The sequence below is a fragment of the Paenibacillus sp. JJ1683 genome (assembly GCF_053006485.1).
In genome coordinates, this window is record NZ_CM129820.1 from 3,575,070 (window position 1) to 3,632,740 (window position 57,671).

Annotated in this window: 50 protein-coding genes and 2 tRNA genes (2 of these 52 cut by a window edge); 16 read left to right on the forward strand and 36 right to left on the reverse strand. The window is 45.0% G+C overall.

Going from position 1 to position 57,671, the window contains the following annotated elements; all coding sequences use genetic code 11:
• Window positions 1–155 carry the beginning of a hypothetical protein gene (locus ACUC6J_RS15385; RefSeq protein ID WP_016822381.1) on the reverse strand. 292 nt of this gene lie to the left of the window's left edge, so 155 of the gene's 447 nt are visible here — the first part of the coding sequence; it begins with the start codon at window positions 153–155; its stop codon lies beyond the left edge, outside the window.
• 337 nt (window positions 156–492) lie between these two features.
• Here ACUC6J_RS15385 and ACUC6J_RS15390 point away from each other — a divergent pair, with 337 nt between their 5' ends.
• Window positions 493–1,029: a type 1 glutamine amidotransferase domain-containing protein gene (locus tag ACUC6J_RS15390; RefSeq protein ID WP_017427809.1), complete on the forward strand. Its 537-nt coding sequence runs from the start codon at window positions 493–495 to the stop codon at window positions 1,027–1,029.
• A 139-nt stretch (window positions 1,030–1,168) separates the two neighbouring features.
• Here the strand turns inward: ACUC6J_RS15390 and ptsP are convergent, their stop codons facing one another.
• The 4 genes from ptsP to aroA all read right to left on the reverse strand — a co-directional run bounded on the left by ptsP (window position 1,169) and on the right by aroA (window position 6,854).
• Window positions 1,169–2,914: a phosphoenolpyruvate--protein phosphotransferase gene (ptsP, locus tag ACUC6J_RS15395; protein WP_019687966.1), complete on the reverse strand. Its 1,746-nt coding sequence runs from the start codon at window positions 2,912–2,914 to the stop codon at window positions 1,169–1,171.
• Window positions 2,911–4,794, reverse strand: a complete 1,884-nt coding sequence (locus ACUC6J_RS15400; protein WP_013371886.1) for a glucose PTS transporter subunit IIA — start codon at window positions 4,792–4,794, stop codon at window positions 2,911–2,913. The genes ptsP and ACUC6J_RS15400 overlap by 4 nt, the downstream gene beginning before the upstream one ends.
• 299 nt (window positions 4,795–5,093) lie before the next feature.
• Window positions 5,094–5,528: a CoA-binding protein gene (locus tag ACUC6J_RS15405; RefSeq protein ID WP_019687968.1), complete on the reverse strand. Its 435-nt coding sequence runs from the start codon at window positions 5,526–5,528 to the stop codon at window positions 5,094–5,096.
• A gap of 33 nt (window positions 5,529–5,561) precedes the next feature.
• Window positions 5,562–6,854: a 3-phosphoshikimate 1-carboxyvinyltransferase gene (aroA, locus tag ACUC6J_RS15410; protein ID WP_447249068.1), complete on the reverse strand. Its 1,293-nt coding sequence runs from the start codon at window positions 6,852–6,854 to the stop codon at window positions 5,562–5,564.
• A gap of 268 nt (window positions 6,855–7,122) precedes the next feature.
• On the opposite strand from aroA, the gene ACUC6J_RS15415 reads away from it, so the two are divergent.
• Window positions 7,123–7,428 (forward strand): rhodanese-like domain-containing protein, encoded by a 306-nt coding sequence (locus ACUC6J_RS15415; RefSeq protein WP_013371889.1) that lies wholly within the window; start codon window positions 7,123–7,125, stop codon window positions 7,426–7,428.
• A 245-nt stretch (window positions 7,429–7,673) separates the two neighbouring features.
• Here the strand turns inward: ACUC6J_RS15415 and gndA are convergent, their stop codons facing one another.
• Window positions 7,674–9,080 (reverse strand): NADP-dependent phosphogluconate dehydrogenase, encoded by a 1,407-nt coding sequence (gndA, locus tag ACUC6J_RS15420; protein WP_013371891.1) that lies wholly within the window; start codon window positions 9,078–9,080, stop codon window positions 7,674–7,676.
• Window positions 9,081–9,253: 173 nt separating this feature from the next.
• Entirely contained in the window at window positions 9,254–9,853 is a 600-nt protein-coding gene (locus ACUC6J_RS15425; protein ID WP_016822387.1) for a hypothetical protein, read from the reverse strand.
• 279 nt (window positions 9,854–10,132) lie between these two features.
• Between ACUC6J_RS15425 and ACUC6J_RS15430 the strand changes: the two genes are divergently transcribed.
• A complete protein-coding gene (locus ACUC6J_RS15430) occupies window positions 10,133–10,765 on the forward strand; it encodes a YktB family protein (protein WP_016822389.1) in 633 nt (210 codons plus the stop codon).
• A gap of 43 nt (window positions 10,766–10,808) precedes the next feature.
• Here the strand turns inward: ACUC6J_RS15430 and ACUC6J_RS15435 are convergent, their stop codons facing one another.
• Window positions 10,809–12,095 (reverse strand): MFS transporter, encoded by a 1,287-nt coding sequence (locus tag ACUC6J_RS15435; RefSeq protein WP_340864986.1) that lies wholly within the window; start codon window positions 12,093–12,095, stop codon window positions 10,809–10,811.
• Between the two features lie 187 nt (window positions 12,096–12,282).
• Here ACUC6J_RS15435 and ACUC6J_RS15440 point away from each other — a divergent pair, with 187 nt between their 5' ends.
• Entirely contained in the window at window positions 12,283–13,758 is a 1,476-nt protein-coding gene (locus ACUC6J_RS15440) for an aminotransferase class I/II-fold pyridoxal phosphate-dependent enzyme (RefSeq protein ID WP_016822391.1), read from the forward strand.
• A 114-nt stretch (window positions 13,759–13,872) separates the two neighbouring features.
• On the opposite strand, the gene ACUC6J_RS15445 is transcribed toward ACUC6J_RS15440, so the two are convergent.
• Together ACUC6J_RS15445 and ACUC6J_RS15450 are read right to left on the reverse strand one after the other, a co-directional pair.
• Window positions 13,873–14,178, reverse strand: coding sequence for a DUF1292 domain-containing protein (locus ACUC6J_RS15445; RefSeq protein WP_007431055.1), 306 nt, complete (start codon window positions 14,176–14,178; stop codon window positions 13,873–13,875).
• Window positions 14,179–14,257: 79 nt separating this feature from the next.
• On the reverse strand, window positions 14,258–14,815 hold the full coding sequence (locus tag ACUC6J_RS15450; RefSeq protein ID WP_013371897.1) for a hypothetical protein: 558 nt from the start codon (window positions 14,813–14,815) through the stop codon (window positions 14,258–14,260).
• Window positions 14,816–15,015: 200 nt separating this feature from the next.
• Between ACUC6J_RS15450 and ACUC6J_RS15455 the strand changes: the two genes are divergently transcribed.
• A complete protein-coding gene (locus ACUC6J_RS15455) occupies window positions 15,016–15,774 on the forward strand; it encodes an MBL fold metallo-hydrolase (RefSeq protein WP_017427816.1) in 759 nt (252 codons plus the stop codon).
• Between the two features lie 128 nt (window positions 15,775–15,902).
• Here the strand turns inward: ACUC6J_RS15455 and ACUC6J_RS15460 are convergent, their stop codons facing one another.
• Both ACUC6J_RS15460 and ACUC6J_RS15465 read right to left on the reverse strand, forming a co-directional pair.
• The gene (locus tag ACUC6J_RS15460) at window positions 15,903–16,139 is read right to left on the reverse strand and encodes a DUF3892 domain-containing protein (protein WP_016822393.1); all 237 of its coding nucleotides are present in this window, start codon (window positions 16,137–16,139) and stop codon (window positions 15,903–15,905) included.
• 86 nt (window positions 16,140–16,225) lie between these two features.
• The gene (locus ACUC6J_RS15465; RefSeq protein ID WP_123797379.1) at window positions 16,226–16,669 is read right to left on the reverse strand and encodes a GNAT family N-acetyltransferase; all 444 of its coding nucleotides are present in this window, start codon (window positions 16,667–16,669) and stop codon (window positions 16,226–16,228) included.
• Between the two features lie 140 nt (window positions 16,670–16,809).
• On the opposite strand from ACUC6J_RS15465, the gene ACUC6J_RS15470 reads away from it, so the two are divergent.
• A tRNA-Val gene (locus tag ACUC6J_RS15470) sits at window positions 16,810–16,881 on the forward strand.
• 83 nt (window positions 16,882–16,964) lie between these two features.
• Here ACUC6J_RS15470 and ACUC6J_RS15475 read toward each other — a convergent pair.
• The 6 genes from ACUC6J_RS15475 to ACUC6J_RS15500 form a co-directional block, all read right to left on the reverse strand.
• Window positions 16,965–17,207: a hypothetical protein gene (locus ACUC6J_RS15475; RefSeq protein ID WP_016822395.1), complete on the reverse strand. Its 243-nt coding sequence runs from the start codon at window positions 17,205–17,207 to the stop codon at window positions 16,965–16,967.
• A gap of 551 nt (window positions 17,208–17,758) precedes the next feature.
• Complete coding sequence (locus ACUC6J_RS15480; RefSeq protein WP_447249069.1) at window positions 17,759–18,211, reverse strand: hypothetical protein; 453 nt, start codon at window positions 18,209–18,211, stop codon at window positions 17,759–17,761.
• Window positions 18,212–18,321: 110 nt separating this feature from the next.
• The gene (locus tag ACUC6J_RS15485) at window positions 18,322–18,510 is read right to left on the reverse strand and encodes a hypothetical protein (protein WP_016822397.1); all 189 of its coding nucleotides are present in this window, start codon (window positions 18,508–18,510) and stop codon (window positions 18,322–18,324) included.
• A gap of 640 nt (window positions 18,511–19,150) precedes the next feature.
• Window positions 19,151–19,435 carry a hypothetical protein gene (locus ACUC6J_RS15490; protein ID WP_016822400.1) on the reverse strand — a complete coding sequence of 95 codons (285 nt, stop codon included), beginning with the start codon at window positions 19,433–19,435 and terminating at the stop codon, window positions 19,151–19,153.
• Between the two features lie 82 nt (window positions 19,436–19,517).
• Window positions 19,518–19,599, reverse strand: a tRNA-OTHER gene (locus tag ACUC6J_RS15495).
• A gap of 68 nt (window positions 19,600–19,667) precedes the next feature.
• Entirely contained in the window at window positions 19,668–20,180 is a 513-nt protein-coding gene (locus ACUC6J_RS15500) for a hypothetical protein (RefSeq protein WP_016822401.1), read from the reverse strand.
• A gap of 780 nt (window positions 20,181–20,960) precedes the next feature.
• On the opposite strand from ACUC6J_RS15500, the gene ACUC6J_RS15505 reads away from it, so the two are divergent.
• Window positions 20,961–21,254: a tyrosine-type recombinase/integrase gene (locus ACUC6J_RS15505; protein WP_016822402.1), complete on the forward strand. Its 294-nt coding sequence runs from the start codon at window positions 20,961–20,963 to the stop codon at window positions 21,252–21,254.
• Between the two features lie 301 nt (window positions 21,255–21,555).
• On the opposite strand, the gene nirD is transcribed toward ACUC6J_RS15505, so the two are convergent.
• Together nirD and nirB (ACUC6J_RS15515) are read right to left on the reverse strand one after the other, a co-directional pair.
• The gene (gene nirD / locus ACUC6J_RS15510) at window positions 21,556–21,885 is read right to left on the reverse strand and encodes a nitrite reductase small subunit NirD (protein WP_019687974.1); all 330 of its coding nucleotides are present in this window, start codon (window positions 21,883–21,885) and stop codon (window positions 21,556–21,558) included.
• A gap of 12 nt (window positions 21,886–21,897) precedes the next feature.
• Entirely contained in the window at window positions 21,898–24,330 is a 2,433-nt protein-coding gene (nirB, locus tag ACUC6J_RS15515) for a nitrite reductase large subunit NirB (protein WP_044785285.1), read from the reverse strand.
• A 443-nt stretch (window positions 24,331–24,773) separates the two neighbouring features.
• Between nirB (ACUC6J_RS15515) and ACUC6J_RS15520 the strand changes: the two genes are divergently transcribed.
• Together ACUC6J_RS15520 and ACUC6J_RS15525 are read left to right on the forward strand one after the other, a co-directional pair.
• Window positions 24,774–25,376: an ANTAR domain-containing response regulator gene (locus ACUC6J_RS15520; protein WP_016822405.1), complete on the forward strand. Its 603-nt coding sequence runs from the start codon at window positions 24,774–24,776 to the stop codon at window positions 25,374–25,376.
• A gap of 20 nt (window positions 25,377–25,396) precedes the next feature.
• Window positions 25,397–26,470 (forward strand): anthranilate phosphoribosyltransferase, encoded by a 1,074-nt coding sequence (locus ACUC6J_RS15525; protein WP_044785287.1) that lies wholly within the window; start codon window positions 25,397–25,399, stop codon window positions 26,468–26,470.
• Window positions 26,471–26,602: 132 nt separating this feature from the next.
• On the opposite strand, the gene nasC is transcribed toward ACUC6J_RS15525, so the two are convergent.
• Together nasC and nirB (ACUC6J_RS15535) are read right to left on the reverse strand one after the other, a co-directional pair.
• The gene (gene nasC / locus ACUC6J_RS15530) at window positions 26,603–28,783 is read right to left on the reverse strand and encodes an assimilatory nitrate reductase catalytic subunit NasC (protein WP_123797371.1); all 2,181 of its coding nucleotides are present in this window, start codon (window positions 28,781–28,783) and stop codon (window positions 26,603–26,605) included.
• A 44-nt stretch (window positions 28,784–28,827) separates the two neighbouring features.
• A complete protein-coding gene (gene nirB / locus ACUC6J_RS15535) occupies window positions 28,828–31,002 on the reverse strand; it encodes a nitrite reductase large subunit NirB (RefSeq protein ID WP_447249070.1) in 2,175 nt (724 codons plus the stop codon).
• Between the two features lie 433 nt (window positions 31,003–31,435).
• On the opposite strand from nirB (ACUC6J_RS15535), the gene ACUC6J_RS15540 reads away from it, so the two are divergent.
• The 4 genes from ACUC6J_RS15540 to ACUC6J_RS15555 all read left to right on the forward strand — a co-directional run bounded on the left by ACUC6J_RS15540 (window position 31,436) and on the right by ACUC6J_RS15555 (window position 37,922).
• Entirely contained in the window at window positions 31,436–32,677 is a 1,242-nt protein-coding gene (locus tag ACUC6J_RS15540; protein WP_044785291.1) for a nitrate/nitrite transporter, read from the forward strand.
• 378 nt (window positions 32,678–33,055) lie between these two features.
• Window positions 33,056–34,774 (forward strand): NAD-dependent malic enzyme, encoded by a 1,719-nt coding sequence (locus tag ACUC6J_RS15545; RefSeq protein ID WP_031461739.1) that lies wholly within the window; start codon window positions 33,056–33,058, stop codon window positions 34,772–34,774.
• A gap of 100 nt (window positions 34,775–34,874) precedes the next feature.
• Window positions 34,875–35,834, forward strand: coding sequence for an AEC family transporter (locus tag ACUC6J_RS15550; protein WP_016822411.1), 960 nt, complete (start codon window positions 34,875–34,877; stop codon window positions 35,832–35,834).
• A 324-nt stretch (window positions 35,835–36,158) separates the two neighbouring features.
• Entirely contained in the window at window positions 36,159–37,922 is a 1,764-nt protein-coding gene (locus tag ACUC6J_RS15555; RefSeq protein WP_019687983.1) for a methyl-accepting chemotaxis protein, read from the forward strand.
• Between the two features lie 93 nt (window positions 37,923–38,015).
• Here the strand turns inward: ACUC6J_RS15555 and ACUC6J_RS15560 are convergent, their stop codons facing one another.
• The 7 genes from ACUC6J_RS15560 to ACUC6J_RS15590 all read right to left on the reverse strand — a co-directional run bounded on the left by ACUC6J_RS15560 (window position 38,016) and on the right by ACUC6J_RS15590 (window position 48,493).
• Window positions 38,016–39,068 carry a glycoside hydrolase family 53 protein gene (locus ACUC6J_RS15560; RefSeq protein ID WP_016822413.1) on the reverse strand — a complete coding sequence of 351 codons (1,053 nt, stop codon included), beginning with the start codon at window positions 39,066–39,068 and terminating at the stop codon, window positions 38,016–38,018.
• Between the two features lie 98 nt (window positions 39,069–39,166).
• Window positions 39,167–41,254 carry a beta-galactosidase gene (locus ACUC6J_RS15565; RefSeq protein ID WP_447249071.1) on the reverse strand — a complete coding sequence of 696 codons (2,088 nt, stop codon included), beginning with the start codon at window positions 41,252–41,254 and terminating at the stop codon, window positions 39,167–39,169.
• 28 nt (window positions 41,255–41,282) lie between these two features.
• Entirely contained in the window at window positions 41,283–42,161 is an 879-nt protein-coding gene (locus ACUC6J_RS15570; RefSeq protein ID WP_016822415.1) for a carbohydrate ABC transporter permease, read from the reverse strand.
• Window positions 42,162–42,188: 27 nt separating this feature from the next.
• Window positions 42,189–43,079 carry an ABC transporter permease gene (locus ACUC6J_RS15575; RefSeq protein WP_016822416.1) on the reverse strand — a complete coding sequence of 297 codons (891 nt, stop codon included), beginning with the start codon at window positions 43,077–43,079 and terminating at the stop codon, window positions 42,189–42,191.
• A 189-nt stretch (window positions 43,080–43,268) separates the two neighbouring features.
• The gene (locus tag ACUC6J_RS15580; RefSeq protein ID WP_031461745.1) at window positions 43,269–44,951 is read right to left on the reverse strand and encodes an extracellular solute-binding protein; all 1,683 of its coding nucleotides are present in this window, start codon (window positions 44,949–44,951) and stop codon (window positions 43,269–43,271) included.
• Window positions 44,952–45,071: 120 nt separating this feature from the next.
• Complete coding sequence (locus tag ACUC6J_RS15585; protein ID WP_039276118.1) at window positions 45,072–46,697, reverse strand: response regulator transcription factor; 1,626 nt, start codon at window positions 46,695–46,697, stop codon at window positions 45,072–45,074.
• Window positions 46,698–46,729: 32 nt separating this feature from the next.
• Window positions 46,730–48,493, reverse strand: a complete 1,764-nt coding sequence (locus ACUC6J_RS15590) for a sensor histidine kinase (RefSeq protein ID WP_447249072.1) — start codon at window positions 48,491–48,493, stop codon at window positions 46,730–46,732.
• A 114-nt stretch (window positions 48,494–48,607) separates the two neighbouring features.
• On the opposite strand from ACUC6J_RS15590, the gene ACUC6J_RS15595 reads away from it, so the two are divergent.
• Window positions 48,608–48,784 carry a hypothetical protein gene (locus ACUC6J_RS15595; RefSeq protein ID WP_016822419.1) on the forward strand — a complete coding sequence of 59 codons (177 nt, stop codon included), beginning with the start codon at window positions 48,608–48,610 and terminating at the stop codon, window positions 48,782–48,784.
• Here the strand turns inward: ACUC6J_RS15595 and ACUC6J_RS15600 are convergent.
• Window positions 48,777–49,214, reverse strand: coding sequence for a NucA/NucB deoxyribonuclease domain-containing protein (locus ACUC6J_RS15600; protein WP_102999176.1), 438 nt, complete (start codon window positions 49,212–49,214; stop codon window positions 48,777–48,779). The genes ACUC6J_RS15595 and ACUC6J_RS15600 overlap by 8 nt on opposite strands.
• 141 nt (window positions 49,215–49,355) lie before the next feature.
• On the opposite strand from ACUC6J_RS15600, the gene ACUC6J_RS15605 reads away from it, so the two are divergent.
• Together ACUC6J_RS15605 and ACUC6J_RS15610 are read left to right on the forward strand one after the other, a co-directional pair.
• The gene (locus ACUC6J_RS15605) at window positions 49,356–49,550 is read left to right on the forward strand and encodes a hypothetical protein (protein ID WP_016822421.1); all 195 of its coding nucleotides are present in this window, start codon (window positions 49,356–49,358) and stop codon (window positions 49,548–49,550) included.
• A gap of 385 nt (window positions 49,551–49,935) precedes the next feature.
• A complete protein-coding gene (locus ACUC6J_RS15610) occupies window positions 49,936–50,238 on the forward strand; it encodes a hypothetical protein (RefSeq protein ID WP_013371923.1) in 303 nt (100 codons plus the stop codon).
• Window positions 50,239–50,315: 77 nt separating this feature from the next.
• Here the strand turns inward: ACUC6J_RS15610 and ACUC6J_RS15615 are convergent, their stop codons facing one another.
• The 6 genes from ACUC6J_RS15615 to fabD all read right to left on the reverse strand — a co-directional run.
• Window positions 50,316–52,202 (reverse strand): Ig-like domain-containing protein, encoded by a 1,887-nt coding sequence (locus ACUC6J_RS15615; protein ID WP_447249073.1) that lies wholly within the window; start codon window positions 52,200–52,202, stop codon window positions 50,316–50,318.
• Between the two features lie 120 nt (window positions 52,203–52,322).
• The gene (locus tag ACUC6J_RS15620; protein WP_016822423.1) at window positions 52,323–52,745 is read right to left on the reverse strand and encodes a hypothetical protein; all 423 of its coding nucleotides are present in this window, start codon (window positions 52,743–52,745) and stop codon (window positions 52,323–52,325) included.
• Between the two features lie 16 nt (window positions 52,746–52,761).
• A complete protein-coding gene (locus ACUC6J_RS15625; protein ID WP_016822424.1) occupies window positions 52,762–53,430 on the reverse strand; it encodes a uracil-DNA glycosylase in 669 nt (222 codons plus the stop codon).
• A 259-nt stretch (window positions 53,431–53,689) separates the two neighbouring features.
• Window positions 53,690–54,352, reverse strand: a complete 663-nt coding sequence (locus ACUC6J_RS15630) for an S-layer homology domain-containing protein (RefSeq protein ID WP_447249074.1) — start codon at window positions 54,350–54,352, stop codon at window positions 53,690–53,692.
• Window positions 54,353–54,577: 225 nt separating this feature from the next.
• Complete coding sequence (gene aspS / locus ACUC6J_RS15635; RefSeq protein ID WP_447249075.1) at window positions 54,578–56,347, reverse strand: aspartate--tRNA ligase; 1,770 nt, start codon at window positions 56,345–56,347, stop codon at window positions 54,578–54,580.
• Between the two features lie 167 nt (window positions 56,348–56,514).
• Window positions 56,515–57,671, reverse strand: the end of a protein-coding gene (gene fabD, locus ACUC6J_RS15640; protein WP_447250300.1) for an ACP S-malonyltransferase. The gene runs 1,195 nt beyond the window's last position; the window shows 1,157 of its 2,352 coding nt (coding positions 1,196–2,352); the start codon falls outside the window, past its right edge; its stop codon occupies window positions 56,515–56,517.

Consider the following 57,671-nt stretch of genomic DNA (forward strand, 5'->3'; position numbering starts at 1 on the left):
TCCTTAATGTCCTTCGTCACATGCTGCAAAACCTCACTGGAAAAGCATGACGGACATGAGAATACAGGGACATGCAAAATTTCAACCTTACTCGCATATATTACCTTTCGCAATTCCAGCCCCATCGGTTCACCACATTGGCATTGCTTATGCATTTTACCACCTCATTACGTAGGATCAAACTTATATGAGGATCTCATCAGAATCCAGATATATCTATCTACTAGTCTATAAAATATTTGTTAACTCAATAAAATCTATCATACCTTTTTTTATTTCGACTTTGGGGCCTCAAATCCTTCCACAGATTGCAGCAATGAACAAATTACCAAAGCTTTGGGGGTCAAAAAATGACGACGATTGTTGTTAAAGAGCGACTCCTAACCCGAGAATCTGCGGAGGAATGGACTTCGGGCGTACTTTTTCTTAAGATGTAAAAGTACAGATTACAAAACAAAGGTGTCATCATGTGACGCACGAAAGGATGGTTGGATGTCAAGACTTACCGGAAAAAAGGTAATTGCCCTGGTAGATGAGGAATTCGAGGATCTGGAATTATGGTACCCGGTGTATCGTGTTCGTGAAGAAGGCGCGGAAGTACATTTAGCCGGTGCTGAAAAGGGTAAAAAGTATATTGGAAAATACGGCGTACCTGCTGAAGCAGAATATGCCTTTGAAGAACTGAATAGCAGCGATTATGACGGAATTCTCGTTCCTGGCGGATGGGCGCCCGATAAACTGCGCCGTTATCCCAAGGTCATTCAACTCGTACAGGAATTTCATGCCGCACATAAACCCATCGGACAAATCTGCCATGCAGGCTGGGTACTGATTTCTGCAAAAATATTGGATGGTGTTACGGTCACCTCCACACCAGGTATTCGTGATGATATGGAAAATGCAGGAGCCATCTGGAAGGATGAAGCTGTGGTGACAGACGGACATATTGTATCCGCTCGTCGACCGCCTGATCTTCCCCCTTACGGAAAAGCGTTCTGCGATGTATTAGCTAATAGCGCTCAGAAATAAGATATCCAGTCCGCACATTCAGGACTTGAGTAACCCTTATCTATAGCTATATCGAAAAAGCACCTTCAAAACCACTTTATTCATGGTTTTGAAGGTGCTTTTTTGTACGAGCCAAGCTAAGCTTTCAGATTTTAAAGCATTACTGCCGCCCAGGTCCGGCCGGGGTGCAGCTGATATTAGCTGCAGTCAGCTTGTCTTCGATCGCTGCACCAGTAGACATGCCAAAGCAAGCACGAGCAACTGTCATCGCCTCAGATGCGGTCGTATTCAGCACACGATGCTTGACCCGCAATAAAGATTGGGGGGACATACTGAGCTGATGTATTCCTAGTTCCAGCCAAAGTGGAACGGATCGTTCATCTCCAGCCATCTCACCGCAGACACTCACATCAATTCCGGCTTGATGTGCCGCCTGTGCAGTCATGCGCAGCATTCGAAGTACAGCCGGGTGGTATGGATGGTACATATGCGCAATCTGCTCATTCATACGGTCCACAGCCAGCACATACTGAACTAGATCATTTGTTCCGATACTAAAAAAATCGGTTTCAGCTGCTAATAGATCCGCGATCATCGCCGCAGCCGGAACCTCAATCATAATTCCTCGCTGTATTTTGGGATTATAGGCAAGCCCTCTTGCATCCAGATCCGCCATAGCCTCCTTTAAAAGAACATCTGCCTGACGGACTTCCTCCACAGATGAGATCATCGGGTACATGACCTTGATATTCCCCGTTGCACTGGCTCGCAAAATTGCAGTCAATTGAGTTTTAAACATTTCCTTCCAATCCAAACTAATCCGTATAGCACGATAACCTAGAAAAGGATTTTCTTCCTCTGGGAGTTCAAGATAATCCAACGGCTTGTCGCCGCCGATATCCAATGTACGGATGACTACGGAGTGATTGCCTGCCTTTTCCGCTATTAGCCGATATACTTCATACTGTTCCTCTTCATCAGGAGCAGATTTGCGATCCATATATAAAAATTCCGTGCGGAACAGCCCCACACCCTGAGCTCCATGCTTCAAAGCGGCCTCCAGCTCTTTAACGGAGCTAATATTGGCCGCCAGCCTCAGCGTGGTTCCATCCTTGGTCACAGCTTCTACCGAAGCGAGTACCTGAAGCTGCTCTTTTCTGCGTCGCTGCTCGTCACGCAAAACGATATAGTGGTCTGTTACTGATTTTTCCGGATTTACATACACCCTGCCCAGGTCTCCGTCCACAACCATCATATCTCCGGTTTGAACGGGCAAATTCAAATTGCTCTCCAATCCTGAAACGAGTGGGATACCAAGCGCACGGGCCATAATCGCGGAATGCGATGTTTTACCACCATTCATAGTCACAATCCCCAACACGTAGCTGGGATTCAGGTGTGCCGATTGGGATGGCGAAAGCTCCTTGGCTACCAGAATATAGGGCTGTGTGTCGTTAGGAAGAGTCACTTCCGGTGCGCCCAGCAAATGCTTGAGCAGTCGGTTCCCCACATCCTTAATGTCGATTGCCCGCTCCTTCATATATTCATCATCCAGCAAATCAAACATGGTCACAAAATGATCAATAGCTTCCTTCACAGCCACCTCGGCCGCCTTATACTGACGCTGAATAATTCCGCTAATTTCATTCATGAATTCCGGATCTTCCAATATCGCAAGATGAGCATCAAAAATGCTGGATTCCTCCGGTCCCACCATCTCTCGAAACTCATCCTTAATAAACTGGATTTCACTTTTGGATGTACGTATCCCTTCATACAATCGTTCAAATTCCTTCGCTAGATCTACCGTATCCATTTTTTGATCTGGTAAATCCCATTCCCAGCTCGGCAGGACAAATGCCTTCCCGATGGCCACACCTGCTGCGGCGCCGATGCCTTCTATCATGTTTCTACCCCTCCAACATTCCTGTCATGCAGCACAACGGACATTACCGAGGCCTGACCTTTTTTCACTGTTTTAAACGGAGCAAAGCTCCACGACTTGACGCGATCCGGATTCGTGATGACCATAGGAGTCACCAGCGATGGAGCTTGCTCTCGTAGCGCCTGCAAATCAAATTTGATCAGCAATTGCCCCGGTTCCACCGTATCGCCTGCTTCTACCATAGCAGTAAAATTCCCTTTTAGCTGTGAAGTATCAATCCCGATGTGAAGCAGAACCTCAAGTCCTTCTCGTGTGGAGATGCCTAAAGCGTGCATGGTCGGATACAAATGCATCACAGTACCATACACCGGAGACACAAGTTCACCGCGTTCAGGAACAAAAGCAACACCGTCCCCAACCAGCTTCGTTGCAAAAATTTTGTCAGGCACTTCATGAATCGGTAGCATTTTTCCATGTACAGGAGCATTGAACAAAATTTGAGGAAGATCACGTTCCATCAACTTCGCAATTTCCTCACGGATCAGTTCTGAATATGTTCCAAATACGACTTGTAAATTACCCCCGCCCAGATTAATAAGCCCGGCCGATCCCAAAGCCTTCATTGCTCCGGTATCAATCAGCCTGTCATTGTGAACGGTCAGCCGTAAACGGGTAATGCAGGCCTCTACCTGCACAATATTCTCCTTCCCACCGAGTGCTTCCAAAATAAGTGGAGCACTGTAAGGAATATTACCGGCCCAATCCTCCAGAACCGAGCCTTCCTCACGGCCAGGAGTTGGAATCCGGAACCGACGGATCGCCCATCGAAACAGTACATAATACACAAGCCCATATGCCACTCCAACTGGAATTAGTAACCAGGCGTTATGTGACAGGTGGAAATTAAGGACATAATCTATAAAACCCGCCGAATATGAAAAGCCATGATGAATGTCCAACTCAAAGGTAAGCCACATGGCCAGACCGGACATAACCGCATGAACGAGGAACAAATAAGGAGCAGCAAACAAAAAGGCAAACTCAATCTGTTCCGACACTCCGGTAAAAAAGCAGACCAATGCGGCCGTCAGAAACGTTTTCTGCACCTTTGGTTTCAAATCTTCACGAGCTTCCTGAATGATCGCTAACGCAATCGCAGGGATCGCAAACATCATAATGGGAAACAACCCGGACATGAAATAGCCCGCTGTCGGATCGCCAGCAAAAAAACGGGGCAAATCCCCCTGCACAACGTTGCCAGACGGCGTTTTATATGTACCCAGTTGAAACCAAAATATATTATTAAGCAGATGATGAAGACCAAAAGCTGCCAATAATCGGTATAGAATACCGTAAATAAGCAGTCCAAAACCGCCCAAGCTCGATTCCAGGCCTACTATAAATTCCAGGCCTCGCTGGATCAGCGGAGCAATAATCAACATAAGCCCTGCAAATACAGCAGAGAACAGGCCAATAAGCAGCAGAACAAATCGGGTTCCCCCAAAAAACTGAAGCACTTCGGGCAACTTAATGCTTTTGAAGCGATTATAAGCCAAGCCTGAAATAATCCCCAAAATGATACCAATGAGCGTCGCTGGCTGAATGAGTCCGTTTCCAAATCTCAATGTGACCTGATCATATATAGCCATACCAGCCAATGCAGCCAGTCCCGCCTGACCTGCTTGATTCGACATGCCCAGTGCAACACCCACCGCAAACAAATACGGCAAAAAATAAAAAATCCCGTGTCCCGCCGCATTTGCCATATCAGACACCATAGGAAATCCCCACGTGGCCCAAGGAAGGCTGCCGAGACTTAGCAATATTGCAGCTGCTGGTAGCACCATCGTCGGGAGCATGACAGCACGACCAAGCTGTTGTAAGGATCCGAGCCAATTCATGGCATTCCTCTCCCTTCTATCCCTGATGGTAAGCCGAATAAATACTTTTGTCAAAGCAATGGTTCCGTCAGCCAAAAATATTTATTTACGCTTTTACAGGTCATATAACTTATTACTCAGCGATAACCCTATGAATTTAACTAGACCCTATCATATTCCAAGCATACATACATTATATGGATTCCTGAAAGTATAATATACTGTATCATAGTTCTGATTTCACACCAAAAACCTTCAACCCTATGAAATAAGGGAAGAAGGTTTTTTTCATGCTCATATAGCATGATTCAGCGATGTGATTATCCTTTACGTACAGCTTGGGTCACTGAATCCTCCACCTTAATGCAACGATCCATAATAACCGTCATTCCATGCTCCTGCGCAATGTCAGCGGCTTCCTGGCTTATAATTCCCTGTTGCAGCCACAATATCTTAGCTCCAATAGCAGCTGCTTCACGCGCAACCTCTGCGCAGTATTCGCTACGCCGGAATACATTAACCAATTCAACGGGCTCTGGTACTTCAGCAAGACTGGCATAGCAAGTCTCTCCAAGAATCGTTTGTCCTGCGGCCGCAGGGTTTACCGGAATAATCCGGTATCCCCGCTGTTGCATAGCATAAGAAACCATGTATGAGGTGCGGTCTGATTTATCAGACAAACCAACAACCGCAATATTGCCTACTTGTTCCAAAATATTCTTAATCTCTTCTCTGGACGGATTTTCAAAAGCCATTTTTTCTCCTCCTGTCTGCATCTTAACTTACCTTTATTTTACCCATTCTACAGAAGCACCAAGCGTCGTCAGATGGTCGAAATACTGTGGATACGATTTGGCGACATGATGCGCATCCTTGATCACTAGCGGCTTCTGCGCACGCAAACCTACAACCGTCAATGCCATAATGACACGGTGATCAAAATGCGCGTTGATTTCCACACCACCTTCGACACCCTCCGGTCTACCATGCACAATGATTTCCGCTTGACGTTCTTCTACCCGAGCTCCAGCCTTGCTCAATTCATTCAAATAATCGGTAATACGGTCACATTCCTTATACCGTAGATTTTCCACGTTATAGAAACGGGACGTACCTTCGGCAAATACAGCCGCAGCTACCATGGCAAGCACAGCGTCTGTCGCAGCATCACCGTCAAACTCGATGGCTTTCAATCGACCGTTCCCCTTTACGACAACGGTATCGTTCTCATGTGTCAGTGGCACTTCCATCATACGCAGCACGTCTACAATAGCACGTTCTCCCTGTTTGCTCTGTTCTTTAAGACGATGGATGGTTACATCGGAATTCGTTACTGCGGCCGCCGCCAGCACCGCAGCACTCCCTGGATAATCCCCCTGTACAGTATACGTACGTGGCTGATAGGATTGCCGACCCGGTACGCGGAAAGACATGTAGTCATCACTTGCATGAATGGTAATACCAGCCTCTTGCAATACCTCCAGCGTCTGCCCAATGACCACTTTGGATTTCAAATCATGCAACACTTCAATTTCACTATCTTTCTCCAAAAGAGGTGTAAGGAACAACAGAGCGCTTAAATACTGTGAGCTAACCGAACCGGACACTTGGATTTTACCGCCCTTCGCCTGACCACCCTGAATACGTATTGGCAACTTGCCTTCACGATGATCTACTCTAACCCCCAGTTGGCCCAGTGCATCAATTAGATCATCATGGGGTCTTTTCCCCAAGGAGTCGGGATATGTATTCACAAATGTAACATCCGGACATAGGGACGCAATTCCCATCAAAAAACGGAGCACCGCTCCTGCATTGCCCACGTTCAGTTCCTTCACAGCTTGAGGATGGCTACCAAAACCTGTAATCACGATTTTTTCATCATCCTCTTCCAGCACTGCTCCCAGATCGGTGATACAACGACGCATAGCATCACTGTCTTCACTATGAGCTGGATAGTAAATAGTACTTTGCCCATCAGCTAGTGCAGCCGTTAGCAGATAACGAGTAGTGTAGTTTTTGGAGGACAAAGCCCCAATCTCTCCTTGCAGGGAAGGGGTAGGTCTAACGATAACATCCATATTATACATGCTCCTTTTCGATTCAAACCATCCTAGTTTACGTTAATTATACAAGTTGTAACGTTCATTTCTCCACCTAAAAAATCAGGAATATTCATCTAGGTCTGTCGAGGTTTAGCAACCTGGTTGACCAATCTTTATTTGATTTTTAGATTCAGGCTAATTGACAGCTTAGAGATCGCTTCGCTATCATACATAGAGAGTGTGACGTTTCTCACACGTCAACAATACAAATAGTACCCATTTACATTAGAAAAGAGGTCCAGCCATGACGCAAATCGCTCTGATTGAACCTTCTGAGCTTCGCGCACGCCTGCAAGCAGGAGAGCAATTGCAATTGATCGACGTCCGTGAAGCGGAAGAAGTAGCTGAAGGTATGATTGAAGGTGCCAAGCACATTCCGCTCGGACAGATTCCGGGCCGCCTTGAGGAAATTGAACGCACCGGTGAAATCATCTTTATTTGCCGGAGCGGTTATCGCAGTGAACGTGCCTGCGAATATTTGCAGCAGTTAGGTTACGAGGGTTGCACCAATATGACTGGTGGCATGCTGCAATGGTCACAGGAGCAGTAAAGCAGCTAGTCTATAAAAGAGACGGGAATCTTCCGTCTCTTTTATTTAAGCTCAAAGCTTAGACGCGGTAAAGCATTAAAATTTTGTGTTTCTATCATACCATAGCGTCAAAAGATTATACAATCCTTTAGCGAATTCAACATTGTATCTAAAATACCAAATCAAAAACGGAAGCTTTTTCTACCCAGAGGGCAAAAAAGCTTCCGTTGTGTTACATACTGCATTCTTACATATTCGTCAGTTCATTAAAACCATTGATGATGGAATACGCCTTCTTTGTCCACACGCTTGAACGTGTGTGCACCAAAGTAGTCACGTTGCGCTTGCAGCAGGTTTGCTGGCAAACGCTCCGTGCGATAGCTGTCATAGTAAGCAAGCGCGCTGGAGAAGCCAGGCACTGGAATACCTTGAGATACAGCCACGGAAATCACTTGACGCCATGCATCTTGATACGTTTCTACTACATTTTTGAAATAAGAGTCCAGCAATAGGTTTTTCAGAGCAGGATCACGGTCATACGCATCCTTGATGTTTTGCAGGAATTGCGAACGGATAATGCAACCACCGCGGAAGATCATTGCAATTTTTCCGTATTTCAAATCCCAATCATATTCATCGGAAGCTGCACGCATTTGAGCGAAACCTTGAGCATAAGACACAATTTTACTTGCGAACAGGGCTTTACGTACGCTTTCGATAAATTCTTTTTTGTCGCCGCTGAAGGATTCAGCTTTAGGACCGCTCAGCACTTTGCTTGCCGCAATACGCTCATCTTTCATAGCAGACAAGAAACGGGAGAATACGGACTCGGTAATCATAGACAATGGCACACCCAGATCCAGCGCGCTTTGGCTTGTCCATTTACCAGTACCTTTTTGACCTGCAGCATCCAAGATCACATCTACCATAGGCTTGCCTGTTTCAGCATCATACTGGGAGAAGATGTCAGCTGTAATTTCGATCAGATAGCTGTCCAGTTCACCTTTATTCCATTCTGTAAAGATTTCATGAAGTTCTTCCGCACTCACATTCAGGACTGATTTCAGCAAGTGATATGCTTCACCAATCAATTGCATGTCGCCGTACTCGATACCGTTGTGCACCATTTTAACATAGTGACCAGCACCGTCGGGACCGATATATGTACAGCATGGGTCGCCGTCCACTTTAGCAGAGATTGCAGTCAGAATCGGCTCTACCAGTTTGTAGGCACTTTCTTGTCCACCCGGCATAATGGCAGGACCATTCAAGGCACCTTCTTCACCACCGGATACGCCTGTACCAATAAAGCGAAGTCCTTTTTCCTCCAGCTCCTTGCTGCGGCGCTGTGTATCAGGGAAGTAGGCATTGCCTCCGTCTATAATAATGTCGCCCTTGTCCAGATGAGGCACAAGCTGTTCAATCGTGGCATCTGTAGCTTTACCAGCTTGAACCATGATTAGGATTTTACGGGGTGATTCCAGTGAGTTCACAAATTCTTCAATGGAGAAAGTACCCGTCAGTTTCTTACCTTCTGCTTCTTTGATAAGATCGTGCGTTTTTTCTGGAGAGCGGTTAAAAACCGAAACGGTGAAGCCTCTGCTCTCAATATTAAGGGCCAAGTTTTTACCCATTACCGCCAGGCCGATCACACCAATTTGCTGTTTTGCCATCTGGTTCCTCATCCTTTGCAACATATTTTGTATTCTATATCGCCGCTTTACCGCATTACACTTTATGTGAATCGGAACACGTGCACTTCTATTTTAACGTTTTTAGTGTCAGAAGTGAACCCCTGTCTAATCACAGATCAAAACACCCCATTTACATGAGGTGTTCCGATGTACTACGCTTCCATCATCAGCAGTTGGTGAGATAGCGTTTGCAGGCGTTTGTGGCAATTCTCGATTTTAATCGTATCTTCCTCGGTCATGGCTGTGAACAGCTTCTCCAATTCATCGTCCACTTCCATTTTGAGCAGCAGCAGCCGGGTTTCCCCTTCATTGGAAGCGTACATATCTTCCATTTCCTGAGCGGACAGCACGGGTCCTTTCTGATAAATAACACGCTGCTTAAAGCCAGTAACCTCGACTAGACGAATGACCTCGCCGAACAAAATATTTTCTACCAAGATATGATGATCCTTGACTCTTTTGACAATGGCATGACCTCGAGTACTTCCAATTAGCTTCTCCAACCACTCAGCCAGCTTGGCATCGCGGATTACATAATCTCCAGCCAGCTTATAGTGCCCTGTGCGCAATTGTTGAAAACGGAGCTTCACCAGCTTGCGCCCGGTTCTCACCGACAAAACCAGATACGACTCATCCTCGCTCCAGTACAGCGAATACCCTTCCGATATCAAATCCTTGATCAGATTATGGATATGCCGACGGCTAAACCGGAGCTCTAGATTGCAATATTCTACCTCACAGCCCTTGTTCACGGCATTCCCTCCTTTTTCAAGTCCGATTCAAGAAGTCCGGCTACAGCAAGCCTGCGGCTTTCCCGCTTGATCTTCCCTTGCTCTATTTTATACTTCATTTTATGTAAGGGTACTTGGTTATTTGACCTATTTTTATGAGTAACAGCGCACAATCCTACTTTTGCCTTATGTGCTTGTACCGAGCCTGGTCTAAAGACGGTCAAGCCCGCTGACATTATGCTATAATCGGACATAATACGCCACACGATATGGCTTAGCCTAGTTACAGGAGGAATAGGAATGACATTTAGTGGATTTACTGCAAAGGACTTTGATGTTTTTGAGATACCAGGATTGGAACCTCGCATGGAGGTGCTGATTCAGCAGGTTCGGCCCAAGTTGGAGGCGATTGGTGAGGAGATAGCCCCCTTCCTGACGGACTTATGCGGGGAGCCTATGCACGTTCACGTTGCCAAGCATGCACGACGCAAGGTCAATCCCCCGATCGATACATGGGTAGCCTGGGCGGCAAATAAACGCGGGTATAAGGCGTTGCCGCATTTTGAGGTAGGTATGTTCGCTTCCCATATATTCGTCATATTCGCAGTCATTTATGAAAGTCCGAATAAAATCACATTTGCCCAGGCGCTTGAAACCAACCTGAGCGATGTGCGATCTAACATACCAGGTCACTTTTACTGGTCCATGGATCATATGGCTCCACAAGGTACAGAACAGCAGCAAATGGACACTGAAGAGTTTCAAACCATCATTAACAAGCTGCAGCAGGTGAAAAAAGCCGAGGTCATGTGCGGGCTCCGCATTGATCGTAATGATCCTCTCGCTAGTGACGGAGCTGCGCTACTGCAGACAGTGCGTTCCACTTTTGAGCATTTGCTGCCACTGTACCGGATGTCTTTTCCAAAGGAATAGCTTCAGAATAAATGCGGCCCTGACCCGCTTTTGATAGTACCTTTCAAGCCTTAACAACGGTTTTTCTCCGTGGATTGCGCGCCAAAGCCAGATGGCAGCCAAACATGAGCAGCATCACGATCCCACTGATGATAAATGGAGCTGTGTGTCCAGCGCGGTCCCATAGCACTCCTGAAACAAGCGGACCAATAACCATGCCAGAGCCTTGGAGTGTTAAAAAAAAGCCCCATACTGTTGCACGCTCGCTTTCCGGAATCAGTTGGGCAAGAAACGTGTTCCATGCAGGCAAAATGAGCGCATATCCCAAGCCAATAATTGCTACGGATACAAACACAAGTGGGATGGTCTGTACTGTTGAAAAGAAAAATAGCGTGGTCCCGGCAAGCAAAAATCCGATGTGCAAAAAGTACTTGGTTCCAAGGCGATCCACTAGCTTGCCACAAGGGATTAATGCCAGCACAGTCACCCCACCGCCGGCAATCAGAAGCACGCTATACAAGTTCGGTGAAATTCCGAGATCCGTCCGCGCGTACAGCGTTAGCACAGGGCTGATCAAACCGATGACAAAGGACTGCAAAAACAGCGCAGGGTAAATTAACGGATTCACATTAAGCTTGGTTTTGAGCGTGTTGATCGTCTCCTGGATACCACTCAGCACTTGCCGCTTCTGCTTGGACTTCCCATCAGAAGATATGAGAGCGCTCTGTTCGAGGTCACCTTTGCCAGCAGACCTGTTCGTTCCAGGCAGCATAAGAGCAACCAGTAGTAATACAATACTGCATCCTATCAAAATCATGAACACCATACCGTAAGAGTGTCCGTAGTGGGATATGGCGAAGTTCATAACGAGTGGACCCAAGCCCGTTCCCCCCATGGACGCAATTTCCAGTGTTCCCATCGCTGCACCATTATTGTTATTAGGTCCGGACATTTCGGTCGTTCCGGTCATCACACAAGGCCAGAGCGGAGATGTCCCCAGTCCTAGTAGCAGACACGCGATGACGAGCCACACAGGTTCTGTCAGTGCGCTTAGCATAATGATCGCTACAAGTGTAAACAACAACGCAGTTGACATCGTGCCACGGTAACCGAGCCGTTCAGCCATCCAGCCCGCCGGTGCCCGGAATGCATTGTCTCCGAAATACTGAAGCGAAAAGGCTAAACCGATAATTCCGGCCGACAGCCCCAACGTTTCTCCCATATATACCGGCAGGATCGATACCAGAAGAGATCCCTTCATAAATTCGACCAGAAACACCAGTATCCATAATTTGGCGAAAAAAGGAGTCCACAGCCGCTGCGAAGCTTTTTTTCGTCTAATTTGCTTCATCTATCCCACATCCTCCGCCTTTGTTTTTTGTCTATACTTTCGGGGTTCTCCGCCTACTCCACTCTTTCGCAAATAAATGCGCCCTCAATCGCTTGCATTCCTACTTCAAACTGCTATACTCAATTTTGTTCTATTATCAATTGCACAGGATTGTCGAAATCCTGCATGAAAGGTTGTGACAACACTAATGAATCAAAGCAACACCCCGCTTTTTACTGCTTTGAAAAAGCATGCTCAGAGCAACCCGGTTCAATTTCACATCCCAGGTCATAAAAAGGGAGTGGGGGCAGATCGGGAATTTCGCGAATTTATGGGGGATAATGCTTTTTCCATAGATATGATCAATATCGCTCCATTGGACGATCTGCATCAGCCATCAGGCGTCATTGAAGAAGCTCAAAAGCTTGCAGCAGAAGCCTTCGGAGCTGATTATACTTATTACAGTGTACAGGGGACAAGCGGAGCCATTATCACCATGATTATGTCCATTTGTATGCCAGGTGATAAAATTATTGTACCCCGAAATATACACAAATCCATAATGTCTGCCATTATCTTCGCTGGTGCGAAGCCGGTATTCATTTCTCCGGTCAGTGATGAGAATCTCGGTATTCACCACGGGGTTACAACCAAGTCCGTACGCCGGGCATTGGAACGTCACCCTGACGCCAAGGGCGTCCTTGTCATCAACCCGACATATTACGGTGTGTGCGCCGATTTGAAGGAAATTGTAGATCTCGCTCACAGCTATAATGTGCCGGTCCTGGTCGATGAGGCTCACGGAGTACTGATTCATTTTCACGCTGATTTGCCGATGTCCGCCATGGAAGCGGGGGCAGACATGTCAGCTACAAGCGTTCACAAGCTGGGTGGTTCTTTGACTCAAAGCTCGATACTAAACGTAAATACAAAAAACGGATTCGTTAATCCGCAGCGTGTACAAACTATTTTCAGTATGCTGACAACGACGTCCACTTCGTATATTCTGCTGGCTTCGTTGGACACATCCCGACGCAATTTGGCCCTTAATGGCCATGAAATCGCACAACGTGCTCTGGAATTAGCTGAATATTGCCGCGCAGAGGTCAACAAAATCGAAGGGCTATATTGCTTTGGCAGTGAAATTCTTGGCACGGAAGCTACCTATGATTATGATCCGACCAAAGTGACGGTTCATATTCGCCATTTAGGCCTTACCGGATATGATGTGGAAAATTGGCTGAGAGATCACTACAATATCGAAGTTGAGCTTAGCGATATGTATAATATTCTCTGTTTGGTGACTCCTGGTGATACCAAAGAGGAAATTGACATTTTATTAAAAGCTTTGCGCGAGCTGGCTTCACTGCACTATTCCACAGGTCAGCAGCATGAGCTGGTTGTAAAGATACCGGATATACCGCAGCTCTCCCTCATTCCGAGAGACGCTTTTTACGGAGATACGGAAATCGTACCCTTCAAGGAATCTGCTGGCCGTATCATTGCAGAATTCATTTATGTATATCCACCAGGCATCCCAATCCTATTGCCGGGCGAAGTTATTTCGCAGGACAATATTGATTATATTGTAGATCATGTGGAAGTAGGCCTGCCTGTTAAAGGACCTGAGGATCGAACGGTACATCAGGTGAAGGTTATCGTTGAAACTGACGCTATTTCTTAAACAATGATCTGTTAGCATCTGCATGCAAAAAAATGTTGATGGTCAACAAAAAAAGCCCCCATTCGGGGGCTTTTCTAGTGTTTTGAAGAGCAAGAGCAGCTGCTGTATCCAATCTTATTCGTATTGGGCAACAAGCTCGCTATAAGCTGCTTCTACACGCTTCCACTCATCTTCGTCCTCAATATTGTAAAGCACCATTTCTTCGTTTTCTTCTTCCATACGAAGAATGATACCATCCGCTTCGGGATTGCCACGCTCAAGCAACAGAGCATACACGTGATCTTCTACGTCAAAGGTCTCTACCAGCACCATTTCTACATCTTTGCCATTTTCATCAGTTAGCGTAAGAACCATTTCTTCATGTTCGTGGTCATGATCGTGGTTGCAGGCTTCACCGTGTTCATGTTTGTGATCACTCATGGAAATACCTACCTTCAAATTGTTTTATTTTCCCTCGTATCGTAACATGATCAAGAGTGCAGGTCAATTTGTGGTATGCCTAATTTATCGCTGTAATGACTTTTTCGGATACCAGTGTATAACTACCGTCTTTACTTTCTTTAATGTAGAAACCGACTCGATAGTTCCCTGCTGTTTTGAAATCATACGTAAAGTCGTTCGTACGGAACCAGAAGTTATCCTTTTGCGCTCCTTTGATATCTTGGGACTGAATATCCTTTACATTGCCCGAAGGGTCGGTAATCGCTACTTTCACTCCGGAGATATCTGTTTTCAGGGTATCAATTTGGCTGAAAACATTAAACTTCACTTTGTTACCTTTATTCACGTTACCAAACACAGTATCTCCCTTGAACAGGAACATATGCACGTTTGGCTGGTCGAAGACAACTTTTCCACCAGAGGGATCAAAATTTACAAGCCCGTTAAAGTCACGGATAGGCACATAAGTTTTCCCATCAATGACAACTGCGCCATCTTTTGACACTTCTCCGTTAATAATCAACTGCACTTGGTCCTTGGCGGACTCCGCCGAAATGACGGTCCCTCCCATTATTGAAAAGGCCATCACTAGGGCCATCACTTTTCTCCATTTCATACTACATATCCCTCCATCGTTATCTGTTAAAAACCATCTGTCGTACATTTATACCTAGCTCAGCCGCACAAGTTGCGCTGTGTTTCACAAATTGTCCAAAGTTTTTACATAAGGAGCCAAATCTTTAGTTCCTGCAGCCTAGATGTTAAAATACGATTGTAGAGTGTCTTATAACACATCGTCTGGAGGGTGAATCCATAATGGGCCTAACGATACAGATGCTTGGTACAGGTAGCGCCTTTGCCAAGCATTATTACAACAACAACGCGCTGCTGGATAGCGGGGAAGGCAAGCTGCTGATCGATTGCGGTACAACCGCATCTCTAGCATTACACCAGATGGGTGTCCCTTTGCCTGATATTGACGCTATTTTAATCACACATATTCACGCAGATCATGTCGGAGGCCTAGAGGAATTTGGTTTTCAAATGAATATCCTCCATCGTCGCAAACCTCTGCTTTATATCGCCGAACCATTAATCCACCCTTTATGGGAGCATACGCTCAAGGGCGGCATGTCACAGCAAGGTATGATTGACAAGCTTGAGGATGTATTCGAGGTAAATGTCATAACCCCTGGCGTACCCACCACCTTAGTACCGGGTATCCAGGTAGAGCTGATCCCTACACGGCATATTCCTGGTAAAAACAGTTACTCTTTGTTCATTAATGATCGTCTTTTTTATAGTGCGGACATGGTTTTTGATCCCGATTTACTTCATCATCTGGTGCATGAACGGGGATGTCGAAGCATCTTACATGAGGTTCAATTACAAGGTGCCGGAGAAGTCCATACAACGTTAGATGAGCTGCTAAGCTTGCCAACACCTCTTCAAGAGCAAATTCATCTGATGCACTATAGTGACGATATGGAACAATTTAGAGATAAGGCAGGGATTATGTCCTTTCTGGAGCAGCAACGAGTATATCCGCTAGTAGAATTGGAACGTGCAGAGTAACCGAGCTAAAGGGAGTATTAACAATTAACAAAAAGCCGCCCGACTTTCCTACAAAGGATAGCTAGGCGGCTTGCTGCATATTTTTTGTATACAATGATAAGCTTGGACGTTAATGTTGCGAGTCAAGGTCAGAACAATGGCAGTTGATCCAGGTTATTAGAAGGATCTCCATCGGCATCCCCTCGAATTCGTTTGCTTCCATCCTTGGCCTTGAAGACGTTGACGCCTGCAATTGAACCTGCTTCAATCTCGTTCAACGCTTGGCTATAATCCAAAATCCGTCCAGTAGACGTCTGAAATGACGCAAGATCGCCATCCCCGTTTTTACGTACTGCCGTAATTTGTTCTCGTTCTGTATTAGCCATGCTGCATCGCTCCTTATCCATAGTATAGTGGAGGAACTTTTACTAGCATGCGCATTGTACAGCTTTGTATACACCCTGTGCCTCGACTACAACTTTTTACGCATACGTACATGCGGTATTCCCGCATCGTCAAAAGGTTCATCGGAGATCGTTTCATAGCCAAGCTTTTCGTAAAACTTCTCAGCTTGACATTGAGCATCTAACAACGAGTATCTCAGCCCAAGTTCACGTGCACGTTCCTCCAGTGCTAGCAGTAATACACGTCCATAACCTGCTGCACGATGCTCCTTGAGAACGGCAATACGTTGCATTTTAGCTGTCTCTTCATCGTAATATGTCAGCCGACCAGTAGCCACCATTTCCCCATGCTCACAAATTAGCAAATGATGGGCGGTATCTCCCAGCTTGTCATAATGATCAATTTCAAGATCCAGAGGAACCTTCTGCTCATCGACAAACACTTTGGTACGGATCAATATTGCCTTCTGCAGTTGCTCTTCTGTTGTTACAGTTATAATTTCTGCGGCCATCATCTGTTCCTCCTATCCTTAATTTCAAATGTAAACTCACTAAATTTGAATTATATATATAAATAGTCATGAAGTACAGGCTGATTTCTATTTTTTCACTTTACATATATGGTTAATACATGATATTATCTAGTAACTACAGGACGGTAGCTCAGCGGGAGAGCATTATCTTGACAGGGTAAGGGTCATGGGTTCGATCCCCATCCGTCCTATACCGAAACCCCCTTGATTCATAAGGGGGTTTTCTTATTTTTATAAACTCATATCCGATACGAAATATGGCTCTGATACGAATTTAATACGAATCACTTTTTGATACGAAGAAGCAGCGGCCAAGATCAGCTGCTTTCGTTGTTTTGAAAACATCAAAATTAGCACCATCAAGCCAGTTAAAAAAATACCAATTTGCTAATATATATTTCCCTGCCAGAAACTCGTAGGTCTTTTTTGGGCTCATCTTCATTATTTCCTCAACATGCTTGGGGCGCAGAGTCATAGGGTATTGCGCCCAATCATTAGCCACTTTAATTTCATTCATTTTCCCACTCTTTCTCTACTCCTTCTCAACAAGAAGGTTCATAATAGAAGCAAACTTATTATATATCTTGTATTTCTCAAGAACTGCCTCTACAGCAGCCTGTGTCCGTTTCCGGTCGATCTCAGGAGAGAGGCTGCGCAGAACAATGGCGGAAAGAGTTTCAGAGCGAATCGAAAATGACGAGCAGTATTCATAAGGTCCAATTCCAAAGCAATACGCGTATCAAATCCACCAAGCTTTTATAATCCAATCTGCTCAACTCCGCTTCTATATTGTTTGGGTACGAGAGATACTAAAATACTTTGTTATTTTCAGTACCAATAATGCTCAATTCCTTCTTGGCTCGACCAAGTTATTCACATCAACCACCAACTCCCGGATCTCTTCCACTTGCATGAGCGGTTCAAGAAACTCCGGTATGTCTCCGACAAAACTACCAAACTGAAATAACCCGCGCGATGGGATCGGCGGGCCAATGTAAATTAATATGCTCTCTTTTATTGTTAACACCTCCTTCCTGGTGGAATAAGGGCAAAGAAAAAAGCTACCTCTCAGCGACCATATAAACTAGAACTCGGTATTTTTAAAACTTGAAAATGAGCCTTGAATATTTCCAATTTTAGACGAACCAATTCATTGTAATTTATTGTTTCAGAAGCGGTTAAATAATCCTCTAATTCACGTAAGAGCAAGTTCAAAGTTATAACATCATTAACAAATAACTCCTTGTTGTGAACCTCAGAAAGTGAACTGAATCTCGGAGCAGTCTTAAGAACTCTCAATAAGTTTGTTTTATCGTAGTTACTGTTGTCTTTAAACAAATCTATTTCGAAATATACTTGCCTTAGAAAGTAAGACATTATCTGTTTCTCTTCTTCAAATTGTTTTATCCAACTTGTCCTTTTATCCTTATCTTTATAGTATTCTGTCATAACCCACCCTGTACCGATCCCTGTTATAATGGCTATCACAACATCTTTTAAAATATCAAGTATAATCCCCATTGCTTCCTCCTAAGACATCTAAAAAAGCACCACTTAAGGTGCTTATCTTCAAAATTCAAATTTTGCTGGCAAACTTAGCTTGTTCCCCTTCACTTTCTCGTGCTCAACCTTTACCCCATATACTCAGCGGCGAGATCTTCTTTAAAGGGAGTATGAACAATCAGTTCTACTTGATACCACGGTGAATCAGACGATAATGCGAAGAATTCACCTTCAACAGGGACTCTACTAAAGTCAAAATATTGATTCTCCCAGTTGGCTTTCCCCATGTCATGAGTATGAACAAAAACTTTGGGCACTTCAAACACCTCCTTCCTTCGACACAACAATTCGACACATAGGAAGAATATTCCTTTTTATGCGCCGAAAGTAATAGTACGAAAGGAGGTGTTTATGTTGCATATACTTGAAGATATCTGGGACGGTGTCTATGAACGAATAGTTAAGCCCCTTTTACAGAACGTTAGCCATTGCACTAACACTTTTAACAGCCGTATCCTACTATTTTTCATAAGGGAGAATAACTATGACAACATACTACGTTACTGGTACAAAGCAATTTACCAGTGAATTGCAAACAAAGCTCATGGAGTTGTCAAATAATGAGTTGAAAACTCCACATCCGTACACTCAGGAACTGGAACTTTTAATGTTCGCAATTACTCGGAGCAGCACTCCTGGCAAAAAAGACTTAGATTCGCGTTTCGGCGAATAATACCAGTTTATTCTGTTGAACGAACATGCGAAGAATTTACTGATAGACTACAAAGTCCCTTTTGAAATACTTGGAACTGTAGAATATGAAGATCCGATCAATGAAGGATTTAGTCTCTTGATCAGAAATACAAGATTCGTTTAAATAAATGGCACCTTGCGGACTCGAACCGCACATTTTCCTTTAGGCGCTTAAAGTCCCCGGAGTTGATCCGGGGATAAACACTATTGCAGCTCTTTGACTACCTTGGCTATATGGACCGGAATCGTAAGGCCCTCGCTCTCAGTCAATGAACCATCTACATGCAGCTTGATAGCCAATTGGTCGTATTCTCCCGTGCCTGTAGGGACTACAGAGTTACCATATGCGTGTGGACCTGCAAAGCTTACTACTCTACCAGTGGGGCTATACTTACGAGCTTCAGCCTCGGTATTTACCACCTTAAAGATATTATCCGAACCAAGATACCCAAATCCGCCGTTACGTACTGCGCTTGCCTCTGTACTCATTACAAAACACTTCCTTTTCTATTATTGTGAAAACAAAAAGAGCGACGCATATATGCCACTCTCATTAGGTCTTTTAATTAGGTGCACGGTGTGGGAATTGAACCCACGCCTTTAGGTCTGTTTTACTCGGGCCCGCCTGTGCTCTACCATTGAGCTAACCGTGCATAATAGTGATATTGAAGAAACTAAAAAGGTCGGCACGATAGCCGACCTCCTCACTGCATTTAAATTATTATTGCAATTCCTCTCTTGTGTTACCTATGCGAACCGACATACCACCCTCCATAGGACCGCCTGGTGAAGTAAGGTTTACATAGAAACTACCAACAGTCCAAGCACTTGAGTTGATTTCATCAAATGTTTCACCTTTCGCTATTCTTCCCTTCATCTTAACCGGACCACTAGCTGACCCCTGAGTTACTGTTATATTAATCGGGGCTTTCCCATCATTATGCACATACACTCTAGCATATCCGTAGTGCGGATCAATGTAGAAACGCTCTGACATGTCAGTGTTCGCAAGAGACTTGTTCAGCACCTTATTTGTGTCTTGAGGAGTAATAACATGATCTCCCGCTTTTGGTGTATTCACATCGGTCGATGTGTTTGCAGATTGGGAAACTGCTGTAAAGTCAGTTGTAGCTGGTGCAACATCTGTAGCTGCCGCAGAAGCAGATAAGGGAATTGCAAGAGCTAATGATAAAACAGATACTGCAGAAGCTTTTTTAAGGTTTTTCATACTCATAAGCCCACTTTCTTTGATTTTTTTATCCTGCCAACTCTATCAACCAGCACAGTATGTAAGAAACTATTAGAGCATTCATGATTGATAAAGTTTTTACAGGTATTTATGAACATTTACATTATAAGTCTTTTATTGTAATTATTCAACAAAAAAATGGGTTTTGATTCCATGTTAGCAGAAGCCCGGATTTGAACCGGGACCAGCCAGAAATGAATCCAGTAGCACACCAAGTATTCTGCATGAAACCGCTGGCGGATTCGAACCACCGACACACCCACCCATTCTTTTTCGCGAGAGGAATCGAACCTTCGTGGATATACCCCACTGCAGTTATGATAATAGATGTGGACATGGCACTTTCACCCTTGCATGCAGCCTTTTTCTAGGTACTTTCTTACGCGACCAGTTGCGCTCCTGATCCACTCTTTAGCGGCTAGGATCACTGTCACGAGGAGTGCGCTTGTCAGACGCACATTAGCAAGAGTGGAGTAGTGAAAACAGAAAGAGCAACATGCCCACTTATCCTACCCTAGCGGCTCTCTGTAGGTCTTATAGCAAGAGGATAACTGGTACCGCTCGTTTTACACCTACCACCGTCAAACAGGCATGTGTTTGTGCGGGGTGCTGCTCTCTCTTTGTTTTCCATGTTACTAATTTACCATGTGTGAAACCTAATAGATCACAAATATTTTCATTTTACGATCAATTTTCACGTAGTATTTTTTCAATTCAATAGTTTGCTAGCATACTATTATTGAAAGGGATATAAACAAAGAGGATTTGCGGCTTCAACTGGGGATATCTGCTGCTGCAATGGCAAAGATGAAAATATATAATCATACACTAGTCTCACTTGGACACCTTGCCATTAGCAGCATCACACCACGCCACATTCAAGACTTTTATAATGATCAGCAAAAACCCTGTTTCGTTAGTCGAACGGCTAAAGCTCGAAAAAAGGAAATGCAGGTATGGACCTTGGAACAGGCACACGCCTTCCTAGAAGCTTCAAAAGACGATATGTATTATATTGTGCTCCTTCTTACTCTAACTACCGGAGTGCGGAGATATTAGGAATTCGGTAGAAGGACGTGGATTTCGGTAAGAAAACTATATCAATCACTCAGATTATGAGTAGTGATGGTAAAGATTTTTAAGTTGGTGCTGAGAAGAGAAACTGGTCATTGTTTAAGATTTAAGCGAAAAAAAAGCCAACCAGAAGTAAGGTTGACTTTTTATATACACCACGCTTAAGCAGCAATGTCTCTTTTTTCAGCAAGATTGAATTCTAGAGAATTGTTCGGCAATACGTATCTCTTCTATTATATAGAAGAACAACTAAGCCCAGCACCCCAAGCAAATAAACCTAATGCCCCTAGATTACGATGTAAACTGCTCCACTCTCACTGTCAATCTCCGTCGGGTAAGTGGTCACACATCCAGTATCCGGCTCTTGCACCTGACCAGTGGACAGGTCGACTTTCCAATCATGAAGCGGACAATGGACCACCGATCCGCATATCATTCCTTCAGATAGCCGTCCCCCTTTGTGTGGACAACGGTTCTCAAGCGCACGCACGCTGCCGTCACTAAGGCGAAATACGGCTATCTCTGCATTATGAATGCGAACTGTTCTTGCTCCACGTCGGTCAATCTCGTTCAGATCTGCTATCCTGATTCTGCTGGTTATCGTATTGCTCTCCATTTGGTCAGCCTCCTATTCCATTACTGCCTTAAGCTCCGGCAGCTGTACAAAGTTTTTGCGCAGCTCTTCGTTATGAATGATTTCGTGCCACGGATCAGTCGTTGTGCTTAACGTCTCCTCAATTCTGCTTACCAGTTGCTGCCTCGTCTCCGCATTTGCTAATACCTGTTTGATCGACTCTACGCCTACCCGTTCTACCCAATGAGCTGTTCGCTCGTTCCAATTCGCCTGCTCACGGTAATACTGTAAATAGGCACCAGTCCATTCCATCACTTCATCCTCGGTTTTTACAGTACACAGCAGTTCTGCTGCCCGCACTTTAATACCGCCGTTACCTCCAATGTAGATCCCCCAGCCACCGTCAATAGCGACAACACCCAAGTCCTTGATCGTCGCTTCTGCGCAGTTACGCGGACAGCCCGACACAGCCAGTTTGACTTTGGATGGCGCATTCAGACGTTCGAATGCCTTTTCCAACCGGATGCCCATGCCCATAGCGTCCTGTGTGCCGAAGCGACAAAAAGTGTTACCGACACACGTCTTGACGGTTCGCAATGTCTTTCCATATGCATATCCCGATGGCATATCCAATTCGGACCAGATTCCCGGTAGATCTTCTTTTTTTACACCAAGCAGGTCAAGACGTTGGCCACCCGTAAATTTAACCAAAGGCACATTGTATTTCTCCGCGACAGCAGCAATCTTCTTCAGGTCGGCAGGTGAAGTAACTCCTCCATAAATGCGGGGCACCACAGAGTAGGTGCCATCTTTTTGAATATTGGCATGGTACCTTTCATTCGTAAATCTGGATTCCTTCTCATCCTCATAATCCAGTGGCCACAGCATACCTAGATAATAATTGAGGGCCGGCCGACATTTGGTGCATCCTTCAGCTTCGTTCCAGCCCAGCACGTTCATCACTTCTTTGACGCTCTTCAACCCCATTTCTCGGATACCATCAATAATCGCTTCCCGATCAAGTGTCGTACAGCCACATATCCCCTCTTTAATCGATTCTCCGGCTTCTGCACCTGCATACAGCTGTAAGAGCCCCTCCACTAATGGCTTGCAGCCGCCGCATGATGCCGATGCCTTCGTGCAGGCCTTAATTTCCCCAAGACTCTTACAGCCAGCCGCAACCGCCTCTCCAATGTCACCCTTGGATACACCATTACATCCGCATACAATTTCGTCTTCAGGCATCTGCTCCAGCATCATGGTGCCACTACCTTCTGATTGACCAGGGTTAAAGCCAAGTAACAACTCTTTCTCTCGACCAACCACCGACTCCCCACTTTTAATCAGAGAAAACAACTTGGCTCCATCAGAGGTATCCCCAAACAGAACGGCACCGATCAGTTTTTCTTCCTTAATGACGATTTTTTTGTAGACGCCATCAATATCATCCTGATACCGCAGTGATCGCGTTCCCGACTCATCCTTGTAATTTCCTGCTGAAAATACATCGACGCCCGATACCTTCAATCTTGTAGAAGTAACGGAACCACTGTAGCCAGGAGTCTCCATTCCCGCGAGTCGCTGAGCCAGGACGCCCCCCTGCTCATATAATGGGGCAACCAGACCGTAAGTGATTCCCCGGTGTTCTGCACATTCTCCAACGGCATATATGCCAGGAATATTCGTTTCCATGTGATCATTTACGATGACACCGCGGTTTACGGGGATTCCCGCTGACACCGCCAGTTCAATGTCTGGTTTGATACCTACCGCCATAACGATCAAATCCGCTTCCAGTTCGCTTCCATCAGCAAACTTTAGCCCTTCCACGCGACGACGCCCGGTGATAGCCGCCGTCCGCTTATTGACCAGAAAAGTCATTCCCTGTTCCTCCAGCTCGCGCCGTAACATAAGGGAAGCAGCCTCATCCAGCTGCCGATCCATAATATAACCGTTAATATGAATAACTGTAACGTCCATCCCCAAATTGAGCAGCCCCCTGGCTGCCTCTAGCCCAAGCAATCCGCCGCCGATAACAGCCGCTTTTTTGTGCGTCTTCGCCGTCTCCATCATCGTCTCGCAGTCACGAATATCCCGGAATCCAATCACACCATCCTTGTCGGCTCCTGGAAGCGGCAAGATGAAGGCTTTAGAACCTGTTGCCAACAACAGTAAATCATAAGAGACGCATACACCGGATCGTGAAGTCACCTGCCGCTTTTCCGTATCGATCGCTGTGACAGGATCATCGGTATACAATCGGATATTATTGTCTTCATACCAATTCCAATCGTTGATGATAATATCCTGCAAACCTGCTCCACCGGCCAGAACAGAGGACAGCATGATCCGATTATAGTTTGGATGGGGCTCGGCCCCAAATACCGTAATCTCATAGGCACCTGGTGCGATCTTCAGCAAATGTTCGAGAGTGCGTATCCCCGCCATTCCGTTGCCGACCAGCACTAATTTTTGGATGTAGTTCATTAGGTCACTCCCTCTCCATTTCTATCCTTAAAACATAAAAAGCCTGCTTCACATACGGGGATGCAAAACATCCCTCCACATGTGAAAACAGGCTCCATTGCCGTTTCATCGAATACGCCGTTGTATCCATCAGAGTATGAATTTAAAGTACTGTAGCCAATATATAACGATTCAAATCACATGTCAATATTCCTTACGCAAAATCTCGTAAAAATAATATTTTATCACTAAGTAACATATTGATGACGTATAAAATATCACTCTTCTACAAAATTAGGATTGATTTTCAGTCCAAAACACGCCAAAATGGTTTAAAAGTCCGTTTCCACTTCATTATGATGGAAAAGCAAACCCATCTCATCAAGTTATATGTCACATTTCTTATCAAGACATACAATCCTCATGCTTATTTACCCTTCATGTTAAAGAGAGGAGGAGCCCGCTTGCGTTCCTTGTTGGTAATTCACTCACATGCTGACCCTGCATCCGAGCAGGCAGACACCATTCCCTCATGGCAGGCAGAACCTGAGCACCTTTTAGAATCCAACGGATACCTGCCTTTGCCCTGCCGCCATGAATCTGAAATCAAACAGCTCATCCATAATGCAGATGCGGCCGTACTAAACATACCTGTCGGCACAATCAGTATGTGGAGTAGCAGGTTGGAGCAAACCAAAGCAATTCCGTTGCTCTGGTGGTGCAGCGCGACATCAGCGCTGTCATCGACGGAGGCTTGTGAAGCAGACGTGACTGTCGACGGTATTCTAACCCCTTCCATGGCAGCCCATGAGCTGAATTGGGCCCTTCATTTTAGCGCCAAACGCTTTTTTGAACGCCAGCATTGGCAAAGTGAACGCAAACAACTGACCGCTCGGCTGGAAGAACGCAAATGGATTGATATGGCGAAGGGGATACTTGGCGAAGTAAACGGCATCCCGGAAGCGGAGGCATATGATCTGCTGCGTAAAAAAGCGATGAATGAGCGCAAACGAATCGTTGATGTGGCGATCTCCATTGTGAAAGCACAGCAAATGCTAAAAGCATAAATCTGAAAGGGGCCTTGAACATGAATATCATTGAAATATTAAAAGAAGTTGGGCGCGGCAAAAGAGGCGCTCGTGATCTGAACTATGCCGAAGCCGAAGCTGCCGCCGAACTGATTATGACCCGGTCAGCAACCCCAGCTCAAATCGGTGCCTTCTTTGCCGCGGAACGCATCAAAATGGAGAGTGTTGCCGAGCTGGAAGCATTCGTTAATGTCTGTCGCAAATATTCCCACCGCTTCCCCATGCAGGAAGGCATTGATTTCGCCGGTCCGTACGACGGTAGGAAGTCATCATTTATTGCTACCTTCGCAACTGCCTTTCTACTTGCCTCATACGGATTACCTGTAACGATGCATGGGAGTGCACCCCTCCCTCCCAAATGGGGGGTTACACTCCCACTTTTGTTGCAGGAGATGGGGGTAGCGACTGCGGACATGTCACACGAAACCGCCATTCATGCTGCGAAGCAGACAGGCGTGCTTTTCGTTGTTTCCGAACAATGGTGCACGCCCCTGCGGGATCTGCGGTCTATTCGCGAAGAGTTGGGGCTTCGCACAGTACTGAACACAGCCGAGAAACTGGTTGATTATGGTTCCTCCCCGTACATTGTATTTGGTGTTTTCCACAACACCGTATTCGACAAGACGGCGAAGGTCATGCAAAATCTGAGTTATCGCAGGGCTTTGATCGTCCAGGGGAGCGAAGGATCGGAGGACCTATTCATCGATCGACCGACCCGGACTTACCTGTTTGCTAATGGTAAGGTGTCCCTCCAGGTTATAGATCCCGAAATGTACGGGCTGGATTCGGTAGTACCAGAACACCACTGGACCCCTGCTGAACAGCTGCGCATATCAGAGGAAGTGCTGCAAGGCACAGCTCCTACTGCCTTCTCGAATCAAGTGTTGCTCAACGGCGCGGTACGACTGTTCATTGCAGGGCGGGTCGACTCCATCGAGGAAGGCCTGTACACCTGCAAGCCGCTGCTTGAAAACGGGAACGCCTGGGAGTTGTACTGCCGCTGGCGTGAAGCTATGTTGAGAAAAGAAATAAAAACGGGTGCCAACACATCCGAACCCCATTTTCATTTATAAAACTCGTCTCCTACAGTCCAGCATTTATCGGGACATAAACTGAACTACTCAAAAAGGTCCGCCCCCATGCTCATGCAAAGGGGGCGGGCCTTTTATGCAAGGAAAAAGAAAATGCACTCACACCTTCCTGTTCTAGAACTGTGACCACTCCCCGTTATGTCCACTGGTTGCAGCTACAGCTAGGCGGAGGGGACGGATGCATACAGCTGCCGTCTTGAAGCCGGGCATCCGGCAGAACGGATCAAGGTCTGGACGGGTCGCCCGATTTACATTTTGCGTCCCGCCCCAATGCATGGGCACGAAAAGCGTGTCTTCGCGAATATGTGGCCTGATCCGGCTGCGGACGGTGAAGCTGCCGCGCTGGGATGTTATTTCCACCCACTCCCCGTCCCTGATATACCAGCGCTGCGCAGTACGCGGATGAATTTCTACATAATTCTCAATCTCACGCGCGGCCAGCGAAGGACTTCTGCGTGTTTGCGCGCCAGTCAAATAGTGAGCCAGCACACGGCCATTCGTCAAAGTAAGCGGATATTCCTCGGATATTTCCTCTCCTGCTCCACAGCTTTCAACCACTGTAAAAACAGCCCTTCGGTTGGAAAGAGCAAAACTTTCCCGAAACATCGTATCCGTACCAGCTTCATCCATAGATGGGCATGGCCAATACACCCCTTCCTCGCGACGCAGCCTATCATAAGTAATACCGTAATAATCAGCAAGTCCCCCTCGGCTAGCGAGACGCAGTTCTTCAAAGATATCCTCTGCATCCTTATATGCGAAGTACCTCCCCTTGTTCAACCTTGCAGCTATTTGGCATAAAATGCTCCAGTCATCTCTAGCTTCGCCCGGTGCAATCCGCACCGCTTCCCGCAGTAAAACGCGGCCTTCTAGATTAGTCATCGTCCCCGTATTCTCCAAATAAGACGTCACAGGCAAAACAACGTCGGCCATTCGCGCCGTTTCAGTGAGAAACATATCCGCCACAATCAACAAATCCAGCTTTTTCAGCGCCTCCTCGACCAACCGGGCATTCGGGTTAGATACAACAGGATTAGAGCCCATCACGAACAGAGCTTGGATTTTTCTCTGATGAACCAGTTCCATCATTTCATAGGCCGACACTCCTTTTCCCGGCAAGCTGCTTGGTTCAACTCCCCACACGGACGCAACATAGGCTCGATCTTCTTCATTCTCAATCGATCTGTAGCCAGGAAGCTGGTCAGCCTTTTGACCGTGCTCTCGTCCCCCTTGCCCGTTTCCCTGACCTGTGATGGCCCCATACCCACACCCTTCTCTTCCAATCTTTCCGGTGGCCAGCACAAGATTAAGAAATGCACGCACTGCCATGTGCCCATCCGTCTGCTGTTCGACACCCCTGGCAGTAAAAACGATACCCGTTTCCACACTGCCAAAGGCACGCGCTGCCTGCCGGATCATCTCTGCCTCGACTCCGCACAGCGCAGCTGATTCGTTCAGATCCACCCCATCCAAATGAGTCAACAACTGTTCATACCCGTTGGTCCGCTTGCGGATAAATTCTTCATTTACCAATCCCTCATCCACGATGACCTTTAGCATGGCATTGGCCAGCACAGCATCCGTACCCGGTCTGATTTGCAGGTGCAGATCGGCTATTGCCGCTGTGGGTGTCGCGCGCGGGTCAATTACGATGACAAACGCACCATTTTCCTTCGCTTGGTGAAAATAAGGCATTAACGTCGGCTGACATTCAGCGATATTCGTACCTGCAAGCACAATACAACGAGCCAACGGAATATCAGCCAGCCTGCAGGTCAGTCCGCGGTCAATACCAAACACTTTGCTACCAGCAGATGCTGCCGCCGACATGCAGAAGCGCCCGTTATAATCAATATAGCGCGTACCTATAGCCACTCTGGCAAATTTCCCAAGTAAATAAGCCGTTTCATTCGATAGTGAGCCTCCGCCGTAAATGCCGATTCCATCAGGACCCTGCGTGGACAGTAGCGAGGAGAAACTGTTAGTTACAGCATCCATCGCCTCTCCCCATGGGACAGGAACGAGCCTGCCCTCTTTGCGCAGGAGAGGCTGTGTCAGCCTTTCTGCATGAGTTGCATGCTGATGCGCATTCATTCCCTTGATGCACAACCTGCCTTGTGAGGCTGCATTAGGTTTCCCTTCCGCTTTATACACCGTTCGAACGATACCCGCGAGTGCTTCCGTTTCCGTACTAACGGTCATCTTACATTGCACGCTGCAAAATGGGCACTGTGTCTCCACCACAGGGAGGACGTATTGACCGGCTTCCAGTTTGTTTTCTCCTAACTGACACATAAAAGTCACCTTCCCTCTCCATTCACTACAACTCCCACAATCCGTTAACCTGTCAGCATGGTGGACCGCAGGCTAACGGTCAGCTCACTTCGCAGAGTAACGTCGAGCACACTTTCCCGCAGCGCTAGAACGCCAGTCCGTTCAATCCATTCCCACATTTTCTCCCCATACCTAGCACTATGCCTGTATATTTGCAAGCAGGTTACAACCATCAGCACCACTTCTTCCGGATTCTCCTCCAATCCAAGCAGCAACCCCTGACGAACCGGATGTCCTGCATGGCCACCAGCATAAACCTCCCAACCTGCTGGAGATCGGGAGATTCCAATGTCATGGACAAGCACGCCATCGGGATACTCTGAACCCGGACTAACAGCAACCGCAACTGGTGACGGTAATGAAAGACTGCCCCATACTGCTGCCAGCCGCTCTCTCAGCCAGATCACTCCACCAGAAGCCTGATCGATCGGGGCAGGATCAACAAAATCCCTACGTTCAACATCCAAATTTGTAAAACTCAGGCCCACAGAACCCGCTTCCCCTTCGTATGGTACGGTGGGCTGAAGCGCAACGCCTATTCCCAGTTGATTTGTTGCAGATCCGTTCCGCAAACCTAGAGATTCCAGATAATAAAGTACAGCAGGACGACATAATTCACAGCCCTGCTGCCTGGTCCAACCGAGACGAGATACTACTTCCTCTAGAGTTCGACAAACTGCGTCCACCATCGCTGTCTTAAGCGAATCATGATCATAATGCGTACAACCACACACAGGGACAACCTCTTGAGCAGTCGGAGTAACCACAGGTCCAGAAGCTGTCGCTCGGGACAAACCATTTTTGACCAGTGCAGCCACTAGCGGCCGGCAACCACCGCAGGAACCGGACGCTTTGGTCCGGCTCTTCACCTCTTCGACTGTTTTCAGCTTATCCGTGGCAATCACTCGCAAGATATCCCCCTTGCTCACACCGTTACATGCGCATACCGTCTCTCCTTCGGGCAATGCTTCCGCAGCATCCTCTGCTTTGCTTTTGCTGTTATTCTGAGGTGTAAGCCCTGTAGTTGGCGCGCCGCGCCGTACCATTCCAAGCAGCGAGGTGCTTTCCGCCGTATCCCCGAATAAAATCGCTCCAGTAATAGCGCCAGCGCGCATCATCACTTTTTTGTACATCTCCTGCATACCGTTATATTCCATGATCGCAATCTCGTTTCCCTCTTCACGAATGTCTCCTGCCGAAAACACATGAATTCCCGCAACCTTGAGCTGGGCATAGGGAACCGTCCCTTCATAAGGAGCCGTTTCACGACCACAAATCACCTTTGCCAGCACTTTGCCCTGCTCATATAGCGGCGCCACCAGCCCATATGAAATTCCACGGTGCTCAGCACATTCGCCAACTGCGTAAATACCAGGAATACTCGTGCGCATATAATCATCCACGACAATGGCACGGTTTACTGTCAGACCACTGTCCTGAGCCAAAGCGATATTGGGCCGGATACCAACCGCCAGCACGACCAAGTCTGTTTCCAATCTGTTCCCGTCCGCAAACATCAATCCTTGTGCCCGGTTGCGGCCTATAATATTGACCGTATCCTTCGCCAAATGAAACCGCATGCCCTGCTGCTCCAACCGCCGTTGTAAAAGCACAGCCGCAGTACGGTCAAGCTGACGATTCATCAGATACTGCGCATTATGAACAACGTCAGTTTCCATCCCTAGATTCAGCAAGCCTTGAGCAGCCTCAAGCCCCAATAGCCCTCCTCCGATGACGGTGGCCTTGCGATACGTTTTGGCATATCTGGCCATGGTTTCACAGTCATTTACATCACGAAAAGCGATTACTCCCTCTTTTCGGACTCCGGGAATGGGAGGTATGAAAGGCAAAGAGCCAGTTGCCAGTATGAGAATGTCATAGGGCTCTTGAATGCCGGATTCCGTTTCCACCATACCGGTTGCTACATCAATACGACACACACGTTCACCAGCTTGCAACTTTACCCCATTTTCTTCGTACCAGTCCCAGCTATGGGTAACAATATGTTGGAACGAGCTCTCCTCCTGAAGCATTTTGGACAGGAGCACACGATTGTACCCGGGACGTGGCTCTGCACCAAATATTGTGATTTGGAATCGCTCCGGCTCCAGACTGAGAATTTCCTCAACACATTTGATGCCTGCCATACCATTACCGATGACGACCAGTCTTTTTATCATAATTAATCCAGCCCCATTCTCTGAACCTAAAATAAGACAGAAAAAGCCCTTCTCCATTCGATGGAAAAGGGCACCGTTGCCGTAAATGTCGGCACATCGTTGTACCGATATGTACTTAAGATTACTGAATTGTGAGTATTATGTCAATATTCAATACATGAAACCTGTATTTAAACCTATTTTTTAATTTATTATAATTTTAATGTTATGTATATTGACACAAGTAGAATGTCTTTTTATAATTTGAATTAAAATCACTACCATGTGATCATACCCAAGCGATGCACAATGAAGTGTGTCAAACACGGCAATGAAGCCGCAAAACGTTCCCAATATCAATGACGGGACGATTTGCGGCTTTTTATGTTCAGCAGAGGGCTGAAGTCTAAGGCCTGAGCTCTACAAACCCCAATAAGAACAGGAGAGATGGAGAATGAAGAAAAAAAGTTTCTGGCACAGCGGACACAAGCCCACCCTTTTTGGCTCTTTTTTGTATTTTGATATTAGCTTTATGATATGGGGAATGATTGGACCGTTGGTCGTTGTCATTGCTAATGATTATCCAATGGACCCTGTACAAAAAGCCAACCTTGTCGCTCTCCCGATACTCAGCGGCTCTCTGTTGCGACTCGTGCTTGGATTCATGTCAGATTATATCGGTCCGAAGCTCACGGGACAGATCGGTATGCTTGTCACGATCATTCCTCTCCTGCTCGGCTGGCTGTGGGTTGATTCGCTGGAGCAGTTGTACACTGTCGCCCTGCTTCTGGGTGTGGCCGGCGCCTCATTTGCAGCTGCACTACCGTTGGCTGGCCAATGGTACCCCAAAGAGCATCAAGGTCTGGCCATGGGAATTGCCGGTGCCGGCAACAGCGGGACCGTCCTCGCAACTTTGTTTGCCAACCGTATTGCCCAACATTTTGGCAGTTGGGAGGTCGTGTTTGGATTGGCCATTATCCCAATTTTCATCGTCTTTGTTCTGTTCAGTATTTTTGCCCGCAACAGCCCTCATCGCCCAGTACCAAAAAGTCTGGCGCAATATGCTTCGGTGCTCAAACAGAGGGATGCCTGGGTGTTCTGTGCCTTTTATTGCGTGACGTTCGGTGGGTTCGTCGGCCTTTCTAATTATTTGACCATTTTCTTCAATACCCAATACGGCCTCTCTGCGGTGCATGCCGCTGATTTTGCAACCGTTTGTGTGATTGCCGGAAGCTTCTTTCGTCCTGTAGGCGGCTTTTTGTCTGACCGGATTGGTGGTTCTCGCATGTTAATGTATTTGTATGCCGGGGCCGGGATGATGCTCGCCAGCATTGCATTTTTGCCACCACTTGCCGTAGTCGTAGTTCTGCTGTTCGTAGGCATGATGTGCCTTGGGGCTGGCAACGGCTCCGTATTCCAGCTTGTGCCGCAGCGATTCGGCAACGAAATCGGGCTTATGACCGGCATCGTCGGGGCTGCTGGTGGCATAGGCGGATACTGTCTTCCTCTTATTCTGGGCCATCTGTACAAATTAACGGGTTCTTACATGCCTGGCTTCATCTGTCTAAGTCTGATCACATTCTGTGCTTTTGTCCTCGTCATTATCATGCAATTGAAATGGCGCAACAGCTGGATGCAACGCTCTGCTCCAGGCGCTAATGAAGCCGTTAACCGAATCGGAGAATTAAATATCTGACTATCCACTAAATAGACAGCCACCAAACGTTTAGATTTTAAGCCTCAATTATCCCTTATAATAAAAAATAGCTTAACTTCATTTATAGAAAAATGAAGTTAAGCTATTCCTCTATACATATTCAATCAAATTATAAGAGCTATGAAAAAAGTCACATTTATTGAATATTTACCGAAAATATTATGAAAATTCAATGAATTTTTCATTTGAAAATCATTGAAAACCGCTTTCATTTTCATATTTTTTCTTATGTAAACACTTATATAACCATTTTTCACACAACATACTTGTTCACTTGGTTTAAAATAAGGCGTATACTTGTTCACGAATTGTTCAAGGATTAACCGAATGTATTTTTTTAGAAAGAAGGAATTGGAAATGCGTGCTTTTCATGTTACGGAAAATGGAACTATCGAAACCAAATTAACCGGAAAAGATCTTCTTGCCAACCCACTGCTGAACAAAGGAGTGGCTTTTACGCTAGAAGAACGTCAGCAACTTGGACTTGACGGCCTCCTTCCTCCTACCATATTAACGATTGAGGAACAGGTTCAACGGGTGTATGAGCAATTTCAAAGCCAACCGGATAATTTACGTAAAAACGTTGCATTAAATGATCTTTTTAATCGGAATACTGTCCTTTATTATCGTTTGCTTTCCGAGCACTTGAGCGAGATGCTTCCGATTGTCTATACACCAACAGTCGGTCAGGCTATTCAGGAATACAGTCATGAATATCATAAACCGGGCGGTATGTATCTATCTATTGATAATCTTGCTGGCATCAAAGAAGCTTTTAAAAATTTGAACTTGGGTCCTGATGATATCGATCTGATCGTAGCCACAGATTCTGAAAGTATTTTGGGAATTGGGGACTGGGGAGTTGGCGGTATTAACATCTCTATTGGTAAGCTTGCTGTATATACAGCCGCTGCTGGTATTGATCCTAGCCGGGTACTGGCCGTTGTGCTGGATGCAGGTACAAACAATGAAAAGCTGTTAGAAGATCCTTTATACATGGGGAATCGTCATAAGCGTGTACGTGGAGAACAATATGATCAATTTATTGATACTTATGTTCAAGCTGCACTTTCTTCTTTCCCGAACGCACTGCTGCACTGGGAAGATCTAGGTAACGTCAATGCTCGGAATATTATTAATAAGTACGGAAATAATATCTTAACGTTTAATGATGACATTCAAGGTACCGGTGCAGTTACACTTGCAGGTGTGATGTCTGGTGTCCAATTGTCCGGAATCCCTCTGAGCAAGCATCGTGTTCTAGTGTTTGGTCCAGGAGCTGCCGGAATCGGCAATGCCGACCAAATTAGTGCGGCCATGATGCTGGAAGGATTGTCAGAAGCTGAAGCAAGACGTAACTTCTGGGCATATGATTACCGTGGCCTGCTTACCAATGAAACGGAAGGACTTTTGCCATTCCAGGTCCCTTATGTGCGTGATGCTGCCGAATGCCGTGACTGGGAGCATGCTGAAGATGGCAAAATCCCTCTGCTTGAAGTTATTCGCCGCGTGAAACCGACGATTATGATCGGAACTTCCGGTGTTGCTGGAGCATTTAGTGAGGAAATCGTGAAAGAGATGGCCAAGCATACAGAACGCCCTATTATTATGCCAATGTCCAATCCGACTCCTCTGGCGGAGGCAACTCCTGAAGACCTGATCCACTGGACTGAAGGAAAAGCGCTTATTGCAACAGGAAGCCCTTTTGAGCCAGTAATCTACAACAATATTACATTTGAAATTGGGCAATCCAACAATGCTTTTGTATTCCCGGGTCTTGGTCTTGGAGCAATCGTAGTAAAATCCAAAATTATAACAGATAGCATGTTTGCAGCAGCTGCCCATGCAGTAGCTCAAATGGTTGATTTGTCCCAGCCTGGTGCTTCCCTGCTGCCAAAAATCAACGAACTGCGAGAAGTATCTGAAGCTGTAGCAGTGGCTGTCGCCAAGGCAGCCGTTCAAGATGGAGTAGCGCGTCATCAGCCGGACGATATCGTACAAGCGGTTCGGGAATCCATGTGGGAATGCAAATATAAACCCATCAAACAGTATGGACAGGAAGCCGTTCTGGTTTAAAAATAGCGAACAACATCAAAATTTATACTTGCTGTAAGCAAAGTGATTATTTAACTGATGTCCGCCATTTTTGGCGGACATCTTTATTGGAGGCGACATCATGGCTACAGGTCATATTTTTATTATTTTAATTCCTATTTTCTTTGTCATTTTAATTGGTTATTTTGCAGGTTTTTTTAAGGCCTTTAACCCAGCTTCTTCTAAGGGACTAAATACACTGGTAACCAAATTTGCTTTACCTGCACACTTGTTTATTGGTATTACGACGACACCACGAGAGACGCTAATCCAAAAGTGGCCCTTTCTTGTTGCTTTGCTGCTTGGGGTGATTGGCTTTTATATTGTATTGCTCATCTTATATCGCTTGATTGCAAAAAAAGGCCTGACAGAATCCTCCATGTTCGCATTGAATTCGACACAGCCCTCTTTTGCATTCATGGGGATTCCCGTTTTGGGAAGCTTGTTCGGAAGTGCGGCAGTCGCCATTCCTATTGCGATTACCGGCATCGTTGTTAATGCGATTCTTGATCCGCTTGCAAGTATTTTGGGAACGGTCGGCCAGCGCAAATCAACACAATCTGACGACACAAAAGGCAATTTATTTAAAGTCACTATAAAATCAGTCCTTCATGGACTCAGTGAACCGCTGGCTTGCGTACCCTTGATTGGTGTTGTATTGACTTTATGCGGATTCCAAGCTCCAAAACTTTTGCAATCTATGTTTGACCAAATCGGCAATATTACTGCGGGTACGGCTCTATTTGCTATTGGGGTAACTATTGGGATTAAAAAGATTACGTTCAGTCCAAAAGCACTTAGTATCGCTGTGCTGAAAGCGATCGTAATGCCTATGGTTATGCTCGGTATTGCTGTTCTGATCGGACTGTCCCCTGAGGATGTAACCAAAGCCGTACTGCTTGTCGCATTTCCCGGCTCTGCTGTAGCCGCTATGATCGCGACCCGCTATGAATCACTGGAAACAGAAGCGGCATCTGCATTTGTTATAAGCTCAGTATTATCGCTTATTTCGCTCCCTCTGCTCATTTCACTACTTGTATAATGACAGAAAGCTTTCAACGTTCAGCGAAAGACTGTTATATATAATGATTAAGGGCATTCGTTCGCCCGCATTTATCTTATTTTTTAAATATTGTTCAAACAATAAAGTAATTTAGTTGTATTTGAGTTGAAACCAGCTATCCTGTCTTGCTAGCAAGCGGCGACCTACATTTATTGCATGTGGGTTGCCGCTTTTGTTTTTAGTGAAACCAGTAAGTATATCCCAATTGTAATAATTCGCTAACATTTATAAAGGAAATTGACGAAATATATAAGGGATAGCTGTACTGTAGCATTAAATTAAAATTTAAAGGAGAAGAAACTTGTGAAAAACTTGAAGTGGAGCACTATGTCCTTTTTTGGTAAAAATCTATTAATATCTTTTCTTAACATCGTATTAATAGGTGCTATTCTTATCACATCTAGCTATATACTTCAAAAGAACATTCTCACCACGCAGCTGCAAGATCAGGTTAAAGTGCTGACCAAAAAATGGGCAGAAGATGTTGACAAAACAAAAGTACAACAAGCATTAAGCGAAAAAGATTATAACGGTTCTGTTCAACAGGAATTACGTAAATTTCTAGATTCTATTCACACATTTTATCCTAATGTCGCCCAAGCTTACATATTTGGGACAGAACTAAAAGAAGGAAATCAAACCTCCATTATTGGCGTTCCCACTAATTTGGTTCAAGCTTTCCAAGACTCGAAGATGAATATTGGGGATATGTACACTCTGCCTGACGAAAATGCAGAAGCCGTAAATAAGGTGCTTCAATCCAATGAATCAGCATTGAGCAGCTTTTATACGGACGAATATGGCACATGGACTACGATTGTTTACCCGATTACAGACGCAAGTGGTAAAGTCACAAGTGCAATTTACTTTGACGTAGATGCGAGCTCTGTACCTACGGGTCTTCATAAGCTGCTTGTATATGGTGTTTCACTGCTCATTCTGTTTCTTGCTATCTTCTTGACGATTCAATACTTGCTGGTAAAACGCACGCTCTCCCCAATTCGTTCCTTGATGAAGGGAATTGAAGAAGTCAGCGAGGGTAATCTGAATGTGAAAATTAAGACAGGACTAGACGACCTTGGTATTATCAATCAAAAATTTAATTCTATGATCAAGCGCCTTAACGATACAATGGTGAAAGTACAGGATACGACGCAAGAAGTAACGGGATCAGCCCAGGAATTGTTAAGCATCAGCGAGAAAAACAGTACGAATACAAACGTCATTAACAGCAATATCCGGGAAATAACCCAGGGGCTTGAAGCTCAGGATCACGCAGCACTTGAAAGCTCCAGGGCTATGAATGAAATGTCTACAGTGATCCAAACCATCGCTGAAAGCTCCTCTTCTGTTGCGGATCAAGCTTATTCCATGGAAAAGCGCTCCGTTGAAGGCAATCAGGTAGCTCAAAAGCTATCCACTCAGATGGATTCTATCTCCACTACAATGGAAAGTACAGTTGATTCCGTTAATGCATTGCAGAACCGTTCTAACGAAATCAGTAATATTGTAAGCATCATTACCGGTATTGCCAGCCAAACGAATCTGCTTGCCCTCAACGCTTCGATTGAAGCTGCCAGAGTCGGCGAAGAAGGCAAAGGTTTTGCAGTAGTAGCTGGAGAAGTGCGTAATTTGGCTGAACAGTCTCAAGAATCCGCCAAACAAATTGCAGAGCTTATTGAAGAAATTCAAAAAGAGATTGAACAAACTGTAAAAGGCATTAGCCTGGGTACAAAAGAAGTTCACGTCGGACTGGAAGTTACGAAGCAGACAGGCGAAATGTTCTCTGAAATTTTAGAAGCGTCCAACAAAGTGTCGTCACAAATCCAGGAGGTATCCAGTGCAACTGAGCAAATCTCGGCCAGTACGCAGGAAATGTCAGCTACCTCGGACGAGTTGTCTTCCACAGTTAGCAAAACAGTCAACAGCAGCAAACAAATTGAACAAACCATTGGGGAACAGACAGAGTCTATGGCTTCGATTGTCCAAGCTTCGGACAAGCTTACATTGATGTCCGGGGAGCTGGAAGAGCTTATTTCATTCTTCAAGGTAAACCGGGAAGTCTAAACATTATAACTACCCAATCATCATAAAACAAAGAACCTCTAATCTGCATAGAATGCGCATTAGAGGTTCTTTGATATGCTCTTACATCGTTCTTTAGTTTAAAAAGCCTTCCAACGCTGAGGTTGGCTTACCATCAGCCTGCCAAGCACCTTTGTTATAGCCTTGATTATAACCTGGGGTTGCAGCTGGCTCCCAATAAAATACGCCCACGCCTTTACCGCCTCCGATACTCCGCACCTTCGTTTTGATTGCGGAAATAAATGCCTTGGAAGCAGCAGGTTCATTATATTCCATCCCGATTTCACTGATAACAATGCCTTTACCATATTTCGCAATGAGGCTATTGGCATTGGTAATCGTCTGATCCACCTTACCCTGCCAGTCAGAGGAAGACGGATATAGAGACAGTCCAATAAGGTCAAACTGAGCTCCATTATCAATCAGTCCACCAATGTTCCAGTTTAAAACGGAACTGTTATCCCCGTTAGCTAAATGTACGATCGTCTTGGTGCTGCTGCTTACGGATTTAACAGCGTTATTCCCTGTATTGACGAGCCACGCATAGTTTTTCATATTCACTGAGGCTTTGCCGTCATCCCAGAGCATGCCATTGTTCGTTTCATTGCCGATTTGCACCCAATCCGGTGTCACACCCTTGCTCTTCATCGTGTTCATAACATAGACGGTATGGGACCAGACCGCATCCATAAGTTGTGTAAATGTAAAATTGCGCCATGCGTAAGGCTTATTCTGCTGTCCTGGGTCAGCCCATGAATCGCTATAATGCAGGGTCAGCATAACGCTCATGCCTAACTTTTGAGCTCGCTGCGCAAGTTCTGCTGCCTTCTCGGCATTCATGTATCCGCTTGCATAATCCTTCATGTCAGGATTTACCCACACTCGAATACGAACCGAATTGATCTGATAATCGTCCCGTAAAATTTGCAGCACATCCCGGCGAACCCCTTTTTTATCCTTCCAGGTCATACCTTGGGCTTCCATCCCTGCGACCCAGCTTATATCTGCTCCTTTGGCGAAAGCAGGGGCGGCCGAAGCCGCACCCACTCCCACAGAGCCCAATGGGTACAAAAAGCTGGATAACAAGATCAACATCGCAAATACCATAGTACGTTTACCTGTTTTCATAAGTCATCCCCTATCTAAATTGTATACTCACATTGCCTCTGGCCAATCCACCTGCTCCCTCACTCGGGAATCAGCGGCGATCACATGTATAACGTGTTCTAATTATTGCGCTCTGTCTTTAGAACCTTAACAGCATAGGCACCCAATTGAACGCTGCTGTCTGCTATCACATGATTTTCAAGCATATCCGCATAAGTTCGTCCATCCAGTGTAATCTCTTGCGGCTCATGCGTAAAATTCATTACAAAAATATAATCATGAACTCCATCGGTACGAATCGCCGTGTTCACTCCATGTGGCAACTGCACATCGAGTGCTTTACTGAGACCTGCCTCATCAATTAAACTCTTGTAAAAATGACTATGGAATAGTCCGGTGTTGCGTGATGCGATGTAATAAGCTTTTCCCTGTCCCAAACGATTCACCGTCAAAGCCGGACGTCCTGCATAAAAGTCTGTCCCGTACTTAGCCAGTACCTCTGCACCCTCCGTATGAATGAGATCACACAATTCAACAGCTTCATATTCCCCTTGTAGATCCAGCTCATTGCCTTCAATCGGTATAATGTAGTTACGATCGTGATCATGTAATCCATCAATTTCTTCCGACCAGATGCCCAGCGTTTTACGAAGCGGCCCTGGAAAGCCTCCAAGGAAACACAAATCATGTTCATCCACGATGCCAGACCAATAGGTTGCTACGAAAATGCCGCCATTTTCGACAAACTTCTGTATGCGCTCCCCTACACCGCTGCGGACCATATACAACATCGGAGCGACCAAAAGTTTATATTTGGAGAAATCTGCATCCATATGAATGACATCTACCGGCACTCCCTGCTCCCACAATGCCAAATAATGTGCTTCAGCTGTCTCCTCATATTTCACGCCTTTGTTCCGCGGCCCCTGTGAATCGTTGATTCCCCAACGGTTCTCCCAATCAAAAATGACTGCGGCCTCAGCCGGTACGGATGTACCAATCACCTCCTCCAGTTTTTCCAGCGCATGACCGACATCTGTCACGTCCCCGAATACCCGAGTATGCTCGTGTCCTACATGATCGACGACCGCACCATGCAGCTTTTCACTCGAACCGCGGCTTTTCCGCCACTGAAAATATTGAACGGTGTCTGAGCCGTGCGCCACAGCCTGTAAAGACGATAGCAGATGCATGCCCGGTCGCTTCAGCTTGCTAACGTCTTGCCAGTTCGTCAAACTTGGCGTACTTTCCATGAGCATCCAAGGTTTCCCACCTTTAATGGAGCGAATAATATCGTGCATCATAGCCACTCTTGCAGCTTGACGGCTGTCATCTCCTTCACGGTCATGCCAGGTCGGATAACTATCCCAGGAAATAACATCGAGCAGATCAGCAAACTTCCAGTAATTCAATCCTTCGAAAAACTCCATTAAATTGGTTGTGACTGGAATGTCCGGATTTGCAGCCTTGAGCGGCACAATCTCATGTTTGATAAAATCTGCGGTCTGTTCGGTTACAAACCGTCTCCAGTCCAAATTCATGGCATGAACCTGCGTTTCACCATGAGGTGCCGGAGATTCGACTTGACTCCAGTCTGTAACTGTATGACTCCAAAATGTTGTCCACCATGAATGATTAAGTTGATCCAGCGTACCATATTTATCCTGCACCCAAGCGCGAAACGCCTCCTGACAATAATCACAGTGACAATCTCCACCAAATTCATTGGAAATGTGCCAGCCAATAACAGCAGGATGATTAGCATATCGCTCAGCCAGCTTCGTATTGATGATACGTACTTTTTCCCGGTATACAGGCGACGTATAACAGTGGTTATGTCGAAACCCGTGCAAGTTACGGACACGGTTAACCCCTACACGCAGCACCTCGGGATATTTTTGCGACATCCAGGCTGGTCTTGCTCCGCTCGGGGTGGCCAAAAACGCATAGATTCCGTTCTCAGCAAACGAATCCAGAATACGATCCAGCCATTCAAACGTAAACACACCTTCCTCAGGCTCCAAGGATACCCATGAGAAAATGCCGACAGACATTACGTTGCATTTGGCTAGTTTCATTAAGCGGATATCCTCCGCTAACACCTCGGGATATTGCTGCCATTGCTCCGGGTTATAGTCTGCTCCATGCAGCATACGCGGAACTCGCTCACTAATGGGAGGGTACTTGGTTATGTTTGGATATGTCACTGTAAATCATCTCCTTGTATTAGTTCTGTTACTCTTTGACGGAACCTAACGTCATACCTTTAACAAAATACTTTTGTAAAAATGGATATACAATAAGAATAGGCGCTGCACCAATGAAAATTTGTGCTGCATTAACCGTCGTCTGAGACAGTAATTCCATCTCTTTGGGACTCATGCTCATGGAGCTCATATCCTTCTGTATAATTACAGTTTGCAGGAACGTCGCCAGCGGATAATCCTTTGCATTGCTCAAATAGAGCAGACCATCAAACCATGAGTTCCAATGAAATACCATACTGAACAGCGCAATCGTCGCAATGGAAGGCATGGATATCGGTAAGAAAATACTAAACAATGTCCGAAAATGCCCTGCTCCGTCGATCAATGCCGCCTCTTCCATCTCTTTGGGGATACCTCTGAAAAAGTTCAGCATAAGAATGACCAGAAATGTATTGACCGCTCCTGGCAATACAAGTACCCAGAAGCTGTCCATAAGATGAATCTTTTGAATAACCATATAAAATGGAACCAGACCACCGTTAAAAATCATACTAAATACAAACAGCCATGAATAAATGTTGCGACTACGGAACACCGTGGTTTCCTTCGAAAGCGGATAAGCAGCTAAAAAGGTAATCAGCAGCGTCAAGCCGGTTCCCAAGACAGTTCGGCAGACGGAAATCCAGATGGAGTGCAGAAAAATTGGGTTATTCATCGTCTTCTTATAGGCTTCTAAAGAAAATTGCACTGGCCACAGTCCAACCAGATTGGCATCTGCTGCTGATTTAGCACTAAACGATACCGCCAACACATGGATCAGTGGAACGATACACATGATAGACAATATCACAAGCAAGCAAATATTGAACACATTAAAAATGCGGTATGGCGTTGTTTTATGATACATGACTCTCCCTCTTTCAGCCTCGTGGAATCAGAATATGCGGTAACCTGCCCATTTGTAAGCAAGCCGATAAGATATCAGAATGAGAATCATACTGATAACGGATTTGAACAATCCAATGGCGGTAGCAAAGCCCATCTCCCCATTGATCAATGCTGTCCGGTAGACGAATGTGTCAATAATATCGCCTTTTTGGTATACCAGCGGATTATAAAGGTTGAAAATCTGGTCAAAACCAGCATTCAGAACATTACCAAGGGCAAGCGTCCCAACAACGACCACCATCGGAATCAATGATGGTACAGTAATGTGCAGCGTCTGTCTCCACCGGCTCGCTCCATCCATTTCAGAAGCCTCGTACAACGAAGGATTGATACCCGCCAGTGCAGCGAGGAATACGATGGTATTGTAGCCAAACTCTTTCCATATGTCCGATACAATGACGGTAAAACGAAACCAGTTGTTATCTCCTAGAAAGAAGATAGGCTGGATCCCTATACTTCCAAGAATCCGGTTCATAAATCCGTCAGTAGCCAACAGATCAATCAGAATCCCACCCAAGATTACCCAGGACAGAAAATGTGGCAGATACACCAATGTCTGAATGGAGCGCTGAAGTCCGACCTTGCGAATTTCATTCAGCAGGATAGCAAAAACAAACGGAACCAGCAGATTGAAAAACATCTTTAACACAGCAATAATCAGCGTATTCCATACGACCTGAAGACTGTCCTCCCGTTGGAACAAAAAGCGGAAATTATCCAGTCCAACCCATTCAGAACCAGTTATGCCTAGCCAAGGTTTGTAATTTTGAAAGGCCATCACGATGCCGCCCATTGGAATGTAGCTGAATACAATTAAGAAAATGATGGCTGGCAGCAGCATGATATGAAATGGCCACGTACGTTGCAGACTTCTCATTGCAGTTCCTCCTGTAACTCTCATGGTATACCTCAATTATAAAAGCGTTTTCGCAGTCCCAACAGTTCAAAAAACCAACATACATGGCACAAAAGCAATCATTTTTATTTAATCCATATGAAGCTGAAGTAAAAAGGCTGTCCACCTTGGGACAGCCTTTTTCAATCTGTTTTACACCATCGACAACTTTTACTTTTCGACGCTCTTATACCATTCGTTTACTTCCTTTGTAATTTGTTCGCCACCAGCGGCTTTCCACGTCTGTACAAAGGTATCAAAAGCGGAAATCGGCTGTTTGCCATAAATAATTTCATTGAACGTCTGGCTTTCAATCTTATCGAGATAATCCTTTTTAGCCTTCATCGTTGGCGTGGTTGGTCCTGTAAACTGATCTTTCATAGAGATATCCTTTTGTTCCATAAGCACTTTGGCCGCTGCGGGAGTGTCTTTCCCGTAATTCACCATCACATCTTTCTCCAGTCTGGTTTTCGGTTCTGCACCGTCAGCCAAGCTTAACAAAGCCTTCATTTGGGCATCAGGGATACGTGCACCATCACGAACCAGCAAATAACGAATAGAGTTTACATAACCACCCGGTATTTTATCAATAGACACCAGCTTTCCATTGGCATCTAAATCATAATCGTAGCCCTTAAACAGCCCATTCGACAAATCACCGTCCGGTTTGGCATTTGCATAATGATCAAACAAGTAATTTTGATATGTGAAGAAGGCTTCAGGATGCTGCATTTGTTTGTTGATGAGTACGACACCATTGGTGTACTGCGTTCCATGGCGCATAGCTTTGTTGTCAGGTCCGGCTGGAATCTTGATCGGCTTCCATACAGCACTCGGCGCATTTTTAACCGTATCTTGAAGCGGCCATCCGCTCATCCAATATGGCCCAGGAATCATCCCGGCTGTCCCTGCAACTGTAGGTTCTGTCGTTTTATTTTCATCCCATAATGCTGCTTCCTGAGGGATATATCCTTTTTTGAGCCACTCACTCAGTTTTTGCAGACCCGGCTTCATGCCAGGCTGGACAGAGCCATATTCCAAGCTGCCGTTTGCACCTTTGTTCCACTGCTGGGGTAGTGTGCCATAAGCGCCGAAAATCCAGGATGGGTCACCCATCCAAGTGTTCATGGATGTTTTGAAGCCGATGCTGAGCGGGGTCACTTTGTCCGGAGCCAATCCGTCCGGATTTTTATTTTTAAAGGCATCCATCACTTTTTCCAGATCATCCATCGTCTCAGGAGCCTTCATCCCCAGCTTATCCAACCAATCTTGTCGTACCCACAATACATAATCATGGTTATAGGCGAAATCAAGCACAGGGATACCCATTTTTTTACCATCCCGGCTATACTGATTCCATACATTCGTATCCTGACTCATGGCCTGCTTCCAAGAATCCGAAGCATATTTATCAAACAACGGGCCAACTTCAGCGAACATACCGGAATCGATCATATCCTGGGCCAGCTGCTCATTCTCCGTTCCCAGTACAACGACATCAGGCATCTCCTGACCAGAGGACATCGCCAACCGCAGCTTGGTAGCAAACGCACCGTTTGTATCCGTGACAGACCAGAGTGATTTTATATTAATACCAAATTTCTCTTTGGCCCATTTCGTCGCAACGTTATTTTCGATAGATTCGCCATTTTTAAATTTTAAGGCGGGATCTACCCCCCATACCGTGGATATTGTAACTTCTGGGTTGTATTTTTCTTTGTATACGTTTTCAGTTTTAGCTGTGCTGTCCGCATTCCCATCATTTCCTGCACCTGAGCAGCCCATAAGGCCAACCCCTAATACCATAGTTGCGGCGAGCAACGACAATAGCTTTTTCTTCGAATGAACTCGCATCTTGTTCCCCCTCTAAAAATCATTTTCTACTCTTTTATTATAAGAGGGCTTTTCTTAGCAGCCTATGTCACAAAATAAATATTTCTGCACCTTTCCCAACTGATCTTTACTCATTCGTCTTTACTGGTCCCGAAATTCATGCGGAGTCATTCCATAATGTTTTTTGAACATCTTGCTGAAATATTGGGGATTCTGATAACCGAGTTCAGTTGTTATTTCATATATTTTTTTGTTGGAATATTTGAGCAAATAAAGAGCCCGTTCCATTCTCATTCGGATAATATAATCTCCCAGGCCTTCCCCAGTTTCGGCTTTATAGATTTTGGACAAATAGACGGGATGAAGATAGACCTGATCGGCAATCGTCTTAACAGACAGCTCCTGTCCTTTATCCTGAGCGATCAACTCCTGAACCTGCTTGACCACATAGCTTTTGGCGCTTTGCTCGCTTGCGGACCATTCGGCTTTAAGCTTGTTCATCATGGAAAATATCCACTCTTTGAGGTGGGGAAACGAATGAACCAGTTTCTGCGCATGTAACGGATCGAAGCCTACCTGGTCCATCTGTGTAATAAAGCGTCCTTGTTTGTGAGCTGTATACATAAAGGCGCTCGTTACCGAAATAAACAGTTCATACAAATGCTCGCGTGTATAACCTGCCTCTTCCATTTTGCCAAATACACGGCTTACTTTTGCTTCGGCCTCTTCCCATTGCCTGGACTCTAGCAGATGAGTAAGCGTTGGATGCGTATAAAGACCCTCCAGCGACTTCACTGAGCTATGTGACTGTTCTGTCTGCTCTTCTATGAATAGCAGTGGATTCGTTTCCTCCTGTTGGTTCCAATATAAGGATCTGATTGCTGTCTGATATAGCTTAGGCAGCTCATCCGGGAAATGAAACCAATTCGTTAATGTGACGTAAATTTCACCTTTCAAGTAATTGCTCACATTTTTTCGAAAGGTCTCAATCGCTGCACGCAAAAAATGATTCTGTTCATCCACAGTCCTTTCAGCAAATAAATCCCAATTTCCTTCTATTAACACGATTAGGCAATCATGTGGCGCTTTGCAATGCCAAACATGAAAATCAGGAGCAAACACTTCTTCTGCAATATTTCCAATCGCATACTCAATTAAGGACACTGAGTGATAATCCATATCGGAAAAATGCTTGCCCAGCTGAATAAGCAGCATACTGGCAGGATGTTCTGTACGTAGCTTGATTTCATATTCGGACATTTTGTCCGTTATTTTCTGTACAGTCAAATCACGCCCGAGTAACAAATCGTGCATCAAATGAGTGCGCAGCACACCGAAATCGTTCCTGCGACTGTATTGTAATTGATGAACCTTGTCGAATGCTTCCCATTCTTCCTTTAGCGAATCCATAGCAGCTGACACACATTTGATAAACTCATCATCATCCACCGGCTTTAATATGTAATCAAAAGCCTTAAGCTGGAGCGCTTTTTTAGCGTATTCAAAATCAGCATAGCCTGTCAGTAATAAACTTCGGATGTGCGGCCAACGTTCGTTTACTTCAACAATCAGCTCTAATCCCGTCATGCCAGGCATACGAATGTCCGTAACCAGAATATCAATATCATGCGCTTCCAGCACATCTACTGCTGCCAAGGCTGAAGCTGCTTGATGTACCCTCTCAATTCCCAATGACTCCCACGGTATGGTAGCCGCCAGGCTTTCAGTAACATAACTCTCATCATCGACTAGTAATATCTGAACCATCAGTATCCTCCAATTTAACTATTTCTTGAATTTCATGAAGAATGGATCAACCCGTCTTCCTGCCCTTCTTCAATTGACAGTGGCCATTTTAAAATCACTCTCAATCCTCCCAACGGAGACAACGAGAATTCCAGCCCGGCGTTTTCACCAAAATGTAATCGCATTCTTTGATGCACATTCCATAAACCATAGCCACTTTTCTCCTCTACAGGCTTCTCAAGTGCTAATGTCAGGGATCTTATATCCTCTTCACTCAAACCGAGTCCGTTATCGTCTACAATCAAGTACATGGATGAGCCGATGCACTCAGTCATAATACGGATGATCCCCTCCTCCGCCTGAGGTTCTATTCCGTGCAGCACTGCATTTTCCACCAGGGGTTGCAATACAAGCGGTGGAACCAGCAGACTATGGGCCTGTGAAGAAATGTCAATAGTGAACGTTAACCGTGGCATACGCATCTGCTGAATTTTCAAATAATATTGCACAAACTCGACTTCATCCGATAAAGGAACCAAATCTCTTTCCTGTCTTGTCGTATAGCGATAATATTTGGACAAATTATGAGCCATAGCCACGACCGCCTCATGATTGCGCAGCTTTGCCATACTCGTAATAAAGGAAAAACAATTATAAAAAAAATGGGGATTGATTTGAGACTGGAGCTGCTTTAGACGAGCTTCCTTTACATGCAGCTTCTCAACGTAAACCTTCTCAAACAGCTCTTGAATCTGTTCGACCATCAGGTTGAATTGACGTGACAGAAATGCAAATTCATGACTACCCTTAGGACTCAAACGAACAGCATAGTCTCCATCCTTTAATCTCCGAAACGCCCGCACAAGCTGGAGAATCGGAACTTGTACCTGTGAGTGAAGAAGATAAGCACCAATGATCCCTACCAGTAGCGAGCCAACAACGGTTAGATAAAATAGTCGGTTAGATGAATAAATCGGAGACATCATATCGGACAAAGGCATGTAGTCAATCAAATACCAACCTGTTGTTTGCGAAAGAACGGCGTGAACAAGGTAACTCTCTTCTCCAATTTTCACGGTCAAATTATCAACTTCATGTAATCCCAATTTCTCCAGTTTCGCAATCAGCTGGCTTGACAATTCTTCGTTTGCAGAGCGATTGTAAATCACGCCTACACCTTTTTTATAATAAAAAGGCTCCTTTCGTCCGTCGCCTTTAAAGCGGTCAAGCATGTCCTGAATGTTGCTGCTATCGAATTCCACTTTAATAATCGTGTTAGCGGTTTCTGGATTGGCTAGTGAGGAAAACGGGGATAAGGTATACAATGAAAATATAAATTGATCCTTACCGTACACTCTTTTTTTAGATACCTGCCAGCCGTTTGTAATCGATTGGCTTAATTTCTTCTGATCATAATAACTGGCTCCATTCTCCGATACAACTCGTCCAAGCGAAGGAGAATATATACTCAGCCCTGTTCTCCAGTTCGAAGAGCTTTCCTGAAGCCCAAGCTTGGTTTGAATCCGCTTGACAAGGTTAATTCCATCCAGGTTGAGAGTCTTATCCTTTAAAAAAATTGCTTGGAAACTGGCTACATCAGGATCATGAATCAGCAGATGCGGCCAGGAGGAAATCATTTCAATATTCGTATTCACCTGGTTTTGAAAAAAAGTCAGCTGGTTATAATTGGATTGATTCAGTTCTTCACGTAATACGCCTGTCGTTGTCTGATTAGAGTAGACATACAGAAGCAGCACAGGTATCAGCAATACGATAACGATGGAAACGATTTTAGTATAAAAATTAAATTTAAACATGAGTTTTACACATCCTCTGCACAAAAAACAGGCATACTTAAAAGGTATGCCAGAGCCCTGACCTTCGTTGCCGCCACTACATACTATACATTATTAAGGGTTGGCGGTGATAATATGTTTGACGCTAAGCAAATGGAATGGTTAGATCAACTATCTGCTGAAGACCTGGCCATATTAGGTGCCGGCTTCAATACACTAGGTGATTTTTTTGATTTTTTGGCGCTGATTAAAGCCAAACAGGAAACATCTAAGGAGCTAAAAGGTAAAAACACTAAATCAAAAACTATTTAATAACGAATTTTACACGAGTCCCATCCTCATACTGATCTAACTGGTGACTGACCCATGATCCTGCCCCACGATTATCCTTAGGAGCTATGTATTTGATATTTGCACCCTTACCCCCTTCTGAGCACATAGCCATCGGCCATTCATCACGATCAAACCCTTTACGAGTAGGAACACCCGCAAGTGAATGCTTACGATTTTGCTCGGCTCCTTCCCGGTCAATTGTGCATACTGGTGATTTTCCCGCTTGAATGGCTTCCTTAATATGCTGCGCCGTTTCAGGATAACGACCTGACGGAAATTGCAGCGTTACCTGAGCTGATGAAGGCGGGTTCTCTCCTGTTATTTTCGTAAAAAGATTGTCTCCTTCAAACCAGTACGCTCCCACAGCTAGCAACACTAAGGCTATAAAACTTAGCAACTTTTTCTTCAATTTCCCTCTTCCTTTCAAGCTATTCCAGTAAATGACCTTCAGCTAAGGTAATCCCCAGATTTTATTTTTTGTAACCCCTTACTGACTATAAAAAAAGGTTAAATATCCGACGACAAATAGTATAGAGAGGAGGTTGTACGAATGAACGATGAGATCAAACTGGCCGTGAGCCAAATGCAAGCTGTTGTAATCCGGTTACTGAATGGAAATACCGTAATTGGCTGGCCTAAGCTCCTATCTGACCAAGAAACTCAGCAATTCAAGCTCTACGATGACGAACACGTATATACGATTTCCGTTAATGACGTGGATACAGTCGCAAGAGTTATTGTATAAGATACAGAGAACGACTTAATGAGTCATCCAGCGGACAAGCCCAAACAAGGCGCACCACAGGAGAAGACTAATCAGAATTCCCCAAAATAAACCTTTAAAAAGCTTCATACCATACTGACAACCTTTCCGACTGGGCTTTTTCCCCATTATAGCATGTCAGAAAGACAGCTGTCGCAGCTTGCTCTTACATTGTCTTCGTATCATATATTTTAAATTTTGAAATCACGATACCAAGAAAAAAGCACAAAATTCCGAGATTAGGACTGATCACCATTGAAAATGCAATCATGACATAATAAAAGTCACAATTTAACCGAAATTTAATGAAATTTTTCCGAAAATGATGTATAATTATTGACATAACAAAACGCACGAGGTGATCATCATGGCATTATTAAACAGAGTTAAGGAATTAAAATTACAACTGCCTAACGAGCATCATAGCATTTCACAATACGTGGAGCATGCATTGCATTCGATTGACAGTTTTGTAGAACAACATCGTCAATTTGTAGCTGCTCAAGCTTTATATGGTGAAAAAATCAACGGTACGGAAGAAAGATTATTTCGTGACACAATCGCTGAGATTAAAGCCCAACTAGTAGCTACTCTGGAGAAAACAGTTGAAGATTTCGCGCACAAAGGCGATAAGCACTGGAAAAATCATTATCAGGACGGCGTAGAATAAGCTGAAAATAAAACCCCCGGTCTTTGGACCGGGGGTTTATTTGTTTGGTATACGCCAGATGTGGCAATGTACGTAGACTATTTTAACACTTTGGCAGACGTCGTTACCTTCTTACCACCATAGACTACTTTAATACTGGAGCTTCCGCTATCCAAGGCCTTCACCTGACCAGCTGTAACCTGTACAATCGACGGTTTGGAGGATGTCCATACCGCTGAATTGGTCACATTCGCAGTCGCACCTGAATCATAAATTGCACTCACGCTAAGCACTTGAGATGAGCCCTTAGGCAGCTTCAGGTTTTTATTGCTCAATACCAGCTTAAGCAACTTAGGTGTAACCTTAATCTCCACGTTAAACGACTTATCCTGGTACGTACCCGTAATGGTTGCTGTTCCAATTCCAACAGCTTTAATGGAAGACCCTTTTACGACCACTACAGAAGCATTCGATGTTGTCCATTTCACTTTACTGCTCAGGGTAACTTTTTTACCATCTGTATAATTGCCGACGACTTTGATGGACTTACTTCCCTTCAAATTCATCTCAGCATTCGAAAAACTTGGTGTCAATGTAGAAATGGCTCCCTCCACAATGACAGGCACTTTCACGTATTTATTCATATACATTGCCTTGATTCCCGAGTTTCCACCACTCACCGCTTTTACTTTGCCATTTCCCACTGTAACTGCGGCTGTTGTAGCTACCCAGCTTACCTGGTTGGTAACATCCAGTACTCCGCCACCAGCCATGTGTGCTTTTACAGTCGGAATACTCGTTTCTTGGCCTGCAACCAATACATATTTTTTCTCAGAAGCCGTCAGCTTAAGAACCTTATATTGTACGGTCACTGGAATATCCAGCTTGAGCGCACCTACTGTCGCTGTCAATGTTGCACTACCTGGGTTTACTGCTACCAGTTTACCATTTGCAATTTTGACTGCACTCTCACTGCTTAAGCTCCATTTTACATCGGATTGAACTGCTTTTTTGGCTCCATTGACCAAATAAGCAGATATACTCGGAAGAGATGTTTTGCTGCCAGTTTCAAGAGCCAGACTGGCTTTGCTTGAGACCAGTTTTTCGACAGTTGGAAGTACATTAATCTTCAGAGTCTTACTCAAACCATGATAGGAAGCTGTAATGGTCGAATTCCCTACATCCATCGGTGTGATTTTCCCTTGCTCTACAGTGGCAACCAGCGAATTAGAGGAAGTCCATTCTGCTGTGTTGGTCACATCTGTTTTGCCGCCAGTCAGGTTCACATCGGTTGCAGTAACCTGAATGGGGGAGCTACCCATATAGACCGATTTGGAGCCAGTCTCACTCAGTACCAGTGCCTGGGATGAAGAACGAACATACACGATCAATTGTGCATTCAGTCCATCTTTGGCGGCTTTAATGTAAGTCACGCCTTTGGCAAGAGGACGTACAAGTCCATTCTCTACGGTAGCCACAGCCTCATTCGTGGATGTCCATTCCACACCGGACACATTTTCCGTGCCGCCTCCGCTAAGCACACCTTGAGCAGTCAGCTGCTTCGATTCTCCGCCAATAGTCAGATTCAGAGGACCCGTCGGATTGAATTGCAGCTTGCTGTAAGGTGATTTTACCGTAATCGTCGTACTTACTGTTTTCTGATCATATGTGGCAACAATCTTAATCTGCCCTTTGGACACTGGAGTAATGAGTCCCTTTTCTACCTTTAAAATACTTGAGTCCCCGGAGATCCAATCAGCTTCTTTGGTTACATCCGTTTTACCAGTCTCCGTCACAGACCACACTTTTAATTGAGCGGGGCTTCCACCCAGATTGATTGTGGTTGGATTTTGACTGTCCCACTGTACTGTGGAGGTCGTTTTCTCCTCAGCCCGGATCAAACCTGCTGGCCATGCTGCGAATACAAACATCAGCAAAGCAAGTAAGAAGGTACTCCGTTTGCTCATACGTTTCATACGCTCCATTCGTTTCTCTCCCTTGGTTTCATTCTATAAAACAGGATATTATTAACAATCCCATTATCTTTTATCGGTAAGCAGCTAACTAAATTGAACCCTTCATCAAAAAAAGGTGAATTATAACAGTTAAAGTTCGCCACGCAGTGACCTCACTACAAATAAATGCTCTGCCTTGGATAAGGTTTGTCCATCCTCAAGAGTCACATGGTCTGCCGAGTGACTAACCAGCTTTACATTATAAGCAATCAGTTGATCATCTCTCCAAATCGTTACCGCCGACTGAAAATGAATGGCATTATCAAACTGTAACGGAACATTCATTACATAACCGAAAGCGTTCAGCCTCGCTGGCTGGCGGCTTTTACGCTCACGTCCCGGAGGAAGCATGGTAATATGCGTAATATTTTCAAAAGGAATAGCCAGCATTTTCGGGCCCAAAATAACGCATTTTCGTATATCATCCCATTTTTCAAGTGTGCCGCGCACCTTCTGGGTATGACCGTTGTTGCCGTGATATAAAATGACCTGACGTCCCTTCCATTGACGCATGTCCTCACCTCCCGTGCTAGCGGTTAGGAATCTCCCACCGAATCGGTTCCATTCCATGCTCTTGCAAAAATGCATTGGTACGTGAAAAAGGCTTGCTGCCAAAAAAACCTCTATGAGCCGCCAATGGACTCGGATGAGCAGATTTCAGCACCAAATGCTTGCTGGTATTCACGAAGCTTGCTTTTTTCTGAGCATGGCTCCCCCACAAAATGAACACTGCCGGCTGTTCACGTTCATTAATCGCTTCAATGACAGCATCCGTGAAACGTTCCCAACCTATTCCCTGATGAGATTGCGGTTGTCCTTCGCGCACGGTCAACACGTTGTTCAGCAGCAGCACACCTTGCTCCGCCCAAGGAACGAGGTATCCCTGATTCGGAATGGGAGTGCCGACATCATCGCGCAGCTCCTTGTATATATTTTGTAGAGACGGCGGTGTACGCACACCGGGTCTAACCGAAAAGCTCAAGCCGTGAGCTTGTCCCTCTCCATGGTATGGGTCCTGCCCCAATATAACCGCTTTGGTCAGATGATATGGCGTTAATTTGAGTGCTGAAAACAAATCTTCCTTTGGAGGATATACCTTATGTAACTTGTACTCTCGAGCTAACGTATACCTTAATTCATTAAAGTAAGGCTTTTCGACCTCTTCCCGTAGTACATCATCCCAGTCATTCCCAAACATACCGCTGTCTCCTCTCAATATGTAAATCTGTGAAAGCTGTTAACTTTTGTACAAACAAATAAAGCTGACCCCTCATCCGGAGCCAGCTTATTTATTCGTTACTTGTGTTTCTATGCCGAAGGACCAGAAAAGTATTCTTACGATAGTCAACTACCGCGGGGTCTAAATTCGATTTCCTTATTATAGCATTCACGGTATTGATGTCAAGTAACTGAATGCTTAAATTCCTCAGAAGTAAAGCTCTTAATTGCTGTATTGGTTACGATTTTGGATGAGCATTCAGGTATTCCAATGCATTGTATAACATAACAGCAGCTTCGGCACGTGTAATCGCACTTTTGGGATGGAAATTTCCTTTCCCATCCAGGACATTGACCTTGTACACTAGCGAGCGTTGAATGCTGCCTTGGTAAGAAGGCTCCAGCTCGCTGTCATCTGCAATATTTGCAGGTGCGATTTTAATCATGGGAAGAGCACCTGCTTTTTCCATGCCCTGAATCAACATGTGAGTGAACTCTTCTTTGGTTAGTGCTTTGGCAGGATTGATATCTTTTGGAATGTCTACACCGTTATAATACGCGTTAATAAAAGCTTCGGCGTACCAGGCGGTATCCCTAACCTGGGTAAACAGTCCACTCGCCTGCGGCGCCTGGTTCAAATCAATGGCGGCCAAACTAAGCTGAAGTCCGCCCGAGATCAACTGAATGCCTTGGGCAGCGGTCACTTTAGATGAGGGGAGAAACTGCGTGTCAGAGGCACCTTTAAGTAACCCCCGCTCTTTAAGGGATATGATTTTTTCTTTGCCATTTACATGGCCCAAATCCTTGAATTGACTGTCTGCCGCAGACAAATGACCTCCAATCGAGAAGGACAGCAGAGCTATAGTCGTAAGGGCTGCGATTGCACTTTTTCTCATGCTCATGTTAAGTTCCACCTTGTAGTTGAATTAGGCCGCTTGGCCGTTAACAACTTCTTGACGTGGTTCACGATAGAAAGGTTGCAGCAGTTGCTACTAACCTAAATTGAACAATCTAAGCTACATAAAAAAACTCTCCTCTGCTTCTAGCAGGGAGAGTTTTTAGCTCACTCAATCGGATTTAATTGCGTGCTGGATTCAGCTTTGCTTGCAGTATCTTGTTGAATCCGCTCATTCTGTTTGTGGCTTGGCATTTGCCAATTTTATATGAACATCTCTCAATTGTTTGTCAGTAACCTCTGAAGGGGCTCCCATTAATACATCCTGTGCTTTACTGTTCATTGGAAAGGCAATAACCTCTCGAATATTCGATTCATTTGCAAGGATCATCACAATCCTATCAATTCCAGGTGCTATACCTGCGTGAGGGGGTGGCCCAAATTGAAAAGCATTAAAGAGTGCAGGAAATTTACTCTTGATCTCTTCATATGTATAACCTGCAATCTCAAAGGCTTTCACCATAATCTCCGTATCGTGGTTACGGACAGCCCCCGAGGACAGCTCAATTCCATTACATACAATATCATATTGGTACGCCAGGATCTCCAGAGGATTCATATTCAGCAGCGCATCCATGCCACCTTGCGGCATCGAAAATGGGTTATGGCTGAACTCTATTTTATGAGTATCAGGGTCCAATTCAAACATGGGGAAATCAACAATCCAGCAAAACTTAAACGTATCCTTTTCCAATAAATCCAGCCTTTTGCCTAATTGGTTTCGGACAGCGCCAGCTATTTTTTCGACATTTTTAAGCTCATCGGCAGCAAAAAACAGTGCATATCCCGGACCAGCTTGCGTTACATCGATCAATTCGTTTTTTACCTTCTCCGGTATAAACTTTGCAATCGAGCCGCTGAGAGACATATCATCATTAAACTTAATCCATGAAAGACCTTTCGCTCCAGACTCCATAGCAAAGTTCACGATATCGTCGTAAAAGCTTCTTGGCTGTGCTTCACAACCAGGAGTAGCAATAACTCGTATCGTTTTATTTTTAAACACTTTAAAATCACTCTCTATAAAAAGCTCTGTAACATCATGGATAATTAATGGATTTCTTAAATCAGGTTTATCGCTCCCATATTTGAGCATGGCTTCTTGATAGGGAATTCTACTAAAAGGCTTTGAAATTTTAAAATGTGTAAATTCAGAAAAAACTTCATACAGCATATTTTCAACGACATTAAAAACATCTTCCTGTGTAGCAAAAGCCATTTCCATATCCAGCTGATAAAACTCACCGGGTGATCTGTCTGCTCTTGCATCCTCATCTCTAAAGCACGGAGCAATTTGAAAATATTTATCAAAGCCGGAGACCATTAATAGTTGTTTGAATTGTTGAGGTGCCTGAGGCAAGGCATAAAATTGACCTGGATGCACTCTACTAGGAACTAAATAGTCTCTGGCGCCCTCTGGAGATGAACTTGTCAGAATCGGTGTCTGAATCTCTAAAAAATCCAAATCAATCATCTTTTTTCGGATACTTTGAATGACTTTAGAGCGAAGTACAATATTATCATGTAGATTTTCATTGCGCAGATCCAGGAAACGATACTTTAATCTTAAATCTTCCCGGGCTTCATGTGCTGAAGATACTTCAAAAGGCAATGGGTTCATGACCTTCCCTAACACTTCTATCTCCTTGGCAACGACTTCAATATATCCGGTTTTCATTTGGGGACTGATCGTGCTTGCGAACCTGTGACATACAGTTCCTACGACAGAAATGGTTGATTCCCTGCTGATCTTGGATACGAAATCCTTTAATTCATTAGGATCAGAGACAACGATTTGCGTAACCCCATAATGATCCCTAAGGTCAATAAAAACAATCCCGCCAAGGTTACGCATATTTTTAATCCAACCTGCAATTCTCACGATTTCCCCGACATGCGTCTGATCCAGTTCTCCACAGTTATGAGTTCTATATCTATGCACAGAAACACCCTCTTTCTTTTACCCTAGTATCTACATGGTTTCAATGATGTAACCCATGGTCTGATTGCATATATTGCTACTCTATTCTGCATGAATCCGGCCATGGGCTTATACGGTTAGAACATACTGCACTTCATTATTAGCTTCTTGCCCTAGCTTGAATCCAACTAGATTGTAAGACTAGCAGTTAAAGCTTTAAATCTTTCATTCAGGTACTCTGCAGTCTCAACCATTATTTTTTGTCCTATATCGTCAACATGTCTATTCTTCCAATTCTCAAGATCTGTCCCCTTAACCCATTGATTAAAAGCGCCGAGGGCTGGTCCGCAGTGTACTTGATAATCGACTCTGTTGTTTTTGTCGCCATTAATGGCAAGTCGAGTAGAATAAGTAAAGTACCATCTAAATATCAAGGCCATCTTCCGTTTCGGGATTCTTTCAGCTTTTTCAATGATTTCAGGCGGATAATAAGCTTTAATATCTTCGTAGACTTGTTCAATACTCTTCTTAAAATACTTTTCTTCAATATAGTGTTTTGTTTCTCTATCAATTTCATCTATGGAATTATAATTACGGTAAAGATCATATAATTTATTCGCCCTGGCTGGGAAAAACACTCCTTTCTTCATAACCTGAACTTTTGCGCCCATTTCAAACATATCCCCTGCTGGAGCGTAGTCCGTATCCTGAATGTTTAACTGCTGAAGCAAATCTTTTACTTCATCACTCGTCCCTGCTTCAACTGTGCACTGATTGATTGAACCCGTCATGATAAAATCAGCACCCAGTATAAACGCCGCCGCTGCAGCTTGTGGAGTCCCTATTCCCCCGGCTGCCCCTACCCTTATACTTTTATTGTATTTATACTTTCGAATCGCTTCATCCCTCATCTGAAGCATCAGCGGGACCAATACATAAGCAACTGCATGGTCAGTATGCCCGCCTGAGTCAGCCTCGACGCACAAATCATCTACCATGGGAATTTCCATCCCCATCATCGCTTCTTCCCGGCTGATCCTATTTTCCGCCAGCAGCTTATTGATAATATTCTGAGGCGCAGGACTCAGGAAGGCTTCAACAACCTCTGGCCTGGATACTTTCGCAATAATTCTGTTCTGTGGCGTAACATTTCCCTGTGCATTCCGTCTCAGCCCCTTCAGCCTGTACCTAACCAAAGAAGGTGTGATACTCATAAACGCAGAGGCTTCAATATTTCTAACACCGTATTTTATGTACAAATCAACGATGTTATTTTCTATGTCTGGGTGGTCCGGCACATGAATCAGATTCATTCCATAGGCTTCGCCATGGTTCAATTGCTTCT

Coding starts and splice junctions, on each gene's coding strand:
- ACUC6J_RS15390 (WP_017427809.1), top strand. CDS start 493: ATGTCAAGACTTACCGGAAAAAAGGTAATTGCCCTGGTAGATGAGGAA.
- ptsP (WP_019687966.1), bottom strand. CDS start 2,914: ATGATAGAAGGCATCGGCGCCGCAGCAGGTGTGGCCATCGGGAAGGCA.
- ACUC6J_RS15400 (WP_013371886.1), bottom strand. CDS start 4,794: ATGAATTGGCTCGGATCCTTACAACAGCTTGGTCGTGCTGTCATGCTC.
- ACUC6J_RS15405 (WP_019687968.1), bottom strand. CDS start 5,528: ATGGCTTTTGAAAATCCGTCCAGAGAAGAGATTAAGAATATTTTGGAA.
- aroA (WP_447249068.1), bottom strand. CDS start 6,854: ATGGATGTTATCGTTAGACCTACCCCTTCCCTGCAAGGAGAGATTGGG.
- ACUC6J_RS15415 (WP_013371889.1), top strand. CDS start 7,123: ATGACGCAAATCGCTCTGATTGAACCTTCTGAGCTTCGCGCACGCCTG.
- gndA (WP_013371891.1), bottom strand. CDS start 9,080: ATGGCAAAACAGCAAATTGGTGTGATCGGCCTGGCGGTAATGGGTAAA.
- ACUC6J_RS15430 (WP_016822389.1), top strand. CDS start 10,133: ATGACATTTAGTGGATTTACTGCAAAGGACTTTGATGTTTTTGAGATA.
- ACUC6J_RS15435 (WP_340864986.1), bottom strand. CDS start 12,095: ATGAAGCAAATTAGACGAAAAAAAGCTTCGCAGCGGCTGTGGACTCCT.
- ACUC6J_RS15440 (WP_016822391.1), top strand. CDS start 12,283: ATGAATCAAAGCAACACCCCGCTTTTTACTGCTTTGAAAAAGCATGCT.
- ACUC6J_RS15445 (WP_007431055.1), bottom strand. CDS start 14,178: ATGAGTGATCACAAACATGAACACGGTGAAGCCTGCAACCACGATCAT.
- ACUC6J_RS15450 (WP_013371897.1), bottom strand. CDS start 14,815: ATGAAATGGAGAAAAGTGATGGCCCTAGTGATGGCCTTTTCAATAATG.
- ACUC6J_RS15455 (WP_017427816.1), top strand. CDS start 15,016: ATGGGCCTAACGATACAGATGCTTGGTACAGGTAGCGCCTTTGCCAAG.
- ACUC6J_RS15460 (WP_016822393.1), bottom strand. CDS start 16,139: ATGGCTAATACAGAACGAGAACAAATTACGGCAGTACGTAAAAACGGG.
- ACUC6J_RS15465 (WP_123797379.1), bottom strand. CDS start 16,669: ATGGCCGCAGAAATTATAACTGTAACAACAGAAGAGCAACTGCAGAAG.
- ACUC6J_RS15475 (WP_016822395.1), bottom strand. CDS start 17,207: ATGAATGAAATTAAAGTGGCTAATGATTGGGCGCAATACCCTATGACT.
- ACUC6J_RS15480 (WP_447249069.1), bottom strand. CDS start 18,211: ATGGGGATTATACTTGATATTTTAAAAGATGTTGTGATAGCCATTATA.
- ACUC6J_RS15490 (WP_016822400.1), bottom strand. CDS start 19,435: ATGAGTACAGAGGCAAGCGCAGTACGTAACGGCGGATTTGGGTATCTT.
- ACUC6J_RS15500 (WP_016822401.1), bottom strand. CDS start 20,180: ATGAGTATGAAAAACCTTAAAAAAGCTTCTGCAGTATCTGTTTTATCA.
- nirD (WP_019687974.1), bottom strand. CDS start 21,885: ATGGAGAGCAATACGATAACCAGCAGAATCAGGATAGCAGATCTGAAC.
- nirB (WP_044785285.1), bottom strand. CDS start 24,330: ATGAACTACATCCAAAAATTAGTGCTGGTCGGCAACGGAATGGCGGGG.
- ACUC6J_RS15525 (WP_044785287.1), top strand. CDS start 25,397: ATGAATATCATTGAAATATTAAAAGAAGTTGGGCGCGGCAAAAGAGGC.
- nasC (WP_123797371.1), bottom strand. CDS start 28,783: ATGTGTCAGTTAGGAGAAAACAAACTGGAAGCCGGTCAATACGTCCTC.
- nirB (WP_447249070.1), bottom strand. CDS start 31,002: ATGATAAAAAGACTGGTCGTCATCGGTAATGGTATGGCAGGCATCAAA.
- ACUC6J_RS15540 (WP_044785291.1), top strand. CDS start 31,436: ATGAAGAAAAAAAGTTTCTGGCACAGCGGACACAAGCCCACCCTTTTT.
- ACUC6J_RS15545 (WP_031461739.1), top strand. CDS start 33,056: ATGCGTGCTTTTCATGTTACGGAAAATGGAACTATCGAAACCAAATTA.
- ACUC6J_RS15550 (WP_016822411.1), top strand. CDS start 34,875: ATGGCTACAGGTCATATTTTTATTATTTTAATTCCTATTTTCTTTGTC.
- ACUC6J_RS15560 (WP_016822413.1), bottom strand. CDS start 39,068: ATGAAAACAGGTAAACGTACTATGGTATTTGCGATGTTGATCTTGTTA.
- ACUC6J_RS15570 (WP_016822415.1), bottom strand. CDS start 42,161: ATGTATCATAAAACAACGCCATACCGCATTTTTAATGTGTTCAATATT.
- ACUC6J_RS15575 (WP_016822416.1), bottom strand. CDS start 43,079: ATGAGAAGTCTGCAACGTACGTGGCCATTTCATATCATGCTGCTGCCA.
- ACUC6J_RS15580 (WP_031461745.1), bottom strand. CDS start 44,951: ATGCGAGTTCATTCGAAGAAAAAGCTATTGTCGTTGCTCGCCGCAACT.
- ACUC6J_RS15585 (WP_039276118.1), bottom strand. CDS start 46,697: ATGGTTCAGATATTACTAGTCGATGATGAGAGTTATGTTACTGAAAGC.
- ACUC6J_RS15590 (WP_447249072.1), bottom strand. CDS start 48,493: ATGTTTAAATTTAATTTTTATACTAAAATCGTTTCCATCGTTATCGTA.
- ACUC6J_RS15595 (WP_016822419.1), top strand. CDS start 48,608: ATGTTTGACGCTAAGCAAATGGAATGGTTAGATCAACTATCTGCTGAA.
- ACUC6J_RS15605 (WP_016822421.1), top strand. CDS start 49,356: ATGAACGATGAGATCAAACTGGCCGTGAGCCAAATGCAAGCTGTTGTA.
- ACUC6J_RS15610 (WP_013371923.1), top strand. CDS start 49,936: ATGGCATTATTAAACAGAGTTAAGGAATTAAAATTACAACTGCCTAAC.
- ACUC6J_RS15615 (WP_447249073.1), bottom strand. CDS start 52,202: ATGGAGCGTATGAAACGTATGAGCAAACGGAGTACCTTCTTACTTGCT.
- ACUC6J_RS15620 (WP_016822423.1), bottom strand. CDS start 52,745: ATGCGTCAATGGAAGGGACGTCAGGTCATTTTATATCACGGCAACAAC.
- ACUC6J_RS15625 (WP_016822424.1), bottom strand. CDS start 53,430: ATGTTTGGGAATGACTGGGATGATGTACTACGGGAAGAGGTCGAAAAG.
- ACUC6J_RS15630 (WP_447249074.1), bottom strand. CDS start 54,352: ATGAGCATGAGAAAAAGTGCAATCGCAGCCCTTACGACTATAGCTCTG.